The 57671-nt window shown below is 58.9% G+C and carries 45 protein-coding genes (1 of these 45 cut by a window edge); 3 read left to right on the forward strand and 42 right to left on the reverse strand.

The annotated features are described in order from the left end of the window. Nucleotides 1–744 precede the first annotated feature (744 nt). The 17 genes from ABD796_RS17840 to ABD796_RS17920 all read right to left on the reverse strand — a co-directional run bounded on the left by ABD796_RS17840 (nucleotide 745) and on the right by ABD796_RS17920 (nucleotide 26721). Nucleotides 745–1263, reverse strand: a complete 519-nt coding sequence (locus ABD796_RS17840; RefSeq protein WP_344909982.1) for a hypothetical protein — start codon at nucleotides 1261–1263, stop codon at nucleotides 745–747. A gap of 151 nt (nucleotides 1264–1414) precedes the next feature. Then, nucleotides 1415–1930: a hypothetical protein gene (locus tag ABD796_RS17845; protein WP_344909984.1), complete on the reverse strand. Its 516-nt coding sequence runs from the start codon at nucleotides 1928–1930 to the stop codon at nucleotides 1415–1417. Between the two features lie 47 nt (nucleotides 1931–1977). After that, on the reverse strand, nucleotides 1978–4062 hold the full coding sequence (locus tag ABD796_RS17850; RefSeq protein ID WP_344909986.1) for an ABC transporter transmembrane domain-containing protein: 2085 nt from the start codon (nucleotides 4060–4062) through the stop codon (nucleotides 1978–1980). Nucleotides 4063–4353: 291 nt separating this feature from the next. After that, nucleotides 4354–6738 carry an MHYT domain-containing protein gene (locus ABD796_RS17855; RefSeq protein WP_344909988.1) on the reverse strand — a complete coding sequence of 795 codons (2385 nt, stop codon included), beginning with the start codon at nucleotides 6736–6738 and terminating at the stop codon, nucleotides 4354–4356. Nucleotides 6739–7086: 348 nt separating this feature from the next. Continuing rightward, complete coding sequence (locus tag ABD796_RS17860; protein WP_344909990.1) at nucleotides 7087–7683, reverse strand: TetR/AcrR family transcriptional regulator; 597 nt, start codon at nucleotides 7681–7683, stop codon at nucleotides 7087–7089. Nucleotides 7684–7751: 68 nt separating this feature from the next. After that, a complete protein-coding gene (locus ABD796_RS17865) occupies nucleotides 7752–9275 on the reverse strand; it encodes an MFS transporter (protein ID WP_344909992.1) in 1524 nt (507 codons plus the stop codon). Between the two features lie 311 nt (nucleotides 9276–9586). Further along, nucleotides 9587–11536: a hypothetical protein gene (locus tag ABD796_RS17870; protein WP_344909994.1), complete on the reverse strand. Its 1950-nt coding sequence runs from the start codon at nucleotides 11534–11536 to the stop codon at nucleotides 9587–9589. A 74-nt stretch (nucleotides 11537–11610) separates the two neighbouring features. Then, on the reverse strand, nucleotides 11611–12972 hold the full coding sequence (locus ABD796_RS17875; protein ID WP_344909996.1) for an ABC transporter substrate-binding protein: 1362 nt from the start codon (nucleotides 12970–12972) through the stop codon (nucleotides 11611–11613). A gap of 175 nt (nucleotides 12973–13147) precedes the next feature. Then, on the reverse strand, nucleotides 13148–15490 hold the full coding sequence (locus tag ABD796_RS17880; protein ID WP_344909999.1) for a helix-turn-helix domain-containing protein: 2343 nt from the start codon (nucleotides 15488–15490) through the stop codon (nucleotides 13148–13150). A 126-nt stretch (nucleotides 15491–15616) separates the two neighbouring features. Further along, complete coding sequence (locus tag ABD796_RS17885; RefSeq protein ID WP_344910001.1) at nucleotides 15617–17215, reverse strand: extracellular solute-binding protein; 1599 nt, start codon at nucleotides 17213–17215, stop codon at nucleotides 15617–15619. A gap of 58 nt (nucleotides 17216–17273) precedes the next feature. Continuing rightward, the gene (locus tag ABD796_RS17890) at nucleotides 17274–18416 is read right to left on the reverse strand and encodes a GntR family transcriptional regulator (RefSeq protein ID WP_344910003.1); all 1143 of its coding nucleotides are present in this window, start codon (nucleotides 18414–18416) and stop codon (nucleotides 17274–17276) included. Between the two features lie 438 nt (nucleotides 18417–18854). Next, nucleotides 18855–20900, reverse strand: a complete 2046-nt coding sequence (locus ABD796_RS17895; protein ID WP_344910006.1) for a putative bifunctional diguanylate cyclase/phosphodiesterase — start codon at nucleotides 20898–20900, stop codon at nucleotides 18855–18857. Between the two features lie 341 nt (nucleotides 20901–21241). Next, the gene (locus tag ABD796_RS17900) at nucleotides 21242–21535 is read right to left on the reverse strand and encodes a stage VI sporulation protein F (protein ID WP_379115935.1); all 294 of its coding nucleotides are present in this window, start codon (nucleotides 21533–21535) and stop codon (nucleotides 21242–21244) included. Nucleotides 21536–21627: 92 nt separating this feature from the next. Next, complete coding sequence (gene recG, locus ABD796_RS17905) at nucleotides 21628–23682, reverse strand: ATP-dependent DNA helicase RecG (RefSeq protein WP_344910011.1); 2055 nt, start codon at nucleotides 23680–23682, stop codon at nucleotides 21628–21630. After that, the gene (locus ABD796_RS17910) at nucleotides 23675–24532 is read right to left on the reverse strand and encodes a DegV family protein (RefSeq protein ID WP_344910013.1); all 858 of its coding nucleotides are present in this window, start codon (nucleotides 24530–24532) and stop codon (nucleotides 23675–23677) included. The genes recG and ABD796_RS17910 overlap by 8 nt, the downstream gene beginning before the upstream one ends. A gap of 39 nt (nucleotides 24533–24571) precedes the next feature. Further along, the gene (locus ABD796_RS17915; RefSeq protein WP_344910016.1) at nucleotides 24572–26314 is read right to left on the reverse strand and encodes a DAK2 domain-containing protein; all 1743 of its coding nucleotides are present in this window, start codon (nucleotides 26312–26314) and stop codon (nucleotides 24572–24574) included. A gap of 53 nt (nucleotides 26315–26367) precedes the next feature. Further along, nucleotides 26368–26721, reverse strand: coding sequence for an Asp23/Gls24 family envelope stress response protein (locus ABD796_RS17920; RefSeq protein ID WP_344910018.1), 354 nt, complete (start codon nucleotides 26719–26721; stop codon nucleotides 26368–26370). Between the two features lie 175 nt (nucleotides 26722–26896). Between ABD796_RS17920 and rpmB the strand changes: the two genes are divergently transcribed. Continuing rightward, nucleotides 26897–27085 carry a 50S ribosomal protein L28 gene (gene rpmB, locus ABD796_RS17925; protein WP_344910020.1) on the forward strand — a complete coding sequence of 63 codons (189 nt, stop codon included), beginning with the start codon at nucleotides 26897–26899 and terminating at the stop codon, nucleotides 27083–27085. Between the two features lie 257 nt (nucleotides 27086–27342). Here the strand turns inward: rpmB and spoVM are convergent, their stop codons facing one another. The 21 genes from spoVM to ABD796_RS18030 form a co-directional block, all read right to left on the reverse strand. Then, nucleotides 27343–27423 (reverse strand): stage V sporulation protein SpoVM, encoded by an 81-nt coding sequence (gene spoVM / locus ABD796_RS17930; protein ID WP_344910313.1) that lies wholly within the window; start codon nucleotides 27421–27423, stop codon nucleotides 27343–27345. A gap of 206 nt (nucleotides 27424–27629) precedes the next feature. Further along, nucleotides 27630–27908 carry a hypothetical protein gene (locus ABD796_RS17935; protein WP_344910022.1) on the reverse strand — a complete coding sequence of 93 codons (279 nt, stop codon included), beginning with the start codon at nucleotides 27906–27908 and terminating at the stop codon, nucleotides 27630–27632. Between the two features lie 3 nt (nucleotides 27909–27911). Beyond that, complete coding sequence (gene rpe / locus ABD796_RS17940) at nucleotides 27912–28583, reverse strand: ribulose-phosphate 3-epimerase (protein ID WP_344910024.1); 672 nt, start codon at nucleotides 28581–28583, stop codon at nucleotides 27912–27914. A 3-nt stretch (nucleotides 28584–28586) separates the two neighbouring features. Beyond that, nucleotides 28587–29504 (reverse strand): ribosome small subunit-dependent GTPase A, encoded by a 918-nt coding sequence (rsgA, locus tag ABD796_RS17945; protein ID WP_344910026.1) that lies wholly within the window; start codon nucleotides 29502–29504, stop codon nucleotides 28587–28589. Next, nucleotides 29505–31703: a Stk1 family PASTA domain-containing Ser/Thr kinase gene (gene pknB, locus ABD796_RS17950; protein ID WP_344910028.1), complete on the reverse strand. Its 2199-nt coding sequence runs from the start codon at nucleotides 31701–31703 to the stop codon at nucleotides 29505–29507. Continuing rightward, nucleotides 31700–32467 (reverse strand): Stp1/IreP family PP2C-type Ser/Thr phosphatase, encoded by a 768-nt coding sequence (locus ABD796_RS17955; protein WP_344910030.1) that lies wholly within the window; start codon nucleotides 32465–32467, stop codon nucleotides 31700–31702. The genes pknB and ABD796_RS17955 overlap by 4 nt, the downstream gene beginning before the upstream one ends. 12 nt (nucleotides 32468–32479) lie before the next feature. After that, nucleotides 32480–33520, reverse strand: a complete 1041-nt coding sequence (rlmN, locus tag ABD796_RS17960) for a dual-specificity RNA methyltransferase RlmN (RefSeq protein ID WP_344910316.1) — start codon at nucleotides 33518–33520, stop codon at nucleotides 32480–32482. Nucleotides 33521–33709: 189 nt separating this feature from the next. Further along, a complete protein-coding gene (rsmB, locus tag ABD796_RS17965; RefSeq protein WP_344910318.1) occupies nucleotides 33710–35056 on the reverse strand; it encodes a 16S rRNA (cytosine(967)-C(5))-methyltransferase RsmB in 1347 nt (448 codons plus the stop codon). Nucleotides 35057–35333: 277 nt separating this feature from the next. Continuing rightward, nucleotides 35334–36305 carry a methionyl-tRNA formyltransferase gene (gene fmt / locus ABD796_RS17970; protein ID WP_344910032.1) on the reverse strand — a complete coding sequence of 324 codons (972 nt, stop codon included), beginning with the start codon at nucleotides 36303–36305 and terminating at the stop codon, nucleotides 35334–35336. Between the two features lie 4 nt (nucleotides 36306–36309). After that, on the reverse strand, nucleotides 36310–36795 hold the full coding sequence (gene def / locus ABD796_RS17975; RefSeq protein WP_344910034.1) for a peptide deformylase: 486 nt from the start codon (nucleotides 36793–36795) through the stop codon (nucleotides 36310–36312). A gap of 51 nt (nucleotides 36796–36846) precedes the next feature. Continuing rightward, nucleotides 36847–39423, reverse strand: a complete 2577-nt coding sequence (gene priA, locus ABD796_RS17980; protein ID WP_344910321.1) for a primosomal protein N' — start codon at nucleotides 39421–39423, stop codon at nucleotides 36847–36849. An 80-nt stretch (nucleotides 39424–39503) separates the two neighbouring features. Beyond that, on the reverse strand, nucleotides 39504–40718 hold the full coding sequence (coaBC, locus tag ABD796_RS17985; protein ID WP_344910036.1) for a bifunctional phosphopantothenoylcysteine decarboxylase/phosphopantothenate--cysteine ligase CoaBC: 1215 nt from the start codon (nucleotides 40716–40718) through the stop codon (nucleotides 39504–39506). A 254-nt stretch (nucleotides 40719–40972) separates the two neighbouring features. Beyond that, nucleotides 40973–41176: a DNA-directed RNA polymerase subunit omega gene (gene rpoZ, locus ABD796_RS17990; protein WP_344910039.1), complete on the reverse strand. Its 204-nt coding sequence runs from the start codon at nucleotides 41174–41176 to the stop codon at nucleotides 40973–40975. Between the two features lie 3 nt (nucleotides 41177–41179). After that, nucleotides 41180–41803 (reverse strand): guanylate kinase, encoded by a 624-nt coding sequence (gene gmk / locus ABD796_RS17995; RefSeq protein ID WP_344910041.1) that lies wholly within the window; start codon nucleotides 41801–41803, stop codon nucleotides 41180–41182. Further along, complete coding sequence (remA, locus tag ABD796_RS18000) at nucleotides 41793–42056, reverse strand: extracellular matrix/biofilm regulator RemA (RefSeq protein ID WP_110840413.1); 264 nt, start codon at nucleotides 42054–42056, stop codon at nucleotides 41793–41795. The genes gmk and remA overlap by 11 nt, the downstream gene beginning before the upstream one ends. Before the next feature lie 119 nt (nucleotides 42057–42175). Further along, nucleotides 42176–43063, reverse strand: coding sequence for a YicC/YloC family endoribonuclease (locus ABD796_RS18005; protein ID WP_344910047.1), 888 nt, complete (start codon nucleotides 43061–43063; stop codon nucleotides 42176–42178). Nucleotides 43064–43215: 152 nt separating this feature from the next. Continuing rightward, on the reverse strand, nucleotides 43216–45129 hold the full coding sequence (locus ABD796_RS18010; protein WP_344910049.1) for a bifunctional homocysteine S-methyltransferase/methylenetetrahydrofolate reductase: 1914 nt from the start codon (nucleotides 45127–45129) through the stop codon (nucleotides 43216–43218). Between the two features lie 38 nt (nucleotides 45130–45167). Then, on the reverse strand, nucleotides 45168–46007 hold the full coding sequence (dapF, locus tag ABD796_RS18015) for a diaminopimelate epimerase (protein ID WP_344910051.1): 840 nt from the start codon (nucleotides 46005–46007) through the stop codon (nucleotides 45168–45170). A 387-nt stretch (nucleotides 46008–46394) separates the two neighbouring features. Further along, nucleotides 46395–47279: a carbohydrate ABC transporter permease gene (locus ABD796_RS18020; RefSeq protein ID WP_344910053.1), complete on the reverse strand. Its 885-nt coding sequence runs from the start codon at nucleotides 47277–47279 to the stop codon at nucleotides 46395–46397. 16 nt (nucleotides 47280–47295) lie between these two features. Then, a complete protein-coding gene (locus ABD796_RS18025; protein WP_344910055.1) occupies nucleotides 47296–48192 on the reverse strand; it encodes an ABC transporter permease in 897 nt (298 codons plus the stop codon). 152 nt (nucleotides 48193–48344) lie between these two features. Beyond that, a complete protein-coding gene (locus tag ABD796_RS18030) occupies nucleotides 48345–50015 on the reverse strand; it encodes an extracellular solute-binding protein (protein WP_344910058.1) in 1671 nt (556 codons plus the stop codon). Nucleotides 50016–50387: 372 nt separating this feature from the next. On the opposite strand from ABD796_RS18030, the gene ABD796_RS18035 reads away from it, so the two are divergent. Then, a complete protein-coding gene (locus ABD796_RS18035) occupies nucleotides 50388–52670 on the forward strand; it encodes a helix-turn-helix transcriptional regulator (RefSeq protein ID WP_344910061.1) in 2283 nt (760 codons plus the stop codon). Nucleotides 52671–53035: 365 nt separating this feature from the next. Here the strand turns inward: ABD796_RS18035 and ABD796_RS18040 are convergent, their stop codons facing one another. The 4 genes from ABD796_RS18040 to ABD796_RS18055 are packed head-to-tail and all read right to left on the reverse strand — an operon-like array spanning nucleotide 53036 to nucleotide 56906. Continuing rightward, entirely contained in the window at nucleotides 53036–53944 is a 909-nt protein-coding gene (locus tag ABD796_RS18040; protein ID WP_344910063.1) for a GNAT family N-acetyltransferase, read from the reverse strand. Between the two features lie 32 nt (nucleotides 53945–53976). Continuing rightward, complete coding sequence (locus ABD796_RS18045; protein WP_344910065.1) at nucleotides 53977–54843, reverse strand: sugar phosphate isomerase/epimerase family protein; 867 nt, start codon at nucleotides 54841–54843, stop codon at nucleotides 53977–53979. Between the two features lie 2 nt (nucleotides 54844–54845). Then, nucleotides 54846–55889, reverse strand: a complete 1044-nt coding sequence (locus ABD796_RS18050) for a Gfo/Idh/MocA family protein (RefSeq protein WP_344910067.1) — start codon at nucleotides 55887–55889, stop codon at nucleotides 54846–54848. Nucleotides 55890–55919: 30 nt separating this feature from the next. After that, the gene (locus ABD796_RS18055) at nucleotides 55920–56906 is read right to left on the reverse strand and encodes a Gfo/Idh/MocA family protein (protein ID WP_344910069.1); all 987 of its coding nucleotides are present in this window, start codon (nucleotides 56904–56906) and stop codon (nucleotides 55920–55922) included. A gap of 188 nt (nucleotides 56907–57094) precedes the next feature. Between ABD796_RS18055 and ABD796_RS18060 the strand changes: the two genes are divergently transcribed. After that, nucleotides 57095–57671, forward strand: partial view of an AraC family transcriptional regulator gene (locus ABD796_RS18060; RefSeq protein ID WP_344910071.1) — the 5' portion only. It continues 338 nt past the right edge of the window; only the first 577 of its 915 coding nucleotides appear in the window; it begins with the start codon at nucleotides 57095–57097; its stop codon lies beyond the right edge, outside the window.

Raw genomic sequence — 57671 nt, forward strand, 5'->3', positions numbered from 1 at the left:
GAAGTCATTTCGATGCTGGCTATCGGTTTCAATCCACGCACTCCATACGGAGTGCGACGCCAAACAATGGTTTCATCATGCTGCAACCCGCGTTTCAATCCACGCACTCCATACGGAGTGCGACTTCAGTCACATAGACATGCATAATTCCATTAAGCGTTTCAATCCACGCACTCCATACGGAGTGCGACGACGCCCAACTCCCGTGGACGTGGTATTTTGATGTTTCAATCCACGCACTCCATACGGAGTGCGACAGCGAAAAATGGGAGATCAATACCCGAATTGCATCAATCGCAGTATATATCAGAGCGATCAATCGAAATTGAATATATTTAAAATCTTGACTTTTTTAATCTCTGCGTAAAAACGACACATTACGACAAATTTCGAGGTGCGAAAGAACCGGGATTTTTATGGGAGCTTCACATTCGCACCAGTAGCAAAACTACCGATATTCCCGAAATTTCTTGCCTTCAGACGATATTCCCTCATACGAAATAAGTCTAGTCGAGTTTATGCCTGCATGCAAGCATAATTACGTCATACTCAGGGATGCATTTCCTTTCCGCTGCTCAGACGTAATCTTTAGGCGCTGCAGTTCGCTCTTCGCCATCCACTTACCCGTACACTGCTTTCTATAACGCAAAAAAACCGTTTTTGGCCTATGAATGGCTCTAAACGGTCTTAAGTTTAAAAGCTAATGTTTCGTGGAAGGATCGCCGTTTTTCCGGCTCCCAGCTTCTACACCGGTTTAAAACGACGACAATACGCTTCCAGCTCGCGGATCGAAACGGAATGAAGCGTCAGGTTGTTCACGACGGATGAGGTCGAGCCTGGAAGCGCGGCAAATTTGGTCAAAAGCCGCTTTAGCCCCTGCTGGTCCGCAGCCAACCAGAACTGAATCCGCTCCACCTCCGGGTTCCCTTCCTTAGCCAAGGCCAGAAGCGTCTGCAAGCCGCGCAGAAACAACGATGTTCGCCGGTATCCTTTTCGCAAAAAAGCAATCTCGACCTGACAAATGTGCCGGTCCTCGTAATCGTTCGCTCCGGTGCCATAGACGAAACCGGCTGCGCCGACTATCTCGTACGGCTCCTCGGTGTATACGAGTAACGCCCTGCCCAGAAACAACGGGCTGCTGAAAAAGCTCATTTTCAACGAAAACGAATAGGGCAAGTTCAACTCGTCGTGATGCTGCAGCAAAAACCGCACATACGCCTCGTAGTCCATTTCCAATTCGCAGCTGCGAAACAAATACGTCATTAGTTCGAAGCCTGTGCTCTCAATGCGTCGTTCGTTTTAACGATTTTGCCGAACCCGCTGCCTTTTTTGGTATCTTTTAGTCCAAATCCGATTGGTGGGAACATGTGTACGCCTCCTCGTCCTGATTGAAAAATCATTTCCTGTATCCATATTATACCTTGTCGAATTTCCTGAGGATAGCTTTTATTTTGTTAAGTTTTACACAAAACACCGTCTCATTACCCAGCTTCCCTTCGCGGACGTAGCTGAATTCGGTAATTTTGGCATAGAGCCTGCACAATTTCGCGTTTTCCGACAGTGCCACAAAGCGGATTTCTTCCACCTCCGTCAGAGAAGCTGCGATCTCGGAGACCAGAAACCGCAGTCCTTGCAGAAACAGCCGCGTCCCCCGGTAAGCTTTATCCATAATGGCCAGGTCGACGAAAGCGACTTCCTTGTCTTCGAATTCCCGATCCGGGGTGCCGTGGTAAAAAGCGGTCGCGCCTACGACCCGGCCTTCGTCATCTTCGACCAGAATCGAATGCCCCTGGTTGATATACCCGTAGAGCAAGCCGACCGTATCCAAGGTCGTAAAGGAAGGATGCAGGTCATGCCGGCGGTCGAGAATAAATAAGCTGATTTTGGCAAAATCTTCGTCGGTGGAGCAGCGCTTGCATAACGTGGTCATAAACGATCCTCCTCTTGCTTTTGCACGCTCTGTTACGCCACGGCGTCCTACATGCGCTCGCGCAGCGTACGCTCCAAAGCCGACAACATATGCGGGTATTCCGAAGTCAGGCGATGGAACGTTTCCCTTCGAACGGACAGGAGCACCGAGGCGCCAAGCGCCCGCACCGTCGCGGTCCGCGGAATTCCTTTCAGCAGAGCGATCTCGCCGAAATGATCGCCGTCCTGCAGCACGGCCACCCGCTTCTCCCGTTCCCCGGGAATCTGCTTCGTAATCTCGAACTTGCCGCGAACGATGATGTAAAATTTATGCCCTTCTTCCCCTTCGCGTACGACTGCATCGCCTTCCTGGAACGTCTCGGTCGCGAGGAGCGAGGCGACATCCTGCAGCAGCGGCATCCCGATGCCCTGAAAAAACGGCAGCTTCGCCAGCCTTTCCACCTCCACCGAGGCGTACAGCCCGTCGCTGGACAAGCGGAATCCGTGCTGCTTTTCCCACAGGCTGAAATATAGCCCGTTCTGCCGCATAAGCTCCGGGTGGGTGCCCGTCTCGACGATCCGCCCCTCCTTGAATACGTAGATCGTATCCGCCTCGACGACCGAGGCCAGCCGGTGGGTGACCGAAACGATCGTTGCGCTCCCGCGAATACGTCCGATCAAATTGTTGATGTCCGCCTCCGTGGCCGGATCGAGAGCCGAGGTGACCTCGTCGAGCAGCAGCAGCTGAGGCTTGCGCAGCAGCGCCCGGGCGATCGCGAGGCGCTGTCGTTCTCCACCCGACAACGAACCCCCTTCGTGATGAATCCGCGTCTCGTACCCGGCAGGCCAGCCTGCAATGACGTCATGGATGTTGGCCAGCTTCGCCGCTTCCACCATATCCTCCTCGGTCGCATCGGGGCTACCGAGCAGCAGATTGTCGCGCACGGTGGCATTGAACAGAAACGTATCCTGGGCGACCAAGGTGGACTGCCGTCTCAGCGAAGCCTCGCTGACCGAACGCAGGTCGCAATCGCCGATCGCTACCACGCCTTCTCGCGGGTCGTAAAACCGCGACAACAGCTGCAAGGCGGTGCTTTTGCCCGAACCGCTTGGCCCGACAAACGCCACATACTTGCCCGCTCCGATCCGCAGGCTGACATCGCGCAGCTGATCGGCTTCTTCGTTATAGCCGAAGGTAACGCGGTCCATCCGGACCGGCGCCAAGGCGGCGGGCAGCTCTACCGGCTGCGCCGCCTCCGGCACGTCCGGCTCGGCTTCGAACATCTCCGCGACGCGGCGGAAGCTGACGCTCGAATCGATCAGATTCGGAATAAGGAACGACAAATTCGAAGCGGCTTGCCCGACGCCCATAACTAACGTAAAAAAAGCGATAAATCCGCCGACGCTCATCTGGTCAAGGAAGATCAGATAGCCGCCGAACCCGATCATCGTACCGTTCAGAATCAGCAGCGCGGTCAGCGGAAGCCGTTCCATCAGAGAATTCGTCATATGCAGCTTAAAGCCGAAGGAGAACAGCTCGGAAATATGCTTCTCCGCCCGCTCCCGAAACCTGGCTTGCTGGTGCAGCCCTTTAATCGTTTTATGTCCTTTGGCCATCTCGTCGATCATATTGGAAAATCGTTCCTGCTCTTCCTTGTAGCCGGCGTTCACCGTCTCCGCGCGATTCTGAAGCAGCTTCGGGCCAACGAACATCAGCACCGAGCCGGCAAGCACCGCAAGCGTGAGCTTCCATTCGATGGAGAAGAGCATCACCAGTCCGAGTACGACGCTCAGCGCCTCCTTGAGGAAGAGAGGCGAAGAAACGCGGACCACCCTTTCCATCGCCCCCATATCGGAGACGAAGCGGGTGACCAGATCGCCTACCCGGTATTTTTGGTAAAACGGCAGCGACTGCTTCTGCAGATGACCGAACAGCTCGGTTCTCAGCTTGCGGACGACCTTGCCGCTCAAGCTGCCCAACGAGTAATCCCCGCATGCGCTCGCCGCAATGTTCAACAGACCGCCGCAAAGCAATATCGCCAATATAATGGCAAACGCCTGAAAGTTTCTCGGCGTGAACGCTTCGTCCACCAAATATTTCAAGCTGAGCGGGGCTGCGACCGCATAAGCGACCTCTACCGCAATACTGAGCAAAAAAACGCCGCACAACAGCTTGTATGGAGCAAAATGGCGGAGCATGGTCCGTATAAATGTCAGTATAATCGCCGCCTCCCCGTCCCTTTAGCTTACCGCAGTTATCCCGGCCTGTAAACGATTCCCGGAGCCGGATTCGGCTGCATTATCGGCCAATAAGAGCCGGATTGGCGCCGTCCGTCAAACTCGGAAAAGCACAGGCAGCGATGCCTGTGCCGAACCCGGACAGCCGGACGAACATCCCGGGCAATTCCTCCGTCTTTATCGCGTCCCGGCACAGCCGCCGGTTTCTTACCGGCTTTCCGGGCCGCCGCCCGCCTGCCTGTCGCGCTGCTCCGCTGCGGCCGTAAACTTGCGGACGTCTGCGAGCAGCGACTGCTGCGTAAACGTTCCTTTTTGCAAAACGTCTTTGACATATCCTTTTAAAGTCAACAATTCTTTCGGCGTTACCGTCTTGGCCGTGACCACGATCACCGGAATGTCGCGCCACCGCTCCTCTTTTCTCAGCTCGGCCATGAACTGGAAGCCGTCCATCTCCGGCATCATCAGATCGAGCAAGATCAGCCCCGGGATATCCGTTTGCAGTCGGTCGAGTGCTAGCCGCCCGTTGCCGGCCTGCATCACCTTGTAGCCTTCCTTCTCCAGCATTCGCGCCGTCAGCTCGCTGGTCGCGGCATCGTCCTCGATCACGAGAACGGTATCGCCCGGACGCCGCGGCACGTACTTGTCCATCATCGCCAGAAGCTTGTCGCGCTGGATCGGCTTGTCAAGAAACGCCGACGCCCCCAGCGAGTAGCCGAGCTGCCTGTCGTTGGTCATCGACCAGATGACGACGGGAATGTCCGCAAGCTCCGGATCGCGCTTCAACACCGACAAGACGCTCCAGCCGTCCATGCTCGGCATGAGGATGTCCAGACAAATAAGCTTCGGACGAAGCTTGCGGGCCAGAGCCAGCCCCTCCTCCCCGCTTCCCGCGAAGGCGAGCGACCAGCCTTCCTTGGCCAAATACCGCTTCATCAGCTGTTTGTTGGAAGGCTCATCGTCGATCAGCAGCATACTGACCGGGCTGCCGTCCGCTTCCTCGTCCGTCTCCATGACGCGTGATTCCGACGAAGCCGCGGGCAGCCAACACGTGAACGCGCTTCCTTGCCCAAGCCCGCTCACCACGTCAATGCGCCCGCCCATGAAGCTGCTAAAGCTTTGGCTGATCGCGAGCCCCAGGCCGGTGCCGCCGTATTTGCGCGTAGTCGAGGCGTCCGCCTGCGTGAACGGCTGAAACAGCTTCTCCACCTGCTCCGGGGTCATGCCGATTCCCGTATCCTTCACCTGAAAGCAGTACCCGTTCACATCGTCCCTCGTCTGCCGGAATACACGGAGAGCGACATGGCCTTCCTTCGTAAACTTGCTCGCGTTGCTGAGCAAATTGAGCAAAATCTGGCGCAGCTTCGTAATATCCGTAACGATGACGCCGCTCTCGCACTGCGTCTCCAGCCGATTCCCGTTGCTTTCCACCAGAGGCTGCACCGTCGAGGAAACATCCTGAACGAGCTCGATTAGGTTACACGGCTCCAGGTGAAGCTCCATCTTGCCTGCCTCGATCTTGGAAATGTCCAGTATATCGTTGATCAAGGCGAGCAGATGCTTGCCGGCTTTACCGATTTTGCCCAGATCGTCCACAAAGACGGGTTCGCCCATGTCCTCGGCTTCTTCCATAAGCATCTCGCTGTAGCCGATGATCGCATTCAGCGGCGTCCTCAGTTCGTGACTCATATTGGCGAGAAACTGGCTTTTGACCTTGTTCGCCTGGATGGCTTCGTCATGCGCCTTCTCCAGCTGCGCGGTACGTTCCTTCACCATCTCCTCCAGATGCCCGTTCAGCTTCAGCAGTTCCTGGTTCATAACGTGAATCTCGTTCGTTTTAAGCTGAATTTCCGAATCCTTCTGCGACAACCGCCTGGAAGTGAAAATACCGAGCAGTGACAGCCCGAGCGTAAGCAAAGTACCCGCCGATATAAAATATGCAAGCCACTTCTGGTCGAGGATCATCCCGTCGGACAGCTCCGACTTGCCGCCAAGCTGAAAATCGGCAGCCATCATCCCCGTATAGTGCATGCCCGCGATCGCGGCTCCCATAATGAGGCCGCTGCCCAGCTTCTTCCATACTTCGCCGCCCTCGTCGTCCTTGCGGAAGTAGAAAGACAGCCACAAGGCGGCTATGGATGCAACCGCCGCGATGGCAATGGAGGCTCCAAAAAGAGCGGGATCGTATGTAATATCGACCTGCATGGCTGCCATGCCGACGTAGTGCATGGCCGATATGCCTGCGGCGAGCAGCAGACCGCCCCCTACAAGATGCCGACGGGACAAGCGGCCGCCGCCGACGACCTTCAGGGCGACGAACGAGGCGGCGATGGCGATGAGTACCGACAACGCCACAAGCCCTACATCGTATGCGATCGGAACCGGAAGCGAGAACGCCAGCATGCCGACAAAATGCATGGACCAGATGCCCATGCCCATGGCCGCAGCGCCGAATATAAGCCAGGAAAGCCGGTTTCTTCCGCTGGACGTGCCGATCCGGCCCGCCAAATCCAGTACCGTATAAGAAGCCGCGACGGCTACGACATACGAGAAAACGATGAGCAGAGAATCATACGAGCCATGAACGTGTTCCACTCCTAAACTCCTTCTTTCCCGATCCGGTATCGTTCCCTTGAAGCGTTATACCGCTGCGAGAAGGGACTTCTACACATTCTACATCGTTTGACAAAATCCCTTTGTCAAGCGCAAAAAAGCCTATAGTCGCTCGGGACCTCCGCCCTCCTTTGACCGTCATTGATCCGGGAAGATCGGCTATCCAGAATCGGGGTGCGGAATCAGACGGGTCAGCTGTTTGCCGCAATCCTGCACAATCCCGTCGTTGCGTCTCGTCCGTAGCCCGGCCTGCTCGGCCAGCTTCTTTACGGACGGCAAAGACGCCTCCAATTCCCGCTCGCCGAACGGTTATGGAAGCGTCTATGTTTGCTACTGCGAAAGCTCTTGCTCGACATGAGCGAGCGCGCTGATCATAGGGCTGATATAATCTTCCTCCGGATGCTCCGTACAATAGACGTGCGCCCCCAGAATCGCGCCGATAATCGCTCCCGCGTAGGACAGAACAGCCAGGTCGCGGCTATCCTTGCCTTGTCTCTCCGCAATGAGACCGGCAATCAAGCCGATAGTTTTGGACATTTCGCTCATATAGGCCGCGCTCAGCTCCGGGATGGTCATAATCAGCTCCATCCGCTCCCGGGTTTCCTGCTGCAAGTCGTCCGGGACGAGAGCCACGCCCTCCTGCATCGCTTGCCGGAAAGCCTGAATCGGGCTCACATGGGCCGGTTGTTTGCGGAACAGCTCGATCAGCATCGGATCGAATTCGTCCTCCAGCACGAGCGCCTCCTTCGTCGGGAAGTAACGGAACAAGGTGCTCGGCGATACCTCCGATGCTTCGGCAATCTGCTCGATCGTCGTCTCCGCGTAGCCTTGCTCGCGAAATAGCCGGACCGCCTGCCGCTGAACGGTGTTTCGCGTCTTGATTTTTTTCCGCTCGCGCAGTCCGATTTGGCGCTGCTCGTCTGCCATGGCGCTCACCTCCCGGTCGCTGGTCTTTGTCCTATCCAGTGTACCGTTTTTGCAAGCGTCAGGCAACGTCACAGCCCGATCTCATTAGCCGCTTCCTTCGTTGACGAAGCGGTGGCCTCGCGGGGCAAAAACCGCAAAGCCAGAACGATACCGAGCAAGGCGATCCCGCCGCACATCCAGAGCAGAACATCCATGCCGGATACGAATGCATGGCGCACCGTTTCAAGCAGCGGCTCCGATACAAGCTGCCGGGCGACCGCATAGCCGGCGGCCGCGCTTTGGCGGACCGTCTCCGCGGCCGAATCCGGCAAGCCGTCCAGGTCGAGACGGAGCCGGTAAACCGTATGAAGCGCCGATCCGAGCAGCGCGACGCCGAACGAGCCTCCAACCTGCCGCAGCGCCATGATTAAAGCGGAACCGACGGAGCTTCGTTCGGCGGAAAGCTCGCCAAGCGCGGCATCCATGGAGGTAGGCAGCGCCATGCCGAGTCCCAGGCCCGCTATCGTAATCCACAGCGCCGCGAAGCCGTAGCCGCTGTCCGTCCCGGTCGTCGCCCCCACAGCCAAACCGGCAGTAAGGAAAGCAAAGCCGATTCCCGTAATTCGGCCGGAGCTCAGACGGGCCATCATGCTTTGCGCCGTCCTCGCTCCGACGAGCACGCCCCCGATCAGCGGGAGCAGCCGCAAGCCCGTTCCAAGCGCATCGGCTCCTTGCACCGCCTGAAAATATTGCGGAATCGTAAACATCAGACCGAACATGGCAAACGTAACGAGCGTGGCGAGCACAGCTCCCCAGGTAAAGCGGGCCGAGCGAAACAGCGACAGGTCGATCAGCGGATGGGCGGTCCGCCGCTGCCAGACGACGAAAGCGGCGAGCAGCAGCAGTCCGGCGGCAACGGCGCCCCACGCGGTTCCATCCGACAATCCCCGCTCGCCAAGCCGGATAACGCCGTAAGTGAAGCTGGCCAGTCCGAGACTGGAAGTCGTCATCCCCGGCATGTCGAGACGCCGCCGCACGTCGCTTCGCGACTCTGGGAGCAGAAAGCCGACAGCAACCAGCGCTATAGCCACAAGGGGAAGATTAATCAAAAACACCGAGCCCCAAGCGTAATGCTTCAACAGCCAGCCGCCGAGGATCGGCCCGAGCGGGATGCCCAGCATGTTCGCCATCGACCACAGCATCATCGCCTTCGTTCGCTCCGCTCCTTGAAACAGAACCGGGAGAATCGACATGGACAACGGCATAATAAAAGCCGCGCCCAGCCCGAGAAAGCAGCGCATCGCGATCAACATCGACGGGGTATCGGCGAAGGCGCAGCCGGCGGATGCCGCTCCGAACAGCACCAGCGCGGCCAACAGCCATTTTTTGCGGCCGTAGTTGTCGCCGAGCATGCCGGCCGGCAGCAGCACGGCGGCGAGAACGAGATTGTACGCATCGACGATCCATTGCAGCGAGCTTGTCGAAGCGTTCAGCTCCGAAGCCAATGTCGGCAGCGCGACATTCAGGATTGTCATATCCAACGAAACGGCCAGCAGACCGAAGGTTAGTGCACCCAGCACCCACCATTTGCGCGCATGACTTGTGCGCATCATTCATCCTCCACCTTTCGCGGCCTTTAAAGACCGATATAGTGGAAGTATATTTAATTTGATAGTTACTGTCAAATAATATTTTATGTCATTTTTTAAAGGGACTAAAAAAACTCCGCTCGTGAGCGGAGTTTACCGTCTGTCCTCCCTGTATGTTACCTGCGCAACGCCGACCTCCCCGGCAACCCGTTTGCCGAAAAAAACGTCTCCCCACAGCCGATTAGACCGGCCAACGCTTTGACGTCGGTATGGGCGAACTTTCAGTTTTTTTCCCGGGGAGCCCACGACCGTCTTTCCCGTTTCATTCCATACTGCTACATCGACTGATTGTTGCGCACGACTTTGCTTGCGATCGCAGACACATCGCTGTAGGCGGTCCCGGTAATATCGACTCCGTCATTGTCGACCAGCATCAATTTGGCCGTATTGGCCGTATTCACCGCTACCACCTGCGCACACGAGGATGCATAAGTACGGGATACGCGGACCCCGGTTACGGCTCCATACTGCCCGACCCGTACCGCCGCCTTGCAATCGTGCGCCTCGGTGCCGTCGCATACGAGATTTGTCCCTTTCGCGGCCTCGACGACAAAGTCGAAGCCTTCGCCGATGTTGCCGTTCGCCGACATCCGGTCCCCCATGACGACTGCGGCGACCGCCCCGCGAAAGCCGTCCTTCCGGTCGCATACGAATTTGTTGAAGCTGACCGAGCCGCGCGCGCAGTTGGCCGACGTTCGCCGGATGACCTGCAGCGGATTGCCCCAATGGTCTTTGCCGTTCGCGTAATAAAATTTATTGCGGTCCACGTCGATATGGCGCGTCCCGCTTTCCCCCGTAATGTAAATCGCGTTGTTGACCAGATTGTAATGCTCGTTGTCGCGGTACGAGACGTCGGAGCTGTCCAGCGCGCGGAACACATAGCCGAATACGCCGTCGATCTGATTGCCGAAGATGCTGATCTTGTTCGGGCCGAGCTTATAGTCCGGCACTTTGCCCGCCGATTCCGGATTTTTGTAATGGACGACGCTGAACAGCGACTCTCCGCTGGAATACGGGTTGTCCACGTTATGGATCAGATTGCCCGTGGCGATTAGCGCTTCCTCTCTTCTTCCCGGATCGACTGACGTTCCGTTCGCGGGCACGTCGCGGTAAATACATTTGATATCGAGAATGTTCCAATGATGGTTGCGGATGACGTTATGGCTGAAGACTGTACGGGAGCCGTCGGTAAACAAATCGACGCAATCCCGGTATACATCCTCGAACAGATTGTTCGTAATGATATTGTCGTGGCGGCCGGAGGCGTTCGGGTTGGCCAGATCGTTCGTATCGCTGGACAGCTTGATCGCATCGCCCCACGGAATGACGGCAGCACCCGTCCGGGCGGCAGTCAGCACTGCCCGAGTGTTGCCTCCCGTAAAATAGCAGCCGCTAATATGCGTCCCCCGGCCGGTCGTAGCGAGAATCATATAGCTGGCGTCCCGCAGCTTGGAATGGCTGACGGACGCATGCGAGCCGGTAATCTCCAGACAGCATTCCTGGTGGCCGTTGCCTTTGAACTCGGCATGCACGATCTGCACATGGTCCGCTTCGACCAGCATGGACCTGCGGTTATCCGTGCGCAGCGAATCGTCCAGAACCGGCGAATGAACGACGCATCCCGGACTCGCGATCCGGATGCAGCCGGCCATCCCGCGGAATACCGCCTTGCGCCCGTTCAGCGCATGCGCGGTGTCGAGCGTCACATCGCCTTCGTATACGTACGTCATGTGCGGCGTTGCGCTCATCGTGTAGCCGGTTACCCGGAAGGCCGCCGTCATCCTCGCCGCATTGGCCGCAGCCGCGGACACGTCGTCACGGACGACTCCGAAATGCTCCAGCACCAGCTCGGTGCCGAGACGCTTCCAATACCATTCCGGCTTACCGGAACGGAACACCGAGCCGCCGTCGTCCGTGAACGTTCCTTGCTCCGCCGTCAGCAAGCCGTCGCCGATACCGGGCGTATCGGCATAATAGCCGGTCAAATAGAGCAGCTGTCCTTCGCACGCAGGCTCCGTCAATCGCAGCTCGTCCACGCTTGCCGCGCAAGCGATAGACGCTTCTCCGCATTCCGGCCCGCCCGTTCCTCCCGGTCCGTATACGTGTTGCAGTACCGTTTCGCCGTTCGCGGCTGCCGTGCCCAGACTCATCATTACACCGGCCATGCCGAGCGCCGCCAACAGTTGACGCCGGCTTACCGCCAGCTTGTTTGCCTGATCGTCCATTTCCCATTTCTCCTTCCTATAGGGCGGAATCCGCGATCCGAGCCGCGCGATTCCGCCCGACGCCCGAGCGAGCGCTACTGGTTTTTGCGCTTCTCGATTTCCTTGTTAATTGCTTCCTCCGCCTCTTTCAGTGCCGTATTGATGTCTTTGCCTCCTACGGCCGCTTCCCGGAATTTGTCGCGGATGATCGGGAAAGCCGCCGCATCGTACTTCGTAACCGCCTGCGGGGTCGCCGCCAGCTTGTTGAAAGTGAACGCCCCGGCGTTTCTCCCTTGCAGCACCTCGACGTCTTTACCGAATTGCTGGCGGATGTCGGCATTGTTCAGCGCAGATGGCCGTCCTTGTCTGACATTGTCCTTCTGCCCTTCCTCCGACAGCAGATGGGCGACGGCCAGGAACGCCTGATCCGGGTGCTTGCTCGTCTTGGAGACGCCGAGCAGCGGGGCGAACAGCTGAATCGTCGTTTTGGGCGCTTCGGGAAAAGACGGCAGCGCCACGACGTCCCAATTGAGACCGTTCTTTGTCGCGTCCGGCAAGCTGCCGAACATCGACGTGCCGGCGAACATGGCCAGCGTCTTGCTTTTCAGGAAAGCGTCGCCGCCTTTGCCCCACTCATTGCCGGGAATTTCGTAAAACCGCTTCAGCGTAGTGAAGATCGTCTTCCACGTCTCGGTGTTTACCGCCGCCTTCATCGTCTGGGCATTGACCATCGGGGCGGACAACTGGTTGTAGGGAAGCAAAATATTCGGCGCAAAATCAAACCCGATATACTGCACGCTCCCGTCCATCCGGGTTACCCGGCGAGCCAGATCCAGCGTCTCGTCCCAAGTCATGCCGTCCTTCGGATACGGTACGCCGAACTTGTCGAAGATGTCCCGGTTGTAATGCAAGGTGGCAATATTGACCGACGAGGGCAGCATCCAAAACTGGCCCGCCGGAAAGTTCGCTTGCACCGAGCCGAGGACGACCGGATCGAATCGATTTAAATCGAAGCCGTACTTCTTGATATACGGCATCAGGTCCGCCAGGATGCCCAGCTCCGCGTAGACGGGAATATCGCCGCTGCTGTCGCCGAATACAATGTCCGGCACGCTTCCCGAAGCGATCAGATCCTCCATCATCGAGCCTTTTCCTTTTTTGACCATCTCGATCTTCATATGCGGGTACTTCTTCTGCAATGGAGCGACGATCGCGTTCTGGAACAGCGGGTCTCCCATGCTGCTGTTGAATACCGTCAACGTGACCGGCTCGGTGCTGATTGCCGGCGGCTGAGGAGCAGCCGCTTCTCCGGCTGCAGCCGGTTCCTTCTCCTTCTGGGCGCACCCTGCCGCTAGCAGCGCGGTTGCGCATAGCATGCCGAACGCTTTGACGGGATACCGCTTCCTCCTTGCCGTTGCCGTTTTCCTCTCCCCTGCTGCTTTCCCTTTCCCGTTCATTGTCTGACCTCCTTGTGTCGTTGGCGGAGCGAATGACTCCCCCGGATCGCTTGCCCGTTTCGAACGTATCACGGCTGCGCCGGCGGGCGAAAGATTCACTTTTTGCTCCGGCGCACCGTTTTTGCGCGGCACAAAAAAAGCCTTTCCCGCAAAGGAAAAGGCTTGCAATCGCAATCTATAATTCCGCCGATTTGGCAGCTTGCGCCCGCTTGGACGCCGTCTGCTCGCGGAATTCGGTGGGGGTGAAGCCGGTCGATTTTTTGAAGATGCGGACAAAGCTGTTCAGATTCGTGTACCCGACTGCCCCGGCGATATCGAGCACTTTCAACCCGCTTTCCCCGAGCAGCGTCTTGGCTTTCTCCACGCGCAGTTGCAGCACGTAATCGATGAAGTTGCCGCCCGTATGCTCCTTGAAAATCCGGCTCAAATGGTAGACGCTTTGCTTGCATTCGTCGGCCAGCAGGCTGAGGGAGAGATCGCTTCTTGCGTAGTGGTTCCTTATAAAATCGAGCATCGTCTCCACGACTTCATGTCGCTCCCGGTTGCCGCGACGCTCCGCGATCCGCCGGACGGCCTCGTCGAGCAAGCCGCCGATGCAGCTTTCCACCTCGTCGACCGTCTCGCACTGGCGGAGCGCTTCGAACGGCTGAGCTTCCTCTGGCGTAGGGGAAATGCGAATGTCCATATCGTCCAGAGCCGCCATCACCCTCAGCATCAATTGGACGGCGAGCTGACGCACCATACCGGATGAGGCGCTCCATCCGGACAGCTCGGCAAACCAAGACTGCGCCTGCCCCCGCGTCTTGTCCCGATCCGCCGCCTTGACGGCCGCCACGACGCCCTCGGTTCGGGCGAGCAGCCGGTACAGGCCGCTGCCGTCCTCCCGCTGTACGTCTTCGTAGCGGATCACCGTATTGCTCCCCATCATCATTTTGCAATCGAGCGCTTGCGACGACTCGGAGAAAGAGCGGCGAATATCGCCGACCGTCCCGGCGACCGCACCGATTCCGATCGTCACCGTCCGCCCGAACCGATGCTCCGCCAGCTGCCGGATGCGTTCCGCCGCTTCGCAAGCCCGGGACATGCAATCCGGCAGCGGCTCGCCGAAGCTCATAATCGCCGCGGTTACTCCGTTGCCCGTTTCGACCGCGATGCCGAGCCCTCCGGCGTTCATCCGTTCCTCGGCCGCCTGACACAACGCAGAGCGATCCGCCTGATCGTCTTCGGGCAATACCGCTTGCGATTTCCGGTCGAATGTCAGGCTCATGACGACGAACGAAGCCGCATGAAGCCGGCAGCCGATCGCATCCAGAGCCAGGAGCGGATTCTCATGCTTGCGAGCTCCGCTCAGCATATCCATGGCGAGACGCCATTTTACCGCCGGCTTGTGCTCGTTCATCTGCCGGAGCATTCGGTCGCAGTCCTCGATCATACCCGATACCGCTTCCTCGATGCGGGCCAGCCCGTCGTCGGGCTCCTCGCCTTTGCCAGCCCAGGGGCGGCGCGCTTGAAGCAGCTTGGACATGTTGCCCACGAGCCGGTTGACCGGTTTCAGCGTCCAACGATTGGCCGCCATAGCCGCCAAGCTCGCGAGGACGACCAACACGATGCAGACCGAAAGCAGCGCGTTGCGGAGATGCAGCAAACCTTCGTTGAGCAGCAGCTCCGGTACGGCGCTGACGAACGTCCAGCCGGTGTAAGGGGACGTGTAGTAAAATATGTTGCTTCCGGCGCCGTCGATCGTTCTCCGGATCATCCCGGACTTGCTGTCGGACGGCACCGCCGCGATAGCGGGATCGCTTTGCCCGCTGCCGGCGAGCAGCCCCTTGTCGGCATGGCTTACGATCAAACCGTCGGCATTCACGATCGAGATCGACCCGGAGTTGGCGGATGCCGCTTCCCGAATCAGATCGTAAAGCGCTCTTTCCTGGAGATGTACGGCAATCGCGCCCTTGCGGTAACCGTCCGCATGAACGATCGGATACGAGCGGACGAGCGTAATGACATGGCTGCCGATCCGGCCGGACAGCCCGACCGGGAGCAGTCGAGGCTCCAGCCAAGAAGCGAAGGCGGGAGAGCGCTCGAAATCCCGTACCCAGCCGTAACCGTCCGGCAGTTCACCTGCCGCGTTCCGACTGCTGCCGGAGGAAAGCCTGCGCTTGGCATAGGAATATAGCTCGACCGACTGCAAGCGGGAGCTGCTGCCAAGCATGCCGTTCAGTCTCGGAGCAAGCCGGTCTTGCAAAAAAGCGGAATACTCCGCCGAAGAAGCGAAATCGCGCTCCATGAACTCCCATGCCTCCTTGGAGCGGAGCACCCCGATCGCCTCGTCGTCGATCGCGCGCAGCACGAGCGTTACTTTGCTGTCGACTTCCCGCAGGAGCGCCATATGGGCGCTTTGCACCTCGCGGTCCATATGGTCGTCGATAAGCCGGTACGAAACGGCGGCCGTCGCCGCTACGCCCAAGCCGAGCAGCAAGGAAAACACGAGCCATGCGCGCCATCGATAGTCGATCAAGTATCGTAGCATCCTGTCACTCCCTCTGTCCGAAGTCGGCGAATGCGGCGGAGGAACAGCCGCGCTAGCAGGGTTGCTCCCAAAAACTCTTGAGTTATGGTGCTCGGGCGCTGCGAAGGCTTCCCGTCAAGGCCGTAGAAGGCCCTTCGTCCGCTCGAAGCCGTCCCTATTGCGCTCGTACCACTGCTGCGCCAGACGGTCGACTTGTTCGCCGCCGGCATCGCGCCACTCGCGGCGCATCTGCTCAAGCGCTTCCCCCGGCGTCAGCTCGCCGGTCACAATCGCTGCGGTGCGAATGTCCGAAAGCCTCGGCCCGACTGCTCCGAACGCATCGCCGATGGCGGCCATATTGGGCGAATACGGAATGTCGCGGCGAAACGGATAACGCAGCGCGGTTTCCAGCGATTGCGCAAGCAGCCCCGCCCAGCGCCGGGATACCGCATCCGGAGCGGCTCCGGCAATCAGCCCTTCCGGCCGGAACGACGCCGCGCTGTCGCGCACGATCGCATATTCGCCGGCATAAGCGGCCTCCCGCCTGAACTTGTCGGCGTCAATCGTTTGCGGCACTCCGTCGACGAGCCGGTAATGCTCGTTCTCGAACCCGTGCAGCAGCGTAAACCAGCCCTTCTCCATCATCCAATCGAGATAGCGGACCGCCGCCTCCGGATCGCTCGCGTGCTTGTTCAGAGCGACATAGATGAACGCCGGCGTCTCCTGGTACATGCCCATATGGCCGTACTTCGTCGCGAACGGCTCCAGCGGAACGGGATCGGCCTCCGGCACATGCCCGAGCAGTTCCAGCATGCTGGAGGAGACGGCTGGACCGTAATTGCCGATCAGCACCCCGGTCCTGCCCTCGGTCCAGGCCGTCATGGAACGCTGCATATCGGTATCCGTCAAATACTCCCGGTCGATATACCCGTTCGCGTACAGCTTCCGCTCGAACGCCAGCTCGTCGACTACCCGATCGACGAAGCGGGCGTTCGTCATCGTTCCGTTCTCCACATACCATTGCGTCGGATGTGTCGCGTACAGCGCCTGGAACACGTGGGCATAGTGCGCATATAACGACAAGACGGGAGCCTCCGCCGGACCGGCCAGCCCGCTGTCCCGAAATGCCTGAAGCACGGCAAAAAACTCCTCTTCCGTCGAAGGCGCTTTCATTCCTACGCGCTCCAGCCAATCCCGGCGAATCCATAAGCCGCCGTTGGCCATGGCATCGGGCGTGCGCCGCGTCGTAATCGCGTACAGCCGGCCGTCGAACGTCATATACGGCGCCAAGTCCGGATTATTGGCGATGTAGCTTTTAACGACGGTGCTGTACTTGTCTATGTATTCGTCCAACGGCTGAACGACTCCCTGGGCGACGAGCGTCCCGATGTAGTTGCGGTCGTACTCCCAGATCAGATCGGGAGCGGCTCCGGCCGCAATGAGCCTGTTCAGCTTCTCGCCGGCCTGGTTGCGCGGCACCGGTACGATTTTCAAGCCGATGCCGGACTGCTCCTCGATCCATTTCGTCCAGCGGTTATGCTCGTAGCTGCCTTCGCTCTCGGACACTTCGCCCCGGTCCAGCATCGCGACGCTGACCTGCGGGAACCGGACAGGCGGCCGTTCGACCCCGGGCGAGAACAGCCCGCATGCGGATAAGAGCAGCAGCGGGCAAAGCAGCGCGAGAACGGCGGTGCAGGCAGCTCTACCGGGAAGCCGCATCGGTTTCTCCTTCATCGGTCCGCCCCCCTGCAAGTACAGTCGTAGTATGCCGCCTGCGCGGTCGTCAGTCCGCTCAGTCTTCCCTCCGGGCCGTCGATTGACGCAGCACGAGGCGCGTCGGCAGCAGCACCTTTTTGCGTTCCTGCAGCGGGTTGCTCATCACGGATAAGAGCAGCTTTGCCGCTTCCGTCCCTATCTCGTGCTCCTGCTGCACAACGCATGTCGGCGGGACGCGCGAAAACGCGGAAAATTCGTAGTCGTCAAAAATGATCACGGAAAGCTGCTCGGGCACCCGAATGCCCAACTCTTCGGCCGCGCCCAATACGGCCAGACCGCTCGCCACCGTGGCCGCGAATACCGCAGTGACCGATCTGTTGCGTTCCAGAAACGAACGAACGACCGTCTTCGTCTCCGGCGTCGCCCCGTCCTGCTCCCGGCCGGCCATCAGCTCGTATAGGCAGCGCTGGTAATCGATCGGAATCTGATGCTTCATCAGCGCCCGTTCGTACCCGTTCAGCCGATCCTCCAAGCTGGTCGTCGTCTTCCCGTGGACCGATACGTAGGCTATCTCCGAATGGCCTTGCTCGATCAAATACGTAACCGCCTCATAAGCTCCACCGGCATGGTCGGAGCATACGCAGTTCGTCTCCACGCCGCGCAAATAACGGTCGATCACGACGACCGGAAATTTATTGAGCGAAAGCCGCAGCAGCTCTTCGCTGTACGACTCGCCGTCGACCGGAAAAATGAGGATGCCCTTGATGCCCATCCTTACGCACTCCTGCAAAATGCCCCGCTCGCGCTCCCGGTTGTTCAGCGAAGAGCGGTACACGATCTGGTAGCCTCGCTCGGACAGCTGTTCCTCGGCTCCGGCCATGATGCGCGCGGTCAACGAGCCGCTGACAGAGGGGGCGATGAACATGACGAGCTTAAGGAGTGGAGCGCCGGGCTGCTCCTCTTCCCCCGGGACATCCCGCTGCTCGGTAACCGCCGGGGCGATAAATGTACCTTTGCCTTGGACACGGTAGACAAGCCCTTCCTCGACAAGTTCGGAAAGCGCTTTCTTTATCGTAAACCGGCTCACCTCGAATTGATCGGCCAGCACCGCCTCTGTGGGCAGCTGATCGTTGGCCCGCCACTGGTCCCGTTGAATTTGTTCGAGAATGTAGCTGCGAATCTGGGAATAAAGAGGAATGCGTTTCGCTTCATGCTTCACTGCCGCTTGAGCCTCCGTTCTGAATAACGCCTGTGCGACCAGTGTATCATATAGAAATACCAATATACAACTTATTTCTGCCCTTTCCCCTTTAAAAAGGATTTCAGAAACAGGTGAACGGGAAGCGGGTTTCGTCCAAATCTCGGCCATATTAGGCTTCCGAGCAGCACAACAGGTCTATCCGATTAAAATAAAGCAATGCCCTCTCCTTTGATATATTTATATATTGACATAAAAATAACTACATTCATTACATTAATTAAATATTTAGCAATCTAACATATAAGACGGAAATGCAGAAGCAAGACGGGGAGCCGACAGCGCCCGGGTGAACCAACAAGCGCACATGCGTCGGCTTGCCCGGTCGTCCGTCACCTTTGTGCGCCATTGACCGCAAACCTGCAACGCCTAACCGCGCGCAGGATCTTCGTGCGGCGGTCAGCGCGGCACAAAAAAATGGCTTTCCAGTTCTTCCGCCGGCAAAGGGTGGCTGAAGTAGTAGCCCTGAATGTCCCGGCAATCGTTATGCATCAGAATGTCCAGCTGCTCCTTCGTTTCGATGCCCTCGGCGATCACAAGCATATTCAAATGTTGGGCAAGCGTAATGATCGTGGCTACGATGGCTTTGTCGTTGTCGTTTTGGGCGATATCCTTCACGAAGGAACGGTCGATCTTGATTTTATCGATCGGAAAATGCTTCAAGTAGCTGAGCGAGCTGTAGCCCGTCCCGAAATCGTCCAGGCTGATCCGCACGCCCAAAGCGTTCAAATCCTTCAAAATTTCCACCGACACAGCAGCATTCACCATCATGCTCTCGGTAATTTCCAGTTCCAAATATTGCGGCGGCAGCCCCGTCTCCTCCAAAATGGCGCGGATGTAGGAAACAAGCTGGGGCTGGTGAAATTGCTGGGAAGACAGGTTGACGGCTACCGGGATTAGCGGCCCCCCGTTGTCATGCCAGCTTTTCATTTGGCGGCACGCTTCGCGCAGCACCCAAGTGCCGATCTCGTAGATCAGTCCCGCTTCCTCGGCAATCGGCAGGAATACGGCCGGGGGCAAAATACCCTTCGTGGGATGATTCCAGCGAATGAGCGCCTCGACGCCGGTCATCGTCCGGGAAGGAGCGTCCATCTGCGGCTGGTAATACAAAATCAGCTCGTTGGCAGCGATGGCCGTACGCAAGCGCGCTTCCAGCTCCAGCTTTTCCTGAAGCTTCTCATGCAGCTTTTTGGAATAAAAACCGAAATCGCTTTTGCCGCTTTTTTTGATCTCGTACATAGCCGCGTCGGCGTTTTTCAGCAGTTGTACCGCATCTTCCCCATCGGTCGGATAGGAGGCGATGCCCATGCTCGCCGTCACATAAAAATTTTGCTCCTTTAAACGGAACGGCTGCTCGATCACCTTCGTGATGCGTTTCGCCGCCTCCGTCATCCGCTCGTCGTCCATACCGTCGAACAGCAGCGTGAACTCGTCGCCCCCCATCCGGGCCAGTAAAGCGTCGCTTCCGGTCAGATGATCTTGCAGCCGTCTCGCCATTTCTTGCAAAAACATATCTCCGTATGTATGCCCAAGCGAATCGTTAATATGCTTGAAACGGTCAACATCGATCAGCATGACCGAGAAACGGGCGCTCCTGCTGCGGGCTTCTTCGATTTTGGCGGAAATATCCAGATTAAACCGTCTGCGGTTCGGCAATCCGGTCAAGGCATCATGATACGCCATATGCCTCATCTCCCGCTCTACCTGCTTGCGGGCAGTAATATTGCGGGCGACGGTCAGCACGGCCGGCTCCCCGTCATACGTGATGGCGCGGCTCATCACTTCGACGTCGAACGAATCCCCCTGGTAGTTGATCATCGTAATTTCCGCAAGCTCGGCCCTCAAGCCCGTCTCCAACGTATAGCTAATGCGCGACATAACCAGATCGCGGTGTTCCGGCGCCACGAAACGGAGGATCGGCTCGCCGATCAGCTGCTCCTGCCGCCCTCCCAGCGTATCCTCGCCGACATTGTTCACGAAGACGATCCGCATCCCCTTGAAAATGACGATAATGTCGACGTAAACGTCGATGAGCTGGTGGTATCTCGTCACGATTTCTCGCGCCGCCACGCGCTGCTGAACCGCCTCCGTCTGATCGCGTATGAAGATATGCCGCCCTCCGCGGACGTCTCCTTCGCGATCCTCGAGCAACCGGACTTCCCAGACAAGCGTCGCCCCTTTGTCGTCGTACACGTTCAGCGGAATTCCGGGCGAGATCAGCTCCGAATTGTCCCACTGGCTGCAGCATTGCTCCCATAGCGCGGCATGCTCGCCTTCCAGCAGGCTGGCGAACGTTTCCCCAATATGCAATCTGGAAAGCGAGCGCTTCCGGGCCTCTCTTGCTTTTCCGTTCATCCCGGTAATCGATCCGCTCCCGTCGATCGTCACAATCGCCTCCGGATACCCCTCATAACCGGCCAGAAACGTATCCCGCCGTTTCCCCATGAAACCCTCTCCCTGCTTATGCGCATTCAGCCTTCTGCCGTTGCCACACGTTCCGATGCAGCTACCTAAGTATATATATACCATTAAAGCCTTTTTTGAAATAGGACTTAACGGCAAAATCTCGCAATCTGGTCCCATTGTATACTATATAATGGAAATAGTCGATAAATATAGAAAATCAAAAACACCGTATCCGTTCCAGACTGGAAGCCCGGCCGAACGGAATCCCGGCTTCGGCACCTGTACCGGCACAGACCGTCCCAGCGGGCTCTTGGATCATAAGCCGGACGGGCAAAAAGCCCCCGCCGCCTAAGCCTGAGCGGACGGGGACTTCTCGACGATTATGTACGGAACGCCTTCCACAGCTTGATCAGATGCAGCGTATTGCCCGGATCGACCTTCAAGTCGAGCACCATCTGCACGATTTGCTTTGCCAGGCTTTCCGAAACCGGCTCGTGGAGCGCCTTCGTCATTTTGCCAAGCAGCGCGCGAACTTTGGCCCGATCTTGCAGGTCCGCCTTGGTCACGTTCTCGAGTATCGCCTTCACCTGGTTTTTCGTGTCGGGATGCTTCAACTTCTTTTTGATGCGCTCTACCAGCTCGCGCGGAATTCCGTACCGCTCATAGTTCAACACCGCACACCTCCCAAGGTCGTCTCTTTCCATTGTATGCGGGGGGTGGCGGCGTTTTGCCCATGATCGCAATCGTTTTGAAGCTCCAAGACATCTTAATCCAACTGTTCTCCGTCCAAAATCTGCTCCCTCTGCAAAAATTCGCGCAGCGGCAGCATGTCCGCCGATGTCCAGAAGCCGGGATCGGCCACAAGGTCGGCCGAGTCGTCCCGGGCTTGCTCCATCGTCTCGAAATCGCTCATCAGATCGGCCAGCTTGAACTCCGGCAGCCCGCTCTGCTTCGTGCCGAAAAAGTCCCCGGGGCCGCGCAGCTCGAGATCGCGGCGGGCGATCTCGAAGCCGTCGTTCGTCTCCGTCATGACGCGGAGACGCTCCTTCGCCGTCTCGTTTTTCGGGTCCGCGATCAAGATACAGAACGACTGGTGCTCGCCCCGGCCTACCCGGCCGCGAAGCTGATGCAGCTGGGACAGTCCGAACCGAATAGCGTCATAGATGACCATAACGGTCGCATTCGGCACGTCGACGCCAACCTCGATAACGGTCGTGGAGACGAGCACCTGCACCCGTTTTTCCTTGAACTCGTTCATCACCGCATCCTTCTCCTGCGTCGGCATCCGGCCGTGGAGCAGCCCGACGCGAAAATCCGGAAATGCGTGCGACATTTGCACATGCACATCGATCGCGTTTTGCACATCGAGCTTCTCCGACTCTTCGATCAGCGGGCAAATGACATACGCCTGACGGCCTTCCAACACCTCGCGGCGGATAAAGGCGATCACGCGGTCCAGCTTGTCGTGACCGAGAGCGTACGTCTTGATCGGCTTGCGCCCTTGCGGCAGCTCGCGCAGCGTCGAGACGTCCAGATCGCCGAACGCCGTAATGGCGAGCGTCCGCGGAATCGGCGTCGCCGTCATCGTCAGCACGTCCGGGTTCATCCCTTTGCGCCGCAGCACGCTGCGCTGGTTCACCCCGAAGCGATGCTGCTCGTCGGTCACGACCAGCCCCAGCTTGCGGAACAGCACATCGTCCTGAATGAGCGCATGAGTGCCGACAACGACGTCGATCAGTCCCATATGCAGGGCAGCGAGCGTTTCCCGACGCTGGCGGTCGGTCGCGCTGCCCGTCAGCAGGCCGACCTGCACGCCGTAAGGCTCGAACAGCTTGTCGAGCGATTTCTTGTGCTGCTCGGCCAATATTTCCGTCGGCACCATGAGCGCCCCCTGGCAGCCGGCGCGGACCGTAGCGAACAGGGCGGCGGCCGCCACCACCGTCTTGCCCGCGCCCACATCTCCTTGAAGCAGCCGATTCATGCAATAAGGCTGCTTCAGATCGTGCAAAATTTCGCCGATGACCTTCTTCTGCGAATCGGTCAGCTTGAAAGGCAAGCCGCGCACGAATTGGCGGACGACCTCATTGTCGAACTCATGGGCGACTCCGTCCGCCCTTTTCCGCTGGAGCGCCCGGAACGCATGCATCTTCAATTGGAAAAAAAACAGCTCCTCGTAGACGAGCCGTCTGCGAGCCTGTTTCCCTTCCGCCGCGTCGTCGGGATGATGAATCCGATATACGGCCTGCTTGCGCGGCATGAATCCGTATTTGTCGACAATCGGGACCGGCAGCACCTCCGTGACGAGCGCCCCGAACTGAACGATTCCCTGCTGGATCGTTTTGCGCATCCACTTCTGCGTCAGTGCAGCCGTGATCGAATAAACAGGCTGCAGCGTGCCCGTCTGAGACGAGCTCCCTCCCGGAAGCTCCGTCTCGGATACGATCAGCTGCAGCCTGCGGCCGTCCCATTTCCCCGTCAACACGATGTCCTGCCCGGGATGCAGCCTGTCCTTCAGAAAATGCCGGTTGAACATGACCGCCGAGATGAACAGCGGGTCGATATATACTTTGCAGGTCATCCGCGACTTGCTGCGGCCGTACATTTGCAATACCGGTTCGCTGTATATTTTGCCCTGAACGGTCACTTTCTCCCCGTCCTTCACGGCAGCCAAATCGCGTATGTGATAATCCTCGTAACGGAACGGATAATATTCGATCAGGTCCGCAACCGTACCGATGGAGAGCGCCTCCAGCTCCTTCGCCTTGGCCGGAGTGACGCCCTTGACGGCGCGGACCGGATACGCATGCAGATCGTTATTCATAGTGCGGTCTGGCGAACGCGGCTACCGTGCCCGGTCCGGCATGCGTGCCGACGACCGGACCGACGTCCGTATACGTCAGCTCCGCAATATTGAAATGCTCCTGCAGCAGGCGGCTGAACTCCGCCCCCGCCTCCGGTGCGCCCGCATGCGCAACGGTCAGATCGATCGGCCGGTCGCCGAAATCGGCCTTGAGCAAATCGACGATGCGGGCCATCGCCTTCTTGGTTCCGCGCACCTTGTCCACCGACGATACTTCGCCTTGGCCGTCGATCGTCAAAATCGGCTTGATGTTCAGCAGCGAGCCGAACAACGCCGCCGCTTTGCCGATCCGTCCGCCCTTCTGCAAATATTCGAGCGTGCCGACAAGAAAATAAATGCGCATATCCTGACGAAGCCGATCTACAAGCTCCAGCACTTCGGGCACGCTTTTTCCCGCTGCGGCAGCTTTGGCTGCCTCTACCACAAGCAGGCCGATGCCGTACGACGCCGACTTGGAATCGACGACCGCGAGTCTGTCGTCCGCCTCCAGCAGCGTCTTGGCAAGCAGCGCCGACTGGTACGTTCCGCTCATCGCCGAGGAAAGATGGATCGAAATAATGGCCGTATCCGGCTCCTGGGAGAGCTTCTTGTATATGTCCAGAAAGTCTGCCGGAGATGGCTGCGACGTCGTCGGCAGCGCCGATGCGGTCGGCAGCTTCTCGTAAAACTGCGAAGGCTGGATCGTCACGGCGTCATAAAACGTTTCCGTGCCGAAATGAACTTTCAGCGGCACCATCTCGATGCCGTATTGTTTCCGGAGCGGCTCCGGAATATCGGACGTGCTGTCCGTCACCACGCGGATTTTCCCCATTGGCGTCCCTCATTTCCACCGAAATTCCTTGTTTGCCGGTTATTCCACCGAGATCAGATAATAGTATACCGGCTGCCCGCCGGCCAATATTTCCAGCTCCGCCTCCGGATAACCGTCCTCGATCAGCTCGGCGAGCCGGGCAGTCTCCGCTTCCGGCGCGTCGGCGCCCGACAGCACGGTCACCACTTCGCCGCCGGCCGCCATCATGCTGTCCAGCAGCTTCCGGCATACGTCCTCGAGCAGAGGAGCGGAAGCGATAATCTTGTTATTGTGAATGCCGAGATAGTCGCCCTCGCGAATATCGATACCGTCGATTTGCGTATCCCGCACCGCATGCGTCACTTGCCCCGACTGCACCTCGCCGATCGAAGCTTCCATCAGTTCGGCGTTGCGCTCCGCCGTGGCGTTCGGCTGAAAGGCCAGCATCGCCGTGAAGCCTTGCGGAATCGTCTTCGTCGGCAGCACGACGACCCGGCGGTCCGTCAAATCGCGGGCTTGCTGCGCGGCCAGTATAATGTTCGAGTTGTTCGGAAATACGAACACGGTTTCCGCAGCGACCTTGTCGATCGCTCCGACGATTTCTTCCGTGCTCGGATTCATCGTCTGGCCGCCGGACAAGATGACATCGACGCCCAAATTGTCGAAGATCGCGGCAATGCCGTCGCCCGCCGCAACTGCGACGAAGCCGAACGGTTTGAGCGGCTGCGCGTCTTTATCCACAGCAGGCTGTCCGTTATCTGTCCCGCTTGCCGGCTCGGCGATCGCGGCCGCTCCCGGCCCGTCCTCGGCCAACAGATGCGAATGCTGCTCGCGCATGTTCTCGATCTTGATCCTCGTCAGCTCGCCGTAGCGTTGGGCCAGCGACAGCACATTCCCGGGATATTCCGCATGCACGTGCACCTTTACCAGATCGTCGTCGGCCACGACGAGCAGCGAATCGCCGTGCGTCTCCAACTCGCTCCGGAAACGCGCCTCGTCGAACTCGCCTCCACTTGTCTCGCCCGGCTCCAGCCGGATCATGAACTCGGTGCAATAACCGAATTCGATATCTTCCGTAGCCATGTGGGCTTGCGCGCGAAGCGAATGCTCCTCGTCGCGTACCGGCGAAGCCGCAACAGAGCGAGCCGCGGTTGGATAAGCCTCCGGACCGGCTGACAGGCTGCCGTCCAGCGCCGCGACAAAGCCTTCGTAAATCCAAACCAGGCCTTGTCCGCCGGCGTCGACTACCCCGACCTGCTTCAGCACGGGAAGCTGATCCGGCGTTCTTGCGAGCGCCTCCTTCGCCTTGACGAGCACCTCGCGCATCAGATCGCCGGCGTCGTCGCTTTTGCGCGCGGAAGCGACTGCATGCTTGGCCGCTTCGCGGGCAACCGTCAAGATGGTGCCTTCCACCGGCTTGACGACCGCCTTGTAGGCCGTATCTACGCCCTGTTGCAGCGCTTGCGCCAATTGCTGGGCGTTGATCGATTCTTCCTCCTGGATCGCCTTGGCGAATCCCCGGAACAGTTGGGACAAAATGACGCCGGAGTTGCCGCGGGCGCCCATCAGAAGCCCTTTCGACAGCACCTCGGCCGCTTTGCCGATATGCGGGTATGTCTTTTTCTTCAGCTCGTCCACACCGGAAGTCAAGGTCATATTCATATTCGTGCCCGTGTCGCCGTCCGGCACGGGAAATACGTTCAGCGCGTTGACGTTTCCTGCGTTGAGATGCAACAATTCGGCGCCTTTATAGATCATGCTGGTAAAATCGGGTCCGGTTATTATTTTAAAGCGCTTACTCAAGAAAAAACTCCCCCATCCCTCAAATACATATCGGCTGATCGGTCTCGCCCGTCCTAATGCGCGATGCGCACCCCTTGCACGACTATATCCACGAAATCGGCCTTCAGTCCGACGACGTCGTTCAGCACGTATTTCACCTTCGACTGGACGTTATGGGCCACTTCGGAAATTTTCGTTCCGTAACTGACGATAATATGCAATTCAATGTGCAGCCCGTCCGGCTCAATGCGAACTTCGACGCCGCGGCTCTGGTTGTCTCTTCCGAGCAGCTCGGCAATGCCGTCCTTGAGCTGCTTGCGCGAAGCCATGCCGACGAGGCCGTAGCAATCGAGGGCGGCCGAACCGGCGAGCACCGCGATCACTTCATTCGAGATGAACACTTTTCCCCACTCATTGTCGATCTGCATGGTTGTGACCAGCTCCTCTCCGATTCGCAAATGTGAACATGTTTCTTTCATTTTACTATAATCGACACAAGAAAGAAATGCAAAAACCGCAGCGCCGGAATTGACTGGCACACCGTCATGTGCTAATATATTGAGGTATGTGCTCGGTATGATTGTTTTTCAGGAGGTGTAACTCATGTCCCGCAAATGTACGATTACTGGCAAAAGCCCGCGCCAAGGCAACCACGTTTCCCACGCCAACAACAAAAACAAACGCACCTGGGGCGTTAACGTGCAAAAAGTTCGCATCATGGTCAACGGCAAGCCAAAACGCGTTTATGTAAGCGCCCGTGCTTTGAGATCCGGCCTTGTTGAGCGCGTGTAAGCATTCGTCCGAACCGTTTCCTTGCGATTTGATACGAGGCGAATAGACAAAAAGCACCTGATTACGGGTGCTTTTTTTTCGTTCCACCGCCGCCTGCGGGCCGGCTGCCGGCCGAAGCCCGCTTGGACGCTTCCGCCGCTGGCGCTGATTCGGCCTATGGCGCAGGCGGGCTGCTTCCCGAACCGCCGCGAGAAGAGCGATAACCGGTAGTATGGACGATCTCGTACGCCGCTTGCGCGCAGGCGCGATTCCGGCATTCAGCTCTTGCTGAATGAATTCAGAATGGCCTTGACGACACCGCCCAAAAATCTTGGTAGCTTAATTGTATAAAATTTCATTTCTACCCCTCCCTCGCATGTTCCGCGCGGCCCGTAAGCCCCCGCCGTCTGTCCCGTTTTTGCGCCGCCGCGCAGATCCACCTTCTGTCTTCAGCTTATTCGCCGCCTGCGGAAAAGGTGATGATCCGGACAAAAAAACTACAAGAGCGGCAACTCTTGTAGTCATCTATATGCGGCCCGGCGGGAAAACATGCCAGCGTCCTCGGTTAGGGTTCCATTTTCAAGCCCGGCGGCTCGAGGTTGAGAATCGGGATTTTGCCGATCACCACGTATACGACCGTCAGCAGCACCCAGAACAACAGCGCTACGAGAATGAAGCTGATTCGCAGCCCTTTGGACTCGTACGTTTTGAAAAAATAAATGCCGACGACCAACGCTCCGAGCGAATAAACGTAACGGAAAATCGAGAAGTCCTGCCATGAAAAAATAAGGAGCAGATGACCGGCCACAAAGCTGCACAACAGCAGCATCAATGTCTTCTTCAAACGTCACAGCCCTCCTGCGGCGGACCGGCGAATCGTCGCGATCGCCGCTGCGCGGTCCGGCTGAGCGAATACGGCATTGCCTGCAACCAGCACGTTCGCCCCCGCCTGACGGACGAGCAGCGCCGTTTCTTCGTTCACGCCGCCGTCGACCTCGATATGGACATGCGAGAGGCCGCGGTCGTCGAGCATCCGGCGCAAATCGGCGATCTTGGGTACGCTTGAGCGAATAAAGCGCTGTCCGCCGAAGCCCGGATTGACCGTCATCAGCAGGACAAGGTCGACGTCGTCGACAATATGCTCGAGCGCGGTCAGAGGCGTCGCCGGGTTCAGCACGACGCCGGCCTTAACCCCTTCGCTCTTGATCTGCTGCACGGTCCGGTGCAGATGCGTGCACGCTTCCGCATGAACCGATATGTAATCCGCCCCGGCCTGGGCGAACGCCCCGATATACTCGTTCGGCCGGGCGATCATCAGGTGAACGTCAAGCGGAAGCTTCGTGTGCGGCCGAATAGCCTGTACGATGGCCGGTCCGAGCGTAATGTTGGGCACGAAATGGCCGTCCATGACGTCCACGTGGATCCAGTCCGCGCCTCCTTGTTCCACGTCCCGCACTTCTTCGCCCAAACGGGCAAAGTCCGCGGACAGGATAGATGGAGCGATAAGCAGTTCCGTCATTGGTCAGTACCTCCGTTTCCGATCTTTGATTTCCTGTAAAAAAACGAGGTAATGCTTGTACCGGCTTGCCGCGATCTCCCCGCTCTCGAGCGCGGCGAGCACTTGACAGCCCGGCTCGTGCTGGTGCAGGCAGCCGCGGAATTTGCACCCGGCCGATAGTCGCTTCATCTCGGCGAAGCAGGCGGACAACTCCTCCGCCTCCAACTGCACGAAATCGAGCTGGCTGAAGCCAGGCGTATCGGCTACCAGACCGCCGCCGTCGACAGCGATCAGCTCGACATGGCGGGTCGTATGCTTGCCTCGGCCGAGCTTCAGGCTGATTGCATTCGTATCCAGATCGAGTCCGGGCACGAGCGCGTTCAACAGCGAAGACTTGCCGACGCCGGATTGCCCGGAGAACACGCTCGTCCGTCCGGCCAAGCGGGTACGCACTTCCTCGATCCCGTCCCTCGTGCTCGCGCTCGTCACGATGACCGTGTACCCGATTTTTTCGTATACCCGCTTCACCTCGTCCGGCTCGGGCTGCTCCCGCCGTTCCTCCTCCGCCCCGCCGTCGTCCAGCAGGTCGCTTTTGGTCAGACAAATGATCGTCTCCAGCCCGGCGTTTTCGGTATGCACCAAAAATTTGTCCAGCAGCTGCAAATTCAGCGCAGGCTCGACCAAGGAAAAAGCCAACACCGCCAAGTCGACATTGGCCACGGGAGGACGGATCAGCTCCGTCGTCCGCGGCTTGATCTCGTCGACGGTGCCTTCCCCGTTCTCGGTTATCCCGTAAACAACGCGGTCGCCGACCAGGGGGCTAATGCCCCGCTTCTTGAAAATGCCGCGGGCGCGGCATTGCACCGTTTCTTGCGCATCGTTCTCCGCGGGCATTACGTAGTAATAGCCGCTCAACGCTTTTACAATTACGCCCTCAGGCATTCAGTTGCGCCCTCCCGTCGGTGGAGTCGTAACGGTCTTCGTCCCGGCAGGCTGAGTACCGCTTGCCGGAGGCTTCGCTACGTTCGTACCGCCGGCACCGCCGTTTGCTCCGGCCCCGGCGTTCGTGCCGGTGGTTCCATTCGTCCCCGTGCCGCCCGGGGCGTTCGCGCCGGTGCCGGTCGAACCGTTCGTTCCCGGCGGCGAGCCGGTCTGCTGTCCGCCTGTATTTCCGGCGCCACCCGAACCGCCAGCCGGCGGATTCACCGACTTTTTCTCGTCATAAGGAATCGTATCGACGTCCAGTCGCTTGCCGTCGACCTTGTACGTAATTGAACCGTCTTTTTCCGGCGACAAGACAAGTTGCACTTCGAACGTCTGCGCATCCTTGATCTTGCGCGTCGTGCCTTTGATATCGTCGCCTCGCGCATCGCTGTAAATGATCTCGACCGTGCTTTCCTTGCCCTTCTCGGCCGGCTCGATTACCTTGGAGGCGGTAACCTCCTTGGCATTGGCCGGGTAGCCGGTGCTGACAAAAACTTTGATTTCCGCTCCGGGCGAGACAAGCTCCCCGCTTTTATACGGAAATTGATCGTAGATCTGGCCTTTGGGCCCCTTATAAGTAGCTTCCCTCTGTACGGTCAGCTTGAAGTCGTTCAGCTTCGCCCGCGACTGGGCCTCCACCTCCGTCATGCCAGTGAGATCCGGCATCGTCACCTGCTCCTTGCCTTTGCTTACCGTCAACTGGATCGAAACCGTCTTCGGATCGTATTCTTCATCGGCGGCCGGAGACTGGGCGATAATCGTTCCCGCGTCCTCGTTGCCGAACGTCGGCACCTGCTTGATCTGCGACTTGTCGATGCCGAACCGGATCAGCTCCGTATTGAGCACGTCGTTCACCTGCTTGCCTTTCCAGTCCGGCATCCTCTGCTTCTCCGGACCCAGGCTCACATAAAGGGTAACCGCATTGTTCACCTTGACCCGCACCGGCGTCGGGTCCTGCTGGATGACAATATCCTTGGCTACCTGCGCGTTCGTCTGGGGAACGATCTTGACCGACAGATTGAGCGCCTGCAGCTTCTTCTCTGCTTCCTCCACCGGCCAGTTGACCACATTCGGAACGTCGACCTCCGGCACCTCGATAATCTGTTTCACGTAACGGACGCCCAAGTACATCAGTCCGAGCAGCGCTACGATCACAACGGTCCACAGCAGGGGCTTCACCCACGCTTTTCCTTTGCGCTTCCGGGTCCCCGCGTCCTCGATCTCGTCCTCATCATCTGCTACGGGCACATAATCGCCGCGAATGGCGGGCAGGACGCGCGTCTTCTCCGTATCGTCGTAATCGTCGGACGGGAATAGCAGCTTCGGCTCGTTGCGCCTGTCCGGCTGTAGGCACGTATCGAGATCCTGAAGCATTTCCTTGGCGGAACGGTATCGTTCCTCCGGCTTTTTGCGCATCGATTTGAGAATGACGTTTTCCACGCTTTGCGGGATAAGCGGATTCACCTTGCGCGGCTCCTCGACATCCTCCTGCAAATGCTTCAACGCCACGCTGATCGGGCTTTCGCCCAGAAACGGAAGCCGACCCGTCAACATCTGATACAGGACAATGCCTAACGAATACAGGTCGGATTGCGCGCCGGTCAACGTTCCTTTGGCATGTTCGGGGGAAAAATAATGGACCGAGCCGACGACCGAGCCGGTCTGGGTAATTTGCGAAGCGTCCGCGGCGCGGGCGATGCCGAAGTCGGTCACCTTGACGCGGCCGTTTTTGCCGATCAGAATATTGTGGGGCTTAATATCGCGATGAATGATCTGGTTCAGGTGGGCATGATCGAGCGCATCGCAGATTTGTCCCGCGATCCGGACCGCCTCTTCCGCGGGCAGCGGAGCCCGTTCTTTGATCAGGTCGTTCAACGTCTTCCCTTCGACATATTCCATCACGATATAATGGATCTCGTCTTCCTGACCGACGTCGTAGATGCTGACGACGTTCGGATGCGACAAAGACGCGGCCGCCTGGGCTTCCCGGCGAAACCTGCGGATGAACTCCTCGTCATGCACGTACTGTTGACGAAGCACCTTGACGGCAACTTTCCGGTTGAGCAGAATGTCCTGACCTTTGTAGACCAGAGCCATTCCGCCGCCGCCGATGCGGTCCAGGATTTCGTAGCGCCCTCCCAGCACGTGACCGATCATGCACCACCCCTCCTTTCCCTATCATTCGCTGCCGTATCGTTCGCAAGCAGCACGACCGTAATGTTGTCTCCTCCGCCCTCTTCCAGGGCACGGCCGACCAGCTTGTCCACCTTCCGCGGCAAATCGCCTTGTTCGACGACGATCTCGTAGATTTCCCGCTCGCCCACCAAACCGCTCAGGCCGTCGCTGCACAGCAGCAGCACGTCGCCGTTGCCCCAGGGACTGTGGATGATGTCGATCTCCACCTGTCTGTCGGTGCCGAGCGCGCGGGTTACGACGTTGCGCAGCGGATGGATGTTGGCTTCCTCCTGCGTGATCTGGCCCGATTTGATCAATTCGTTCACAAGCGAATGATCCTCGGTGACCTGCCGAATGGAATCCCCGGAGACGATATACGCTCTGCTGTCCCCGATATGCCCGATGACAAGATCGTCGGCCGTCGCGAGCGCCGCTACGACCGTCGTGCCCATCCCTTGATAGCGCGCCTGTCCGGAGGCGATTTCGAACACCTGCTCGTTCGCCTTCGCAATCGCGCTGTGCACGGCTTGCTTGCGTTCGTCCACCGACAGATCCGTGGTAACCGCGCGCATCTCCGTTTCCACAAGCTCGATCGTCATTTGACTGGCGATTTCCCCCGCCTGATGACCGCCCATGCCGTCCGCCACGATAGCCAGCGTAAAGCCGTTCCATTCGTCGCGGACCGCAGCCCGGTCCTCGTTGATCAGCCGGACGAGTCCGGCATCCGTGCGATGCGCCGTTTGCATAATGCTCTCACCTCACTGGGTTTCCATGTGCTTCGCGCGCAATTGGCCGCAGGCGGCGGCAATGTCGCTGCCGTGCTCCCTGCGGATCGTTGCGGGTATGTTCTGCTTTTCCAGAATGCGCTGGAAAGTGAATATATCGTCCCGCTCCGTGCGCTTGAAATCCCGCTCCAGCACGAAATTGACCGGAATCAGATTGACATGGACGAGCGGCAGCATCGGCTTCAGCACGGCGGCCAGCTCCTGTGCATGCTCCGCGGCATCGTTGACGCCGCCCATCAGGGCGTATTCGAACGTGATGCGCCGGCCGGTTTCCTGCAAATAGTACGTACACGCTTCGATCAGCTCGCTGAACGGATAACGCCGATTGACGGGCATGAGCTTGGAGCGCAGCTCGTCGTTCGGAGCATGAATCGAGATAGCCAGATTGATCTGCATATTCTCGTCGGCGAACCGATATATATTCGGAACGATGCCACTAGTGGATACGGTAATGTGACGCTGCCCGATATTGAGCCCCTTCTCGTGGTTCATCGTCTTCAGAAACTTCAGCATTGCGTCGTAGTTCTCGAACGGCTCGCCGATGCCCATGATGACAATGCTGCTGACGCGCTCTCCCGTAGCGTCAAGCATGCGCTGGGCTTGTACGACCTGGGCGATGATCTCGCCGGCCGCCAGGTTGCGCTTCAAGCCGCCGAGTGTCGACGCGCAGAACGTACAGCCGATCCGGCAGCCCACTTGGGTGGTCACGCAGACGCTGTTGCCGTAATCGTGCTTCATGATGACGGTCTCGATCGCGTTGTTGTCGGCCAGCTCGAACAAAAACTTGACGGTTCCGTCCTTCGACTGCTGGCGCGCCACTTCCTTAAGCGAGACGAACTCGAACAGGCGCGACAATTTATCGCGCAGCGGCTTGGGCAGGTTGGACATTTCCTCGAAGGAGCCCACCCGCTTCACATACAGCCAATCGAAGATTTGTCCGGCACGGAAAGGCGGCTCGCCGTTTTCTTTCAGCCACGTGCCCCATTCTTCGAGAGACAGATCGTAGGCCGACAGCGTCTCGGGCACGAAGGGCTCCAATGGTTTCAACGGTTTTAAAGGTTTCAGCAAAAAACATCACGATCCGTTCGTCGATTTCGCATGCGGTTGCACATGCGTAGGACGGAGCTTCCCGCTATCGGTCCGCTCCGCCGGTTTATTCTCTATTCTAGCATAACCCGGCCCGCAGCTAAAGTTTTAACGGGTTTACGGGCGTTTGCGAAGCCGTGCGATGAAAAAGCCGTCCGAGCCGAACCGGTGCGGCAGCACCGTAACGGCTCCGTTCTCGGCGATCGTTCCCTCCGGCAATGACGAGCGGAGGGGCTCCGGAGGCTGCTCGAGGGAAAACGCCGGATGCGCGAGCAGAAACCGCTCCACGACCCGTTCGTTCTCCTCCGCGGAGATCGTGCAGGTGCTGTACACGAGCACGCCGTCCGGCGCCAGCAGGTCGGCCGCCTTGTCCAGCAGCTCGGCCTGCAGTCCGGCGATGTCGATCGAATCCTGCGCGGTTTTCGTCCATTTGATGTCCGGCTTGCGGCGGATAACGCCCAAGCCGGTGCACGGCGCGTCCAGCAGAATGCGGTCGAAGACGGTCCCGGCGAACGTTTCCGGCAAATGCCGGGCGTCGAGCGTTCGCGTCTCGACGCAGCGCAGCCCGAGCCTGTCGGACTGGGCGGCGATCAGCTCGCGTTTATGCTCGTGCAGATCGCATGCGACGATTCTCCCGTTGTCGTTCATCAGCTCGGCCAAATGGGCGGTTTTGCCTCCCGGTGCGGCGCAGCAGTCGAGCACGCTCATCCCCGGCTGCGGATCGACCATGGCGGCGACCAGCATCGAGCTCTCGTCCTGGACGGACAGCTCGCCTGCGGCATACCAGGGCGTCAGCGCCATGTTGCCGCCGCTTTCTACGACGACGCCTTCGGCCGCCAGAACGGACTCGCGCGCGCGCATGCCCGCCTGCTCCATGCGCTCCAACAGCTCTCCGCGCGTCAGCCGGAGCGTATTGACGCGAACGCTGGCGTGCGGCGGCTCGTTGTTCGAACGGCATATGCGCTCTGCCGTCTCGACGCCGAACCGTTCGGCCCACTGCTTCACGAGCCAAGCCGGATGGGACGTTTCGAGGGAAATGCGCGACACCGGGTCCAGCGAATCCGGAATCGTCAGCTCGTCCTTGCGGCGGATGACGTTGCGCAACACCCCGTTCACCATGCCGGATATGCCGGCATGTCCGTCGCGCTTGGCGATCGAAACGGCCTCGTTGACGGCCGCATGCTCCGGAATACGGTCCAAGTAGCGCAACTGGTAGACGCTCAGGCGGAGCAGATTGCGCACCCACGGCTCCAGCTTCGCCAGCCCTTTGGCGACGAAGGCTTCCAGCCAGTAGTCCAGCGTGTTTCTGCGTTGGATCGTCCCGTACACCAGCTCGGTTGCCAAACCGGCGTCGCTTTTGGACAAGCCGTGCTTTTGCAGCATCTGGTTCAGCAGCAGATTGCTATACGCCTGTCCGGTCTCGACGCGGGTGAGCACAGCCAGCGCCAGCTCCCGCGCGGACAACGGCCTGCCTCCCGCCGCGCCGCTGCGGACGCCATGGCTTTGACGGCCTGCGCCGTTTCCTGCCGGTTTGCGCCCGGCACCGGAGCTTCCGGAGCTTTGGCCTGACGCAGCGCCCGCGCTCCCCGAAGATTTGCCCTTGGCAGGCGCGCCTGCCCGTAACGGACGCCCCTGCTGCTTGTCCGCTCTCCCCTGCCCCGGCTTCGCCGCCGTTCCGTTCGGCACCCGGCCGGCTGCCCTATGATTCGTCCCTTGCTGCTCGTTCGATTTCAACTCGATGTTAAACCCCCAATACCGTTCCCGGCGAAATAGGCGCTCCGCGTCTCAACTCGGACACGCTCATCGCCTTCTTGCCCGCAGGCTGAACATGCGTCAGCCATAACGAACCGTCGCCCGTCCGCACCTCAATGCCATCGTCGGACATCCCCAGCACGGTTCCGGGCGCGGCGTCGTCCGCGGCCGATGCGCGGCCGACACGGTCGGCGCTGCCTGCGCCGGACTTCGGCTTGACGCTGGCCCATACTTTGAACACAGCGCCATTCCATAGCGTAAAAGCGCCGGGCATCGGATTCAGCCCGCGGATTTGGTTAAACAGCTCCAGGGAGGAACGGGACCAGTCGATCCGCTCGTTCTCCCGGGCAATATTCGGCGCATAGGTCGCTTCCGCATCCTGCTGCGGCACCGCCGTTAAGCGGCCGGCCAGCAGCTCCGGCAGCGTATCGCGAAGCAGCCGGGCTCCCGCCGAGCTCAGCTTGTCAAATATCGTACCGGCCGTATCCTCGTCGGCAATCGGCACCTCTACCCGGCTGATCATATCGCCAGTATCGAGTCCGGCCGCCATATACATGATCGTAACGCCGGTCACCGTCTCGCCGTTCATGATCGCATGCTGAATCGGAGCGCCTCCCCGGTATTTCGGCAGCAGCGAGCCATGCACATTGATGCAGCCGTGTCCCGGAATCGCCAGCAGCGACTTGGGCAAAATTTGCCCGTAGGCAGCGGTCACGATCAGATCCGGCGCATACTCGCGAATCTGCTCAACCGCCTCGGGATCGCGCAGCTTGAGCGGCTGAAGCACGGGGATGCCGCGGTTCAGCGCCTCCAGCTTCACGGGCGGGGGCGTCAGCTCGCGCTTGCGCCCCTTCGGCCGATCCGGCTGGGTGACGACCGCCACGACGTTATAGCCTTCGTCGAGCAGCGCTTGAAGGGAAGGAACGGCAAAATCAGGCGTTCCCATGAAAACGACGTTCATGTCTTCACTCCTCGCCATTTCTTTGCCGTTCCTCTTCGCGGTATACGCTTAGGGCCAGATCGGTGAACAGCACGCCGTTCAGATGATCCACCTCGTGCTGGAACGCCCGCGCCAGCAGCTCCGAGCCGGTAATGACGATCTCGTCGCCGTTGCGGTCCAACCCTTTAACGGTCACCTTCATCGCCCGCTTTACATCGCCGCGCAAGCCGGGTATGCTCAGGCAGCCCTCCTGCCCCAGCTGCTCCCCTTCGGAGCTGACGATTTCCGGATTGATCATTTCGATCAGGCCGTTGTCATCGCCGACATCGATCACGATTACCCGCTTCAGGATGCCGATTTGCGGAGCGGCAAGCCCGACTCCCTCGGCATCGTACATCGTGTCGGCCATGTCGTCGAGCAGCTTGTGAATGTTGGGCGTTATTTTCGGAACCGGCTTCGCCACTTCACGCAGCACGGAATCCGGTTCTTTCACGATAATCCGGATAGCCAAGACAGCAACACTCCTTATCGAATCGGTTTGTATGGTTTATGCGCAGCACAGCTACATCAGTACTTGCGGATTGACGTCCATGCTGATCGTCAGCTTGTCGTTGCGAACCGTATCGTCGAACGCAGCCGCCGTTTCGGCCAGCATGCCGGCGACGTCGACATTACCCCGATATTTTATCATGCATTGGAACCGATATCTATCTTTGATTCGCGGGATTGGGGAGGCTACCGGGCCGTACACCTCGAAATAAGCGCCGTCGCCTCGGGCGTCGTTTAGATGGCCCAAGCTGTCTGCGGGATACCCCGGCCCCCGGCCTCTCCGCTCATGCTCCCAGCACTGCTTCAGCCTGGAAGCGAACGCCTCGCCGGCGCGGACGAGCAGCGGCACCTGCTCATGGGATAAGGTCACAAGCACCAGCTCATAATAAGGAGGATAGCCGCGCTGCCGCCGTATATCCAGCTCCTGCTCCAGAAACGCCCCGAAGTCGTGGGCGCTTGCCGTCACGATGCTGTAATGGTCGGGGGTATAGGTCTGGATAAATACCTCACCCGGCAGCCGGTGCCGGCCGGCCCGGCCGGCGACCTGCGTCAACAGTTGGAACGTCTTCTCGGCGGCGCGGAAGTCGGGCAGATGCAGCACCGTATCCGCGGCGATGACGCCGACCAGCGTCACATCGGGGAAATCGAGCCCCTTGGCCACCATCTGCGTGCCGAGCAGCACGTCCGCCTGACGATCGCGAAACCGGTTCAGCAGACGCTCGTGCGCCCCTTTCTCCGACGTCGTATCGACGTCCATCCGGATGACGCGAATGCCGGGGAACAGCTTCGCCAGTTCCTCCTCGACCCGCTGCGTGCCGGTTCCGAAATAACGGATATGCTCGCTCTCGCAGCTCGGACACGTGGCCGGCTCGGGCTGGGAAAAGCCGCAATAGTGGCAGCGCATCGTCCGCGATACCTGATGGTACGTCAGCGAAATATCGCAATGCGGGCATTGAACGACGAAGCCGCACGAGCGGCACATAACGAAGGTGGAGTAGCCGCGCCGATTGAGCAGCAGAACGCTTTGCTCCTGCCGTTCCAGACGCTGCCCCAGCGCTTCGTACAGCCCGCGGCTGAACATCGAGCGGTTGCCCGCCTTCAGCTCCTCGCGCAGATCGACGACGTTGACCGCCGGCAGCGGCCGGCCTTCGACCCGTTCCGCCATCGTCAACAGTCGGTATCGGCCGGCAGCGCCGCTGCCGAGCCGGCCCGACGCCTTGGCGTAACTTTCCAGCGACGGGGTCGCCGAGCCGAGCACGACCGCCGCGCCATGATACGCCGCCCGTTCCACCGCCACATCCCGTGCGTGATATTTCGGGCTTTCTTCCTGCTTATAAGACGATTCATGCTCCTCATCGATAATGATCAACCCGATTCTATCGAACGGGGCGAACACGGCCGAACGGGCGCCGATGACGACGCTCACCCGCTTCAGGACGATTTTGCGCCACTCGTCGTAACGTTCGCCCTGCGAAAGACGGCTGTGCATGACGGCGACGGCCGAGCCGAACCGGCCTTTGAACCGTTCCACCATTTGCGGCGTCAACGAGATTTCGGGGACGAGCACGATCGCCTCTCGCCCTTGATCGAGACATTGCTGGATCGCTTGCAAGTACACTTCGGTTTTGCCGCTGCCGGTTACTCCGTGAAGCAGGAACACGCCATGCTCCCGGCGTTCCAGCGTATCCGCCACCGGTTCCAGCGCTTGCCGCTGCTCCGGGGTCAAAGCAAGCGGAGTCGTGCGCCGAAATTCCCGTCCCGCATACGGATCGCGGAACAGCTCGCGCTCCGTGACGGACAACAAGCCTTTGTCGGCCAGCGCCTTGACGGTGCCCGCTCCGACGTCCAGCTTGTCCGTCAGCTCGGCAAGCGGCAGTGGTTCCAGGTTTTCGGCAAACCAGAGAAGCAGCTCCTTCTGTCGCTTCGCATTGGCCGGCAGCTTCATACTGTGCGCCGTCAGCTCCTCCGGACTGGCAGCGGGAGCGACGAACAGCGCCGTTTTCGCATTCATCCGGTCCCTCACCGTCTGCACTTCCACGAACGTCCCTTGCTCCAGCATCCGCTTCAACAGCGGCCCGGCCTCGGGAAACCGAGCAAGCATCGCCTCGGTCGTCACTTGTCCCTTCTGGCGGACAAATGCCGAGATCGCTTCTTCCTCCGGGCTTGCCGCGAACAACAGCGCCTGACCGCCATCCTGTGCATCGGCCCGCTTCCGCGCCTTCAGCTCGGCATCGTCGGCCAGCTCGATCCGCTTCTCGTATTTCGCCTTCAGGGCACCGGGAATCATCGCCTGCAAAGCTGTAATTTCATGACAAATATAAGTGCGGCTCATCCAGCGGGCCAGTTGCACCAGCTCGGGATTGAGCGGAGGCACGAGATCGAGCACCTGCTCGATCTTCTTCAGCTTGCCGGACGCCATATCGGTCCGCTCCGACAAGGCGACGACAAAACCCTGGAGCGTACGCGGTCCGAACGGGACGCCGACACGGCTGCCGACGCCGATCCAGGTTCGCAGCTCCTCGGGTACGACGTAGTCGAACGGCCGGTTCGTTTGCTTCGACGGCACGTCCACCACGACCTGTGCGTACAGCTCCGGTTGACCGTTGCCGGACAGCGGCAGCAGCTCTTCTCCGAACAAATCGGACATGGCCGGCACGCGATCGGACCGCATCAGGCATCACTCCCGCCGCGCGCCTTCAACCTCTCGGCTATGAGCACGAGCAGCCGCTCGGCCACCTCGCGCTTGCTCAGCTGCGGCAGCGCAACGACCAGGCCGGATTCGTCGAATACCGTGACGATGTTCGTGTCGGTGCCAAAGCCGGCGCCCGGCACCGTGACGTCGTTCAGAACAAGCAGATCGCTTTTTTTGCGCCTGATCTTGTCCATCGCATGGAGCTCCCCGTTATCCGTTTCCGCAGCAAAGCCGACGATAAACTGCTTTGTTTTGCGTTCGCCCAGCGTCTGTAATATATCCGGATTTTTGATCAGCTCGAGCGTCATCCGCTCGTCCTTTTTTTTGATCTTTTTGTCCGACGGGCGTGCCGCTCGATAATCTGCGACGGCCGCCGCCTTGATCACGATATCGCAGTCGTCGAACCGGTCCAGCACGGCCTCGAGCATATCCATCGTAGAGTCGACCGGCACGACCTCGATTCCGGCCGGAACGGCGACCGAAGCTTTGCCGGTTACGAGCGTTACCTGCGCCCCCAGCCGCTTCGCCGCCTCGGCAATCGCATATCCCATTTTGCCGGAAGAGTCGTTCGTGATGTAACGGACCGGGTCGATGCGCTCCATCGTCCCTCCCGCCGTTACGAGTACGCGTTTGCCTGCAAGCGGCAGCGCCGGGTTCAGCAGCCGGTTGATCGCGACCATAATCTCCTCCGGCTCGGCCAGCCGGCCTTTGCCGACATAACCGCAAGCGAGCTGCCCTTCCCCGGGCTCGATAAAATGAACGCCGCGCTCGCCGAGCACGCGCATATTGTCCGTCACCGCCGGATGCGCGTACATGTGCACGTTCATCGCCGGGGCCACAAGCACCGGCGCCTCCGTGGCGAGCAGCGTCGTGCTCAGCATATCGTCGGCGATGCCGTGAGCCATCTTGGCGATCATATTCGCCGTAGCCGGAGCGACGACCACGAGATCCGCGCTGTCGGCCAAATGGATATGGGATACGACAGAGGCGTCTCTCTCGTCGAACGTATCGATCGCCACGTCGTGGCGGGACAGGGTCTGAAACGTCAAAGGCGCGACGAACTTGGCAGCCGACTCGGTCATGATGACGCGCACGTCCGCGCCCGCCTGAGCCAACTTGCTGCACAAAGCCGCCGCCTTGTAACAGGCGATTCCGCCGGTTACGCCGAGCACGATCGTTTTTCCTTGCAGCATTCGTATCCCCTCCATCCGGTTAATCCGGGAAAAAAATAACAACCTGCCAGAGGTTGTCATGCGGTCATATCCGTATCGTTATATCTGTGTCCCTAATACAAAGTCAGACCTTAACCTGAATCACAGAATTAGCTCTGACTTTGTACCTGTACAAAGTCAGACCTTAAATGGTATCCGTGGAATAGACCGATTCCCTTGCCCGCAAGGGATCGAGTCTTCCGAATACACAGAATTAGCACTGACTTTGTACCAGGTCAAGCTTTCGGCTGGTTTTCCACCTGAATGTAGTCGCCGTATATTTCTTCAAGCGCTACTCCGACATACTTGCTCGCATGCGAGTCCTTCAAATCCGTTTTGGAGCCGTCGCGCAGCATTCTCGCCCGTTTGGACGCCGCCACGACAAGCGAGTACTTGCTGTCCACTTTGTCGATAAGCAGGTCGATCGATGGGTACAACATCGTTTAACGCACCTCTTCCATCCATGATTTCACATAAGGCATGATCCGTTCGCGCTTGCAATGCTCTGCGGTAATAATGGAGCGGATGCGCTCGCAAGCCGACTCCACCCGGTCGTTCACGACCGCATAATCGTAATGCTCGAGCAGCCGGATCTCATCGGCCGCCACGGACAGCCTGTTGCGGATCGAGTCGTCCGTCTCGGTGCCGCGGTTCTCGATGCGACTTCTGAGCTCGTTCAACGACGGCGGCATCAGGAAGATGAACACGCCTTCCGGAAACCGCTGCTTGACCTTGAGCGCGCCCTGCACTTCGATCTCCAATATAATATCTTTTCCGGACTGAATCGTTTCGTTGACGAAGCTTCGCGGGGTGCCGTAATATTGGCCCACGTACTCGGCATACTCCAGCAATTCATCCCGTTCGATCATCGAGCGAAATTGTTCCTTCGATTTAAAAAAATAATTGACGCCTTCCTGCTCGCCAGCCCGCGGGTAACGGGTCGTCGCCGACACCGAATATACGAGATCCGGAGCCTGCTTGCGGAGCATGGAACAGACGGTTCCTTTGCCTACGCCGGACGGGCCGGATAGCACGATCAAAAGGCCTTTGTCCGCATTACTCGTCATGATCATCGTCCTTGTTGTTCGTAAGTCTGTGGGCTACCGTCTCCGGCTGAACGGCGGACAAAATAACGTGGTCGCTGTCGGTAATAATTACCGCGCGCGTGCGTCTGCCGTACGTGGCGTCGATCAGCATATGCCGGTCGCGCGCCTCCTGAATAATCCGCTTGATTGGAGCGGATTCCGGACTTACGATCGAGATGATCCGGTTTGCGGACACAATATTTCCGAAGCCGATATTGATCAGTTTAATGGCCATCATTGCCCTCCTACGAATTCAAGACCGCCGGGGCCGCCTAACCCGCTCCAGCAGCGGCCTTGCACTATTCTTGCCCATTGCCGCAAAGCTCATACTCTAGCAGTTGGCCAGAGCCGGCGTTATTCGATATTTTGCGCTTGCTCGCGCATCTTTTCCAACTCCGCCTTCATCTCGATGACCTGGCCCGCGAACTCCAGCCTGTTCGATTTCGAGCCGATCGTATTCACTTCCCGGTTCATTTCCTGAACCAGAAAATCGAATCGGCGGCCTGCCGGCTCATCGGCGGCAAGCAGCGACCGGCACTGCTCGAAATGACTGGACAGCCGGCTCAGCTCTTCGCCGATGTCGCATTTGTCGGCCATTAAGGCCACCTCGGTGACCAGTCGGGGATCGTCGGGCCGTATCGCCGCCGCGTCTCCCAGCAGCGCCGTCAGACGCGTCCGCAGCTTGGTCATATGCTCCTCGGCCGTGCCTGCGGCCGTCTCCGCCATCTCGCCATGCAGCCGTTCAAGACGAACGAGACATTCGTGGACGTACATCGACAGCCGCGTCCCTTCCGTTTCCCGCATACGCACCATGGCGCCGACGGCTTCGCGCACGCAGTCGAGCAGCGGTCCGGTCAACGCCTCCGCGTCGCTTTTCGTTTCGCGGATGACGAGCACGTCGGGGAGCGTCAGCAGATCCTTCAGGCTTAGCGAGTCGGTCAGACCGAACCGCGCCTTCAGCTCCCCGGCCGCTTGAACGTAACGCTCGGCTGCAGTCCAGTCGATCTCGACGCGCTTCGTCTCTCCCGCTTCCTTCTCGATCGTGACGAACGCTTCCACCTTACCGCGCCTGACGGCATGCTGAATCTCCCGCTTCACTTCGTCTTCCAACGAGAGCCACTCGCGGGGGATTCGAACTGCTATTTCCGCGTAACGGTGATTGACCGACCTTACCTCGGCGTGCAGCCGATAGCCGCCGGAGACAAGACCGTGCTGGCCGAATCCGGTCATGCTGCGAATCATGCGGATCACATCCATTACCTTATTCTAAAGCATTTTATACATGCGGACAAGTAGAAATCCGCATTAAAGCCGATTAGCGGCAATCTGGGGCGATCCAAGGCCGTTTTGCCAAGTCAAGCCCCAATTCTCGCACGCTTCCGAACGTTTGAAACTCAAGCTTGCCGCTTTCCGGTTTTTTCCCATACGTAACGGGTCAGCTGCGCGCTCATATCGTAAAAATGCATCGGCGTCATCAAATAGATGCCGTTGAACCTCGGCAGCGCGGCGTCAAGCAGCTCCTTGCCGATCTGCACCCCCTCGGCGCGCCCCCGCTCGCCGCTCAGCCCGCTCATCCGCCGGCGCACTTCTTCGGAAAGCTGAATGCCCGGAACTTCGTTGTGCAGGAAGGTTGCGTTCCCCTCGCTGACGATCGGCATCAAGCCCATAAAAATCGGGATATCCAGATGCTTCGTCAGCTCGTGGACGTTCTCGATCAGCTTAGCGTCGTACACCGGCTGAGTCATAACGAAGTCGGCCCCGGCCTCGATTTTTTTCTCCAGCCGCTGAACGGCTTTCTCCAAATATTTGACGTTCGGGTTGAACGCCGCTCCGACGATAAACTTCGCTTTATGCTTGAGCGGCTTTCCCGAAAAGGCGATGCCTTCGTTCAACTGCTTGATCAGCCGGATCATCTCGAACGACGTCATGTCGTATACCGAGCTGGACCCCGGCAAGTCGCCGAATCGCGAAGGATCGCCGGTAATCACCAGCGTATGGTCGAGTCCGATCGCATGCATGCCCATCAGGTGCGATTGCGTGCCGATCAGGTTGCGGTCGCGGCAGGCGATATGCAGCAGCGGCCGGATGCCGAGCCGCTCCTTCAGCAGGAAGCCGAGCGGCATGTTGCTCATACGCGTAACGGCCAGCGCGTTATCGGCCATCGTCACCGAGTCGACGCCCACTTCCTGAAGCGCCTTGGCCCCCTCCATAAACTTGCCGATATCCAGATCCCGTGGCGTATCCCATTCCACGATAACGGTATGGCGCTGCTTGACCAGCTCGATCAGCGACGGCTCGCGTGCTTCCTTCGCCTGAGTGGCGACAGGCTGCGCTGGCGCGGTCTCCGCCACGACGGCGGCGGCGTGAGAATCGCCCCCGCCCGTTTCCTTCGCCGCTGGCTCGGCGTCGGGCGCCGCAGCGGTTTTCGGCGCCGCTTTCGGCTCATACCCGCTCAGCGCTTTCGCCATGGCGGCAATGTGCTCCGGCGTCGTTCCGCAGCAGCCGCCGATCAGTCGAGCCCCTTGATCGGCGAACTTCTTAGCGTTCTCCGCAAAGTAGTCCGGCTTGGAGCCGAACACATATTCCCCGTCGACATAGCCGGGAAGTCCGGCGTTTGGAAAGATGGACAGCGGCACGTCGGCCGGCGGCGTCAGCTTCTCCATCGTCCGCAGGATGCCGGTCGGCCCGCTGTGGCAGTTGAAGCCGAGAACGTCCGCCCCGGCGTCGCGGAGCCGTTGAAACGCCTCGTTATAGCCGATGCCGTCGTTCGTCGTCGCCCCGCCGTCGGTGGCGAATTGGCCGATGATCGGCAGCGCGGTCAGCTTGCGCGCGACGTCGACCACAAGGAGCATTTCCTCCAAATCGTAGAACGTCTCCAGCAGCAGTCCGTCCACGCCGCCTTCCAGCAACGCCTCGATCTGCTCGCGAAAATCGTTCTCCAGCTGCTCCGTTGCAATGTTCCGGCGGCGCGCCGCCCGGATCGAGCCAACGGCGCCAACGACATAGGCGTCCTGGCCGACGACCTGCCGGGCGATCGCTACCCCGGCCTTGTTGATCGCCGCGACCTCGTGCTCCAATCCGAACTTGGACAGCTTCTCGCGATTGGCCGAGAACGTATTCGTCTCGATCAGCCGCGCTCCCGCCTCGTAATACCGGCGATGCACGTCGCCGATTACGTCCGGCTTCAGCAAATTGTATTCCTCGTAGGAAACGCCAACCGGAAACCCGAGCTGATACAACAACGTCCCCATTGCCCCGTCGCCGATCAGCACGCGCTCGGCGAGCGCTTCCCGCAAATCCGCTCTCATCCTAGTCCTCACCCGTTCTTTCTATATATGGATCCAGCTTAACGGCCGGCCAGCTCTCCGCGATAGACGATCTCCGCCGGTCCGGTCATATACACCCGGTTGTCCGCTTCGCTCCATTCGATATCGAGATCGCCGCCCTTGAGCGACACGATCGCCCGGCGCTCCGTCTTGCCGTCCAGAACGGCCGCAACCAGCGTGGCGCACGCTCCGGTGCCGCAGGCGAGCGTAGGCCCGGCTCCGCGCTCCCATACGCGCATGTCGATCTGCGTCCGCGAACGGACCGTGGCGAATTCCACGTTGATCCGCTTCGGAAAAAGCTCATTATTCTCGAGCAGCGGACCGTAGCGGTACAGATCGAAGCCCGGCGCGTCATCCACATAGATCACGCAATGCGGGTTGCCCATCGAAACGGCGGTAAAGCGGAACTCCGTCCCGTCCGCCTCGACCGGGTGGCCGATAACCCGGTCCGCGTCCAGGCTTGTCGGGATCGACAGCCCGTTCAGGATTGGTTCCCCCATATCGACGCGCACGGTTTGCACCCGTCCGTCCCGCACGTTCAGCACGATCGGCTGGACGCCGGCGCCAATCGTTTCGATCGCCAGCTCCGTTTTATTTGTCAGACCGTTATCGTATACATATTTGGCCACACAGCGGATCGCATTGCCGCATTGCTCCGCCTCGGACCCGTCGGAATTAATAATGCGCATTTGAAAATCGGCCTTGTCGGAAGGCAATATAAAGACGAGTCCGTCCGCACCAATTCCGAAAAAACGGTTGCATACCCGCACCGCCGTTTCGGAGGCGTCGTCCGGTAAAGCGGCTTCCCCGTAAACGACGATAAAATCGTTGCCAAGCCCATGCATTTTCGTAAAATTCATGTGATATCCCCTGCTCTATCGTTGGATTAGACCTATTATAGAGCATATTGAACGTCATGCCTAGTGATTTCGTAAGCGAGAGCGTTCGCGAGCGAGAAAATTGCGGCATTAGCCCCGCAGGTTCGCGCTCATCGGCAATAATGGCCGAAACGGCCAGACCAGCCGCGTTTATCCCCGCCGCTAGCGTCCGGAAGCGGCGTATCGCAGTCAGCGCAGGCTACGCCCCGCTCCGTCTCTACAAGCAAGCCAAAATGGCCGGAGCGCAGAAAGCGTATCGCCTTCCGTCCCCGGCCCTGCCCGTTACTCGATGCGGCCGCATGTCGGCGCCCAATCGCAGCCGTTCACCGCACAGCTCTTGCCGATCAAGAACCTCCCTCCTGCCCCAGCCTACCCTTTCACGCTGCCGAGCACGATGCCCTTCATGAAATACTTTTGCAAAAACGGATAGACGAGCAAAATCGGCAGCGCCCCGAGGAAAATTTGCGCCGCGCTGAACGTCCGGTCCGAAATCAGCTTGAGCAGGTTGTCGTCGGTCATCGACAGCTGCTGCAAATCCTGCTGAATGATGACCGTCTGCAAGTACGATTGCAGCGGATACCGATCCGGCGTATGCATGTAGATAAGGCCGTCGAACCAGGCGTTCCAATGGCCGACGATCGAGAACAGCGACAGCGTGGCGAGCGCCGGCGTCGACAGCGGCACGAACACCCGCCACATGATCGTGAACTGTCCTGCGCCGTCGATCAGCGAAGCCTCCTCCAGCTCCTTCGGCAAGCCGCGGAAGAAGTTAAGCAGCAGCACGACGCTGAACACCGGCACGGCCCCGGGCAGAATGAGCGCCCAGATCGTATTCATAATGCCGGTCTGCTGGACGACCATATAGGTCGGCACCAGTCCGCCCCCGAACAAAATCGTCAAAAAAAACAGCCATACGTAAATCGTGCGCATCCGAAACGCCTGCACTTCCTTTGACAGCGGGTACGCCGTCAGTACGATCAGCACCATATTGACCGCCGTGCCGAGCACAACCCGTTTCACCGATACGAGCAGCGAGCGCAGGAACGCGTCCTGGCGAAGCACGTATTCGTACGATTTCGTATTAAAATCGACCGGCCACAGCTTGACCAGCCCCGCCGAGGCAGCCGTATTCGAGCTGAACGAGATGGCCAGCACGTGGACGAGGGGCAGGATGCACATCAGGGCGAGCGCGCCCAGAAACAACAGGTTGACGGCCATAAACAGCCGGCGTCCCCAAGAGCGGTCTTCCACCATCCGGCTTCTCCTCCATTCAAAATATCCGGTAGTTGGCAAACCGGTAAGCCAGCCAATACGAGACGCTGATCAGCAGCAGCGACACGACCGACTTGAACAGACCGACCGCCGTCGCCACGCTGTACTGCATCTGCTGAAGCCCCATCCGGTACACCATCGTATCGATAATATCGCCGGTCTCGTATACCTGCGGGCTGTACAGCACGAACACCTGATCAAAGCCCGCGTTTAACACGCTGCCGAGGCTGAGCGTCGCCATCAGCACGATGACCGGACGCATGCCGGGCAGCGTAATATGCCAAGTCTGCCGCCAGCGTGCCGCTCCGTCGACGACGGCCGCCTCGTAGAGGGAAGGATCGATCGAGGTCAGCGCGGCCAAATAGACGATCGTCGCGAAGCCGAACTCCTTCCACTCGTTCGAGACGACCAGCACGTACCGGAACCAGCGGTTATCGCCGAGAAAATAAACCGGCTCGACGCCGAACAGCGACAGAACGTCATTAACGATTCCTTGCGTGGGGGACAAAATGTTGATCAGAATGCCGCCCACGATAATCCACGATAAAAAATGGGGCATGTACACGAGCGTCTGCACGCTGCGTTTGAACCATTTTTGACGCACCTCGTTCAGCAGCAGCGAAGTCGCGACCGGGGCGACGAGTCCCGCGGCGATCTTCATGATCGCAATCGCCAGCGTATTCCATACGACCTTGAGCGTATCCGGCAAGCTGAACACATACGCGAAATTGTCGAAGCCCACCCAATCCGATTTCCACAAGCCGAACACCGGGACGAAGTTTTGAAACGCCATCACGATACCGGCCATCGGGCCGTAGCTGTAGACGAGTATAATGAGGAGTCCCGGCACGAGCATCAAATGAAACGGCCATTCCGACCTCAGTCTGCGAAGCATGGGTCAACCCTCCCGATCCTGAAAGCAAATGCAGTTCGCGTCAAAGTCCGCACGCGGCGCCGTAGCGCTTGACAAACGAAGCGGCGGAAAACCGGTCGGCCTCGGGCAGCGGGAAGCGGCGGACGTTCCGCCCCCCCTGCCGAGGCCGCAGCTTATTTTTTGGCGTACCAGTCGTTAACTTCTTTCGTCATATCGTCTCCGCCCAGCCGCTTCCAGTCCTTCACGAACGTATCGAAGGCGTCGAGCGGACCGCCGAGCACGATCTTCGTCATCATCTCCAGCTCCATCTTGTCGAGGTTCGCTTTCTTCTGGACCATCGTTGGCGTCGGCACCGTAATGAACTGATCGGGCATAAAGCGGTCTTCCTTCAAATAGATGTTGTTGATGATCGGCCCCGCGCCCCAGCTGTCGCTGCGCGAGCCTTCCTTCCACGAATCGCCGGTTCCCGCGCGGTACTCTAGAATTTTGGCGTACTCGCCCCGTTCCTCCGGAGTCAGCTTCGCCAGCGTCGCTTCGTCGGCTTTCGCAGAGCTTTTGAGCAGCGGCTCAAGATGGACGGAGATTTCCGCGTTTTTGAACGGCTTGTAGATTTTGACCGGCGCATTCGTCCAATGGGAGATGCCGTTGCTGTCGTTGTATTTGCCGTAAACGTCGTCCTTCGTGTTCAAATAAAACAGCTGCAGCCATATATCGGCCATCTTCAGCACCGCTTCGGGGTTTTTCACGCCTTTCTTGACGACCCAGAAGCCGCTGAAAATATTCAGCCCGTATTGCAGCTTCGCTGGCGCGGCGTCAATCGATGGCGCGGGGAACGGCAGCCAGCGCACCTTCGGCGTCTGTGTCGACAGCGGCGCGAAGCCGGCCGTCAGCGATCCGTAATAAATGCCCAGCTTGTTGCTGCCGAAGCTTTCATTCACCTTGGTCGCATCCTTGACGCCGAACTCCTTGTCGATCTGTCCGGCTTTGTACATGTCCTGCAGCTTGGCAAGCGCCGTCTTCATCTCCGGCTGAATCGAGCTGTACGCCAGCTTGCCGTCCTTATCCTTGATCCAGATGCCCTTGTACGCATGAAAGCCGTTTAGAAACCCGTTGATCAGGCCGATGTCCTTGTCGATCGCCAGTCCGTACGTATCGTTTTTGCCATTGCCGTCCGGGTCTTTCGTTGTAAACGCTTCCGAAATGGCGAGCAGATCGGCCATCGTTTTCGGCCCCGACAGCCCGAGCGCCTTCATCCAGTCTTCGCGAATCCAGACCACCGGTACGGATTCTTTCGCCACGCCGGTGAACGGAATGCCCATCAGCTTGCCGCCAACAGTCGCCGCCTGCATCGGCTCCGGCCCGGCATCCTTCATGACCTGCCGGATCGTATCGGTCGCATACTGGTTGTACACCTGGGTCATATCCTCCAGCAGCCCGGCCTTGTTCAATTGCGCGAACTGCTCCGGCGTGGCGAGGAAAAAGTCGGGAACGTCGCCCGAGGACATCATCAGATTCAGCTTCTGTTCCAGCTCCTTTCGCGGGCCGTCCCAGATCGTATTGACCTCGATGCCGGCCGTATCCTTTAAATACCGCGACCACGGATTGTTGTTCACATCGTCCCCTTGAACGAATTTGGGAACCCCGTAGTTGAAGCTGGCGGTGCTCAGCTTGACCGGAGGATCGAATTTGTCCGGCAAGCCTTTGGTCGCCGACTTCGTATCGGCCGGAGGCGTCGCCGCCGTTCCCGGATTACCCGCTTTGTCTCCGCTGCCGGAACTGCATCCTGCCAAAGCCGCCGTCACGCTTAATACGCCGGCCAGCGCGGCCGCAACCGTCTTGTTCATATTCGCCTGCCTCCTTCGGATGATAGGGCTTAATTCCTCTCTATGACTATCCGTACCGCTTGCGGTGCCGTCCCCCTTCGCCTCCTTTGACCCAAAACCGTATGAGAGGTTCCCTCGGACATCATCATCGCACCGGGACAAGCCTGTCCGCTATCCGTAATTTCGCCGCCAGTACGCTTTTGCGGCTAATCGCCGATATTGCATAGGAGAGCCTCAATTGCATATTGATCGGAGGAAAGGATGCGCTACAATAGATAAGAAGGGCGCAAACCCGGTTTTGTAAGCGCTATCCGTTCAGGTCGGCCCGCAGCAGGCCGTCTGACCGTCCGCTCCAGAGCGGCGGATAAAGGGACGATAAAGGGGCGAATGCACTTGATTACGTTCAAGCTGAAACGGAACTCGCTGTTCATTAAGCTGTTGGGCGGATTTATATCCGTTATCTTGATACTTCTCTCCTTCAACCTGTTTTCCTTCGCTTACTTCAGCGAAAATATACAGGACGAAGTAATCAAGTACAACCGTCAAAACGTGGAAGTGACCGCCGAGCGCTACGACAACCATATCCGCATCGTGCAAAGCACGATCGCCAGGCTGTACTTCAACCCGAAGGTTGTGCTCTTGTCCGAGCTGGCCAATTCCGAGCAATTCGAGCCGGTCAATCTCGTTGTGGAAGAAATCCGCAACATTTTGAACAATGAGCTGCTGTTTCTGGACAATGTCGTCATGCAGTTCGGCAAAAACAATTTCGTCATCGACAAGCATGGCCCGGGACGGACCGACGAGACGTTCTCCCGCATCTATACGAGCCCGGACTACGGACCGGCCTTCTGGACAGGGCAGTTGAACGGCTCGGAGACGCTCGAGCTGTTTCCGCAGTCGTCATTCTCCGACGGCCCCTACAACCGCTCCGGCTCGTACATGCCGCTCGTGCTGCGCAATAAGCTCAACGACGCGCTGTATATCGCCGTACTGCTCGACGCCGGTAAAATGTTCCGCTCCTTCCACAACTCTATCGATAAGCGATTTTATGTGCTGAACGCGCAGGGAAAGCTGCTGTACCGCTCCACGGACGAGGAGCTGCCGTCAAAACTGGCCGACAAGCTGATGGAGCGCAGCGACTATTTCAAGCTGGACAACAGCTACTATTTCTATACGAAAGGCGCGACGGGCTTGACGTATATGAACGTCATCTCCGACGATAGCCTCGCCCAAGAGGCTTCGCGCCTCAAGGTCGTCCTGCTGGCCGTCCTGTCGCTCGCCGCGGCGATGAGCGTCGCCGTGTCGGTCGTCGTCTCCGTCGGCTTCCATACGCCGGTGCGCAACATCATCGATACGATCGAGGAGGCTAACCCGGACCGCCGGCTGCGCAGCAAAATCGACGAATTCAACTTCATTCACGATAAAATCAAAGGCATTCTGCGGCTGAATCGCGACATTCACGACGATCTTAACGACAAAACCGATAAGCTGCGGCATGTCGGCTTTATCAACAAACTGAAAAACATTTATTCCGCCGACAACGAGCTGGCCGACACGAACAAGCCGTTTTATCTCGTCCTGTTCCGGATGACGCTCACCCGCCAATTTCACCAGACGCTTGCTGTCGAGCCGAAGCGGGCCGCTTTTCTGATGAAGGAATATATCGATGCCAGCCTGTCCGAGCAGTTCCCGGACACGATTACGCTCCAGGCCGAGCAGGACGAGATCATGACGATCGTATTCACAGACGAACCGGCCGAGCAGCTTATTCGCACGCTCGAATCGATCAAGGGCGTATTCGACCGCGACCGGGCGTACTGCCTCCTGACGATCGCCTTCCACCCCGAGCTGCACGAGCCGACCGGATTTACGGCCGCTTATGAAATGGCCCGCGCCATGGTCCAGCAGCGCAAGCTCAACGGCGAAGCGGAGCTGATCCTGGACTACGAGCCGCAGCAGACGATGCATATCGGCTTCATGCCCGCCCAGGAGCGGGAGTTCGCCGCCCATCTGCAGGCCGGCAACGAGGCGGCCGTCCTGGATATCGTCAAGCGGGCATTGTACGCCATGGAGAAGCGAAACAGCCCCGCTGCCCAGTATGTCGATTTCGCCAAAGAAGCGACTGCCAAGACGATGGCCGCGCTGATCGCCATGAAGCACGATATCAGCGGTATGTTCGAAGACCGGTCTCCGTACGAGGACATTCAGTCGTGCGCGAGCATCGGCGATTTCACGAATTTTTTCGAAGCGTTCTTGGGACGCGCGGTGGCGCTCGTTCAGCGGCGCAAAGAGGAGAGCCATCCGGTCAAGCAGCTGATGCTCGATTATTTGAACCGGCATTACCATGAAGATATTTCGCTGGAGACGGTCGCCGACCGGCTGAATATGTCGCCCGGCTATATGTCGAAGCAGTTTAAGGAGCAGACCGGCATGAATTTCTCCGAATACGTGAACGAGCTGCGCATGCAGAAAGCCAAGGAACTGCTGCAATCGTCCGATTGCAAAATACAGGAGGTGGCGGAGCGGGTCGGCTATTTCAATGTAAATTCGTTCATTCGCATGTTCAAGAAAACCGCCGGTTTGCCGCCCGGCGAATTCCGGCGGCTGCATCGATTTGGGGACGGGGAAGGTGCGGATGGCAAACAGACGGAGGAGAAGCCCGGCTCGGCTTCCTGACCGGGGATGGAGCAAGACCTCAAGCGGTTTCGCGAATGGGCCGGAGCCGAACATGACGGCGCATAGTGAGGATCCTTCGGCGGGCTGCACGTAAGGGGCTGCGATCCGGGACCGCAGAATGAAGCTGTGGAACGAAGCTAAGGTACGGGATTGCGGTCCAGGGAGTTGCCGACGGGCTGCGCGGTCTTGATACGGTTACGGGCAGGGCGCCGTCGCGCCGGCGGCAGCACGCCCGGCGAGGCTTGCACGGATACGGCAAAAAGGCCTTCCGCATGGAAACGCGCGAAAGACCTTGTATGCCGTATCGGCCCGCCTGCGGCGTCCGCCCGCAAAATCCCGCGGACCGTATCGGCGGGGACGGACGGTTACCCCTTAAGCTCCACCGTCATCAAATACTGCGTGTACACCGTCTCGAAGCCCGCTTTGTCCAGCCATTCGACCAATGCATCGTCGGCCATGGACACATTATCCGTCAACCGTACGCAGTCTTCCTCGAACGGACCGAATGCCGCCGCTAGCGCCGCATGCAGCAGCTCCTTGCGGTCGGCCCGCGCCGGATCGGCCGAGCATTGCAACAGCGTAATCCCGGTTAGCTTGCCGCTGTCGGCGTACGTCCTGCGCACGATCGCATAGGCGCCGACAGCGCCGTTCTGATCGAAGAGAATGATGCCATCCGCATCGGGATTATTGAACCAGGCGGGCGACCAAGCCGTCTCCTTGCGAAAGAAGGGCAGCTTGGCGATATGCTTCGGCTTCGCTCGGCCGATCGGATAAGGCGCTGCAGCCAAATCGGCGGAGAGCGCTCCCGCAAGCGTTCCCGAGCGCTTCGCACCGATCAGCCCGTCGCGAATCCGGAAGCCTGCACTCTCGTAGGCGGCGATCGCGCCGGCATTTTTCTGCACGACCTCCAGCAGCCCCGTACTCGCTCCGCTCTCTCGCATAGCCTCCACCGCCTCGCGCATGAGCAGCTTGGCCAAGCCTTTGCCCCGCTGACTTGGACTGACTCCCGTCCCCCCGTTCCACACGATGCCAACCCCGTCTACCGTCTTCTTCGCGACGAGCACGAAGCCGGCCGGCTCCTCTCCGGCAAACGCAGCGACCGAAAGGTCGGGACGGATCGATTCCCGCCCCAACCTGGTTACGAATTGCTCCAATGTCACCGACATATCCGAATAATAACCGGAAAAACCGAGGTTCCACAGCTCGACCGCCTGACGAAATGTGCAGTCGGCCAGTCGCCGTATTTCTATGGAGTTTGCCTCCAGAGGTTCCATTCGCGCTTCCCCCTTCGATATGCCATTATTCGTTATACGTCAAAGCCCGCTTCTTCCAACAGACGGGTCAGATTGATCCGGGCTTGCAGCACCCGCTCGTCAAGCTGCTCGATCGGAATACCCGCATGGTAAGTCCCCTTCTCCCCGTCGAGCCGCTCCACTACGACGGAACCCGTGAATCCGGCCGACCGCAGCGTCGCGAACAGCGACGGAAACCGGATGTCACCTTCCCCGGGAATCGGGAAATTCAGTTCGGCCCGATCGCCGCTATGGTCTTTGGCTACTAGCGAGACGGTATCGCCGGCGATAATCGGCAAGTCGTCCGCCGTCTCGACGCCCTCGTAAAACCGCACGTTGCCCGGGTCGTAGCTGGCCCGCACGTGCGGGGAGCCGATCTGGCGCAGCGTGTCCGCGATGACGGCAGCCGTCGCCGTATTGCCCGTATGCGGCTTGATCGTAACGACGATGCCGCGCTTGCCGGCCTCCTCGCCGATTTGCCGGTATTTCTCGGCAAAAGCGTCGTTAAGCGGCTTCATCTCTTCCTCGCTTTTCGGCTCATCCGGAAACCGCGTATAGCTCGTCGTGCCGAGCGACAGCAGCTCCTCCACGCCGATCGCTTTGGCGAACTCGAGCCGCTGGATCGCCCGCTCAAGCGGTTGACCCGGCTTCAGTACATCCGTGCTGACGAGCGTAACCGGCTTCAGCCCGTACCGGTCCAGCAATGCAGAGATGCGCTCCGCCTCCCCCGGCGCGGCGTCGTCGAAGGCCGGCTTGCCTTCGTGGGGCAAGCCGAACGATACGTATTTGTACCCGGTGCGCGCGATCGATTCCAGAGCCCGCTCGAACGGATGCTTCATATAAATCCAGCTCATGCAGGCAAGTTTGACGGATGGTTTCATCGTCACACCCCGTTCTGCACGGCGCTGCGCAGCGCCGAATAATCGACCGCCACCTCGCGTCGCTCTTTTAGGGAACGGTAGGCCGCTTCGGAAACGGCGATGACCCGCAAGCCGTCCGCCAGCGAAATAAGCGGCTGCTTGTCTTCGCGGATACATTCGATGAAATGGCTGTTCAGCCGGACCCACATGTCGTTGTCAGCGAACGACGTCGTCCGCTGCGGGCCGTCGTCGTCCTTAACGAGCAGCTCGCCGTTATTGTTGACGGCGGTCAGCTTCTCCGTCGCTACGCCGGTAATGTCGTACTCGACGCGCGTCACCCACGGCGTGCTCACTTGACCGATACCACCGTTCGCAAAGCGCAGCGATACGGTGAAAGCGTCAGCGACGCTGCCGGGAGGAAGCAAATACGTGCCGCCGTAGGCGAAGACGGATTCCACTTCCCCGCACATCCAGGTCAACAGATCGTAATCGTGCGAGCCGTGGGAGAAAATCGGTCCCTTCGCGGTCACGTCGTCGAAATACCAATTCGGCGTATCGTAATAATGGTCGCGATACTTGTCGTATACGCGCTGATTCGGGTCGAGGAAGTGGGTACGCATCGACCAGGCTTGAATCGGCTCTCCGGCATCGGCTCGCGACAGCGCCTCCTTCATTGCCCGGTAAACGGGGGAGAAGCGTAGCGGGTAGGCGACCATCGCCTTCAATTCCGGATGCCTGGCGCCGGCTGCTACAATCTCCGCACCGTCGGCCACAGACGTAGCAAGCGCTTTCTCCAGGAACAGATGCTTGCCCGATTCCAGCACCGCCTTGGACGCTTCTACGTGAAGATGGTCCGGCGTCGCCACCCATACCGCGTCCAAATCCTGCTCGAGCAGCGCTTCGTACGAATCGTACACGGTCGCGCCTACTTCGGCGGCCAGCGCTTCCGCCTTTTCCCGCGTACGGTTATGCACCGCGGCCACCTTCACTCCCGGCAGCGTATGCAGCGTGCGCGCATGCAGCGAGCCCATCAGCCCGCAGCCGATCAAACCGACCTTGATTGTCATCGATCCTCTGTCTCCTTTGCCTTATATCGATTATACCGTAACCGGTACGCCCTCGCTCCCGTACATGGCCCATATGGTCCGGTGGGATTTCAAAATTTCGTAGCCGTCCGTCTCTGGACGCTGCCCGGTGGCAATACTTTCCAGGAAATGCTCGATTTCGAACAGAACGTTCTGGCCTTGGCGGTTCGGATATTCGGCCGGGCGTTCATACAGCGTCTCCGTCCCGTCCTTCGATATGGCGGTGACCTTCCACATGCTGTTGTCCAGCTCGAGGAAGCCTTCGGTAAGCTGAATCTGGAATTTAGCCGGCGCCTTGCTGTACTTCATGCCCCAACTCGTGACGAGATGGGCCAGAGCTCCGCTCTTGAACTCGATAAGTCCGTGCGACGTGCCCTCTCCTTCCATCCAATCGGTGCCCACGCGGGAGCCGAAATGGGATACCCGGTTAGGTTCTCCTAGCAGGTAGAGCAGGATATCGATATAGTGACAGCCGTGGCTGAATAGACAGCCGCCGCCAAGCTTTTCCTTGCTGGCGAACCATGTACCTGGCGCTGGAGGCAGAAATGCCTGAACCCACCCCTGCGCACTGATCGGTTGGCCGTACTTGCCGCTGTCCACCGCTTCTTTCAACTTGCGGATCGCCGGCAAAAAGCGTACGACGAAAGCAAGCATCAGCTTAACGTTGTTTTCTTCCGCCGCGCGGACGACCTGCAGGCAATCCTCCTCGGAATTGGCGAGCGGCTTCTCGAGCAGTACATGCTTGCCTGCCGCGATGGCCGTCAGCGACTGCGAGGCGTGCAGATGATGCGGCGTGCAGAGGCTGACCGCGTCGACGTCGTCGAGAATCTTCGTCCAGTCGGTCGTATAATTGCAGCCGAGCTCCGCAGCGACCTTGGCGGCCTTCTCTTCGTCGAGATCGACGACCCAGCGCAGCTCCGAACGCTCCGCCAGCTTGTAGGCATAAGCGTGAGCCAACCCCATGTTCAGGCCGACGACGGCCGTACGAATTTTACTCATATTCTATCTCTCCCCTCGCGATTTCAAAACCGCTTGATACCGTTATCATAACGGGAGTAGGAGACAAAAAGCTTTGTCATAAACAACCGAAAATTTGCACTTTTGTCAAAGCATTTGCACTTATTGACACCTTCTCCCGGCTGTCTTACGATAGACGTAAATCGGCTGTACGGCAAAGGATGAGTGCCATGGAAAAAAATTTTTTCCGCCATATCAGACTGAAGGAACAAATTTGCATCGATAAAATTTATTCGTTCCATTACACCGAATTGAACAAAGATTACGTCTATCGGGGGGAACAGCACAACTTCTGGGAGTTCCTCTATCTGGACAGGGGAGAGATCGAAGTTTCCACCGATTCCAATACGTTTCATCTAAAGCAGGGAGAGATCGTCTTTTATTCGCCGAATGAATTTCACAGCTTGCGCTGCAACCATAAAACCGCGCCGAATATTTTCATAATCGCTTTCGACTGCCGCTCGGAGGCGATGAGCTTCTTTACCCATAAGGCGCTCAAGCTGGGCAACGGCGACCGCGAGCTGCTATCCCAGCTGATCGAGGAGGGCAACAAGCTGTTCATGCTGCCGATCGCCTGGCCGTACGTATGGCACAAGCCCAAAAGGCCGCACCCGCTGACCCGCAAAGACAAACCGGAGTTCGGGTCGGAGCAGCTGATCAAAATATATTTGGAAGCGCTGTTTATTCGGCTGATTCGCAATAACCAGACGCCGGGAATCAAGCCGAAGCTGTCTTCGGTCACGAAGG

It is taken from the genome of Paenibacillus hodogayensis, from assembly GCF_039536325.1.
In the GTDB taxonomy this organism is placed as follows: domain Bacteria; phylum Bacillota; class Bacilli; order Paenibacillales; family NBRC-103111; genus Paenibacillus_AB; species Paenibacillus_AB hodogayensis.

What these genes read in the sequence shown, in the direction of transcription:
- ABD796_RS17840 (WP_344909982.1), bottom strand. Translation starts at nt 1,263, where the DNA reads ATGACGTATTTGTTTCGCAGCTGCGAATTGGAAATGGACTACGAGGCG.
- ABD796_RS17845 (WP_344909984.1), bottom strand. Translation starts at nt 1,930, where the DNA reads ATGACCACGTTATGCAAGCGCTGCTCCACCGACGAAGATTTTGCCAAA.
- ABD796_RS17860 (WP_344909990.1), bottom strand. Translation starts at nt 7,683, where the DNA reads ATGGCAGACGAGCAGCGCCAAATCGGACTGCGCGAGCGGAAAAAAATC.
- ABD796_RS17865 (WP_344909992.1), bottom strand. Translation starts at nt 9,275, where the DNA reads ATGATGCGCACAAGTCATGCGCGCAAATGGTGGGTGCTGGGTGCACTA.
- ABD796_RS17870 (WP_344909994.1), bottom strand. Translation starts at nt 11,536, where the DNA reads ATGGACGATCAGGCAAACAAGCTGGCGGTAAGCCGGCGTCAACTGTTG.
- ABD796_RS17875 (WP_344909996.1), bottom strand. Translation starts at nt 12,972, where the DNA reads ATGAACGGGAAAGGGAAAGCAGCAGGGGAGAGGAAAACGGCAACGGCA.
- ABD796_RS17885 (WP_344910001.1), bottom strand. Translation starts at nt 17,215, where the DNA reads ATGAAGGAGAAACCGATGCGGCTTCCCGGTAGAGCTGCCTGCACCGCC.
- ABD796_RS17895 (WP_344910006.1), bottom strand. Translation starts at nt 20,900, where the DNA reads ATGGGGAAACGGCGGGATACGTTTCTGGCCGGTTATGAGGGGTATCCG.
- recG (WP_344910011.1), bottom strand. Translation starts at nt 23,682, where the DNA reads ATGAATAACGATCTGCATGCGTATCCGGTCCGCGCCGTCAAGGGCGTC.
- ABD796_RS17910 (WP_344910013.1), bottom strand. Translation starts at nt 24,532, where the DNA reads ATGGGGAAAATCCGCGTGGTGACGGACAGCACGTCCGATATTCCGGAG.
- ABD796_RS17920 (WP_344910018.1), bottom strand. Translation starts at nt 26,721, where the DNA reads ATGCAGATCGACAATGAGTGGGGAAAAGTGTTCATCTCGAATGAAGTG.
- rpmB (WP_344910020.1), top strand. Translation starts at nt 26,897, where the DNA reads ATGTCCCGCAAATGTACGATTACTGGCAAAAGCCCGCGCCAAGGCAAC.
- spoVM (WP_344910313.1), bottom strand. Translation starts at nt 27,423, where the DNA reads ATGAAATTTTATACAATTAAGCTACCAAGATTTTTGGGCGGTGTCGTC.
- rpe (WP_344910024.1), bottom strand. Translation starts at nt 28,583, where the DNA reads ATGACGGAACTGCTTATCGCTCCATCTATCCTGTCCGCGGACTTTGCC.
- rsgA (WP_344910026.1), bottom strand. Translation starts at nt 29,504, where the DNA reads ATGCCTGAGGGCGTAATTGTAAAAGCGTTGAGCGGCTATTACTACGTA.
- pknB (WP_344910028.1), bottom strand. Translation starts at nt 31,703, where the DNA reads ATGATCGGTCACGTGCTGGGAGGGCGCTACGAAATCCTGGACCGCATC.
- ABD796_RS17955 (WP_344910030.1), bottom strand. Translation starts at nt 32,467, where the DNA reads ATGCAAACGGCGCATCGCACGGATGCCGGACTCGTCCGGCTGATCAAC.
- fmt (WP_344910032.1), bottom strand. Translation starts at nt 36,305, where the DNA reads ATGAACGTCGTTTTCATGGGAACGCCTGATTTTGCCGTTCCTTCCCTT.
- coaBC (WP_344910036.1), bottom strand. Translation starts at nt 40,718, where the DNA reads ATGCTGCAAGGAAAAACGATCGTGCTCGGCGTAACCGGCGGAATCGCC.
- rpoZ (WP_344910039.1), bottom strand. Translation starts at nt 41,176, where the DNA reads ATGTTGTACCCATCGATCGACCTGCTTATCGACAAAGTGGACAGCAAG.
- gmk (WP_344910041.1), bottom strand. Translation starts at nt 41,803, where the DNA reads ATGACGAGTAATGCGGACAAAGGCCTTTTGATCGTGCTATCCGGCCCG.
- remA (WP_110840413.1), bottom strand. Translation starts at nt 42,056, where the DNA reads ATGGCCATTAAACTGATCAATATCGGCTTCGGAAATATTGTGTCCGCA.
- ABD796_RS18005 (WP_344910047.1), bottom strand. Translation starts at nt 43,063, where the DNA reads ATGATTCGCAGCATGACCGGATTCGGCCAGCACGGTCTTGTCTCCGGC.
- ABD796_RS18010 (WP_344910049.1), bottom strand. Translation starts at nt 45,129, where the DNA reads ATGAGAGCGGATTTGCGGGAAGCGCTCGCCGAGCGCGTGCTGATCGGC.
- dapF (WP_344910051.1), bottom strand. Translation starts at nt 46,007, where the DNA reads ATGAATTTTACGAAAATGCATGGGCTTGGCAACGATTTTATCGTCGTT.
- ABD796_RS18020 (WP_344910053.1), bottom strand. Translation starts at nt 47,279, where the DNA reads ATGGTGGAAGACCGCTCTTGGGGACGCCGGCTGTTTATGGCCGTCAAC.
- ABD796_RS18025 (WP_344910055.1), bottom strand. Translation starts at nt 48,192, where the DNA reads ATGCTTCGCAGACTGAGGTCGGAATGGCCGTTTCATTTGATGCTCGTG.
- ABD796_RS18030 (WP_344910058.1), bottom strand. Translation starts at nt 50,015, where the DNA reads ATGAACAAGACGGTTGCGGCCGCGCTGGCCGGCGTATTAAGCGTGACG.
- ABD796_RS18040 (WP_344910063.1), bottom strand. Translation starts at nt 53,944, where the DNA reads ATGGAACCTCTGGAGGCAAACTCCATAGAAATACGGCGACTGGCCGAC.
- ABD796_RS18045 (WP_344910065.1), bottom strand. Translation starts at nt 54,843, where the DNA reads ATGAAACCATCCGTCAAACTTGCCTGCATGAGCTGGATTTATATGAAG.
- ABD796_RS18050 (WP_344910067.1), bottom strand. Translation starts at nt 55,889, where the DNA reads ATGACAATCAAGGTCGGTTTGATCGGCTGCGGGCTGATGGGCTCGCTG.
- ABD796_RS18055 (WP_344910069.1), bottom strand. Translation starts at nt 56,906, where the DNA reads ATGAGTAAAATTCGTACGGCCGTCGTCGGCCTGAACATGGGGTTGGCT.